Source organism: Janthinobacterium saanense, assembly GCF_014200675.1.
GTDB lineage: Bacteria > Pseudomonadota > Gammaproteobacteria > Burkholderiales > Burkholderiaceae_D > Janthinobacterium.
On sequence record NZ_JACHCI010000031.1, the window covers coordinates 1 to 52,115 of the forward strand.

At 59.3% G+C, this 52,115-nt stretch carries 49 protein-coding genes, 1 other RNA gene and 1 pseudogene; 28 read left to right on the forward strand and 23 right to left on the reverse strand.

Annotation, left to right across the window (positions count from 1 at the left end):
• A pseudogene (locus HDE72_RS27910) lies at positions 1–114 on the forward strand (IS481 family transposase); the annotation flags it as partial.
• Between the two features lie 115 nt (positions 115–229).
• Here the strand turns inward: HDE72_RS27910 and HDE72_RS26285 are convergent.
• Together HDE72_RS26285 and HDE72_RS26290 are read right to left on the reverse strand one after the other, a co-directional pair.
• The gene (locus HDE72_RS26285) at positions 230–1,480 is read right to left on the reverse strand and encodes a DUF4427 domain-containing protein (RefSeq protein WP_183748273.1); all 1,251 of its coding nucleotides are present in this window, start codon (positions 1,478–1,480) and stop codon (positions 230–232) included.
• A gap of 143 nt (positions 1,481–1,623) precedes the next feature.
• Positions 1,624–1,836 (reverse strand): phage virion morphogenesis family protein, encoded by a 213-nt coding sequence (locus HDE72_RS26290; RefSeq protein WP_311735291.1) that lies wholly within the window; start codon positions 1,834–1,836, stop codon positions 1,624–1,626.
• 58 nt (positions 1,837–1,894) lie between these two features.
• Here HDE72_RS26290 and HDE72_RS26295 point away from each other — a divergent pair, with 58 nt between their 5' ends.
• On the forward strand, positions 1,895–2,911 hold the full coding sequence (locus tag HDE72_RS26295; protein WP_183748275.1) for an IS30 family transposase: 1,017 nt from the start codon (positions 1,895–1,897) through the stop codon (positions 2,909–2,911).
• 31 nt (positions 2,912–2,942) lie between these two features.
• Here the strand turns inward: HDE72_RS26295 and HDE72_RS26300 are convergent, their stop codons facing one another.
• From HDE72_RS26300 to HDE72_RS26315, 4 genes are all read right to left on the reverse strand, one after another.
• Positions 2,943–3,179 (reverse strand): phage virion morphogenesis protein, encoded by a 237-nt coding sequence (locus tag HDE72_RS26300; protein WP_183748278.1) that lies wholly within the window; start codon positions 3,177–3,179, stop codon positions 2,943–2,945.
• Complete coding sequence (locus HDE72_RS26305) at positions 3,176–3,664, reverse strand: phage tail protein (protein ID WP_183748280.1); 489 nt, start codon at positions 3,662–3,664, stop codon at positions 3,176–3,178. Before HDE72_RS26305 ends, HDE72_RS26300 begins: the two co-directional genes overlap by 4 nt.
• Positions 3,648–3,989, reverse strand: a complete 342-nt coding sequence (locus HDE72_RS27620) for a hypothetical protein (RefSeq protein ID WP_183759342.1) — start codon at positions 3,987–3,989, stop codon at positions 3,648–3,650. Before HDE72_RS27620 ends, HDE72_RS26305 begins: the two co-directional genes overlap by 17 nt.
• A gap of 447 nt (positions 3,990–4,436) precedes the next feature.
• Positions 4,437–5,390 (reverse strand): DNA cytosine methyltransferase, encoded by a 954-nt coding sequence (locus HDE72_RS26315; RefSeq protein ID WP_139090345.1) that lies wholly within the window; start codon positions 5,388–5,390, stop codon positions 4,437–4,439.
• Positions 5,391–5,669: 279 nt separating this feature from the next.
• Here HDE72_RS26315 and HDE72_RS26320 point away from each other — a divergent pair, with 279 nt between their 5' ends.
• Positions 5,670–6,821, forward strand: coding sequence for a hypothetical protein (locus HDE72_RS26320; protein ID WP_183748284.1), 1,152 nt, complete (start codon positions 5,670–5,672; stop codon positions 6,819–6,821).
• Positions 6,814–7,797 carry a hypothetical protein gene (locus HDE72_RS26325; protein ID WP_139090347.1) on the forward strand — a complete coding sequence of 328 codons (984 nt, stop codon included), beginning with the start codon at positions 6,814–6,816 and terminating at the stop codon, positions 7,795–7,797. Before HDE72_RS26320 ends, HDE72_RS26325 begins: the two co-directional genes overlap by 8 nt.
• A 367-nt stretch (positions 7,798–8,164) precedes the next feature.
• On the opposite strand, the gene ssrA is transcribed toward HDE72_RS26325, so the two are convergent.
• From ssrA to ompA, 4 genes are all read right to left on the reverse strand, one after another.
• Positions 8,165–8,525, reverse strand: a transfer-messenger RNA (tmRNA) gene (ssrA, locus tag HDE72_RS26330).
• Positions 8,526–8,817: 292 nt separating this feature from the next.
• Positions 8,818–9,522: an HAD family hydrolase gene (locus HDE72_RS26335; RefSeq protein WP_183748286.1), complete on the reverse strand. Its 705-nt coding sequence runs from the start codon at positions 9,520–9,522 to the stop codon at positions 8,818–8,820.
• Between the two features lie 66 nt (positions 9,523–9,588).
• Entirely contained in the window at positions 9,589–10,284 is a 696-nt protein-coding gene (gene ubiG / locus HDE72_RS26340) for a bifunctional 2-polyprenyl-6-hydroxyphenol methylase/3-demethylubiquinol 3-O-methyltransferase UbiG (RefSeq protein WP_183748288.1), read from the reverse strand.
• A gap of 124 nt (positions 10,285–10,408) precedes the next feature.
• Positions 10,409–11,125: an outer membrane protein OmpA gene (gene ompA / locus HDE72_RS26345; RefSeq protein WP_183748290.1), complete on the reverse strand. Its 717-nt coding sequence runs from the start codon at positions 11,123–11,125 to the stop codon at positions 10,409–10,411.
• A 559-nt stretch (positions 11,126–11,684) separates the two neighbouring features.
• Here ompA and gyrA point away from each other — a divergent pair.
• The 15 genes from gyrA to HDE72_RS26420 all read left to right on the forward strand — a co-directional run bounded on the left by gyrA (position 11,685) and on the right by HDE72_RS26420 (position 28,609).
• The gene (gene gyrA / locus HDE72_RS26350) at positions 11,685–14,369 is read left to right on the forward strand and encodes a DNA gyrase subunit A (protein WP_183748292.1); all 2,685 of its coding nucleotides are present in this window, start codon (positions 11,685–11,687) and stop codon (positions 14,367–14,369) included.
• A 128-nt stretch (positions 14,370–14,497) separates the two neighbouring features.
• Complete coding sequence (locus HDE72_RS26355; RefSeq protein ID WP_183748294.1) at positions 14,498–15,085, forward strand: DUF2059 domain-containing protein; 588 nt, start codon at positions 14,498–14,500, stop codon at positions 15,083–15,085.
• 21 nt (positions 15,086–15,106) lie between these two features.
• A complete protein-coding gene (gene serC / locus HDE72_RS26360) occupies positions 15,107–16,198 on the forward strand; it encodes a 3-phosphoserine/phosphohydroxythreonine transaminase (protein ID WP_183748296.1) in 1,092 nt (363 codons plus the stop codon).
• An 84-nt stretch (positions 16,199–16,282) separates the two neighbouring features.
• The gene (pheA, locus tag HDE72_RS26365) at positions 16,283–17,353 is read left to right on the forward strand and encodes a prephenate dehydratase (protein WP_183748298.1); all 1,071 of its coding nucleotides are present in this window, start codon (positions 16,283–16,285) and stop codon (positions 17,351–17,353) included.
• Positions 17,354–17,443: 90 nt separating this feature from the next.
• Positions 17,444–18,550 (forward strand): histidinol-phosphate transaminase, encoded by a 1,107-nt coding sequence (gene hisC, locus HDE72_RS26370; RefSeq protein WP_183748300.1) that lies wholly within the window; start codon positions 17,444–17,446, stop codon positions 18,548–18,550.
• Positions 18,551–18,554: 4 nt separating this feature from the next.
• Complete coding sequence (locus HDE72_RS26375) at positions 18,555–19,469, forward strand: prephenate dehydrogenase (RefSeq protein ID WP_183748302.1); 915 nt, start codon at positions 18,555–18,557, stop codon at positions 19,467–19,469.
• A 17-nt stretch (positions 19,470–19,486) separates the two neighbouring features.
• A complete protein-coding gene (gene aroA / locus HDE72_RS26380) occupies positions 19,487–20,842 on the forward strand; it encodes a 3-phosphoshikimate 1-carboxyvinyltransferase (RefSeq protein ID WP_183748304.1) in 1,356 nt (451 codons plus the stop codon).
• A 66-nt stretch (positions 20,843–20,908) separates the two neighbouring features.
• Positions 20,909–21,577 (forward strand): (d)CMP kinase, encoded by a 669-nt coding sequence (gene cmk / locus HDE72_RS26385; RefSeq protein WP_183748306.1) that lies wholly within the window; start codon positions 20,909–20,911, stop codon positions 21,575–21,577.
• Between the two features lie 110 nt (positions 21,578–21,687).
• Positions 21,688–23,400: a 30S ribosomal protein S1 gene (rpsA, locus tag HDE72_RS26390; RefSeq protein WP_183678411.1), complete on the forward strand. Its 1,713-nt coding sequence runs from the start codon at positions 21,688–21,690 to the stop codon at positions 23,398–23,400.
• Positions 23,401–23,420: 20 nt separating this feature from the next.
• Positions 23,421–23,726, forward strand: coding sequence for an integration host factor subunit beta (locus HDE72_RS26395; RefSeq protein ID WP_183678410.1), 306 nt, complete (start codon positions 23,421–23,423; stop codon positions 23,724–23,726).
• A 243-nt stretch (positions 23,727–23,969) separates the two neighbouring features.
• Entirely contained in the window at positions 23,970–24,275 is a 306-nt protein-coding gene (locus HDE72_RS26400; protein ID WP_183748308.1) for a LapA family protein, read from the forward strand.
• 41 nt (positions 24,276–24,316) lie between these two features.
• Positions 24,317–25,492, forward strand: coding sequence for a lipopolysaccharide assembly protein LapB (lapB, locus tag HDE72_RS26405; RefSeq protein ID WP_183748310.1), 1,176 nt, complete (start codon positions 24,317–24,319; stop codon positions 25,490–25,492).
• A 76-nt stretch (positions 25,493–25,568) separates the two neighbouring features.
• On the forward strand, positions 25,569–26,936 hold the full coding sequence (locus tag HDE72_RS26410; protein WP_183748313.1) for a UDP-glucose dehydrogenase family protein: 1,368 nt from the start codon (positions 25,569–25,571) through the stop codon (positions 26,934–26,936).
• Positions 26,933–27,877 (forward strand): D-glycero-beta-D-manno-heptose-7-phosphate kinase, encoded by a 945-nt coding sequence (gene rfaE1 / locus HDE72_RS26415; RefSeq protein ID WP_183748315.1) that lies wholly within the window; start codon positions 26,933–26,935, stop codon positions 27,875–27,877. Before HDE72_RS26410 ends, rfaE1 begins: the two co-directional genes overlap by 4 nt.
• Positions 27,878–28,063: 186 nt before the next feature.
• On the forward strand, positions 28,064–28,609 hold the full coding sequence (locus HDE72_RS26420) for a ComEA family DNA-binding protein (protein WP_183748317.1): 546 nt from the start codon (positions 28,064–28,066) through the stop codon (positions 28,607–28,609).
• Between the two features lie 90 nt (positions 28,610–28,699).
• Here HDE72_RS26420 and HDE72_RS26425 read toward each other — a convergent pair whose 3' ends face one another.
• A complete protein-coding gene (locus tag HDE72_RS26425; protein WP_183748319.1) occupies positions 28,700–29,620 on the reverse strand; it encodes a LysR family transcriptional regulator in 921 nt (306 codons plus the stop codon).
• 123 nt (positions 29,621–29,743) lie between these two features.
• Here HDE72_RS26425 and HDE72_RS26430 point away from each other — a divergent pair, with 123 nt between their 5' ends.
• A complete protein-coding gene (locus HDE72_RS26430; RefSeq protein ID WP_183748321.1) occupies positions 29,744–31,147 on the forward strand; it encodes a DHA2 family efflux MFS transporter permease subunit in 1,404 nt (467 codons plus the stop codon).
• On the opposite strand, the gene HDE72_RS26435 is transcribed toward HDE72_RS26430, so the two are convergent.
• A complete protein-coding gene (locus HDE72_RS26435; protein ID WP_183748323.1) occupies positions 31,062–31,922 on the reverse strand; it encodes a sterol desaturase family protein in 861 nt (286 codons plus the stop codon). The genes HDE72_RS26430 and HDE72_RS26435 overlap by 86 nt on opposite strands.
• Positions 31,923–31,998: 76 nt before the next feature.
• Positions 31,999–32,751 (reverse strand): FxDxF family PEP-CTERM protein, encoded by a 753-nt coding sequence (locus HDE72_RS26440; protein ID WP_183748325.1) that lies wholly within the window; start codon positions 32,749–32,751, stop codon positions 31,999–32,001.
• A 356-nt stretch (positions 32,752–33,107) separates the two neighbouring features.
• On the opposite strand from HDE72_RS26440, the gene HDE72_RS26445 reads away from it, so the two are divergent.
• Entirely contained in the window at positions 33,108–34,472 is a 1,365-nt protein-coding gene (locus tag HDE72_RS26445; RefSeq protein WP_183748327.1) for a M20/M25/M40 family metallo-hydrolase, read from the forward strand.
• 4 nt (positions 34,473–34,476) lie between these two features.
• Here the strand turns inward: HDE72_RS26445 and HDE72_RS26450 are convergent, their stop codons facing one another.
• Entirely contained in the window at positions 34,477–36,240 is a 1,764-nt protein-coding gene (locus HDE72_RS26450; RefSeq protein WP_183748329.1) for an FAD-dependent oxidoreductase, read from the reverse strand.
• Positions 36,241–36,514: 274 nt separating this feature from the next.
• Between HDE72_RS26450 and cysM the strand changes: the two genes are divergently transcribed.
• Positions 36,515–37,417, forward strand: a complete 903-nt coding sequence (gene cysM / locus HDE72_RS26455; RefSeq protein ID WP_183748331.1) for a cysteine synthase CysM — start codon at positions 36,515–36,517, stop codon at positions 37,415–37,417.
• A gap of 91 nt (positions 37,418–37,508) precedes the next feature.
• Here the strand turns inward: cysM and HDE72_RS26460 are convergent, their stop codons facing one another.
• The 6 genes from HDE72_RS26460 to HDE72_RS26485 all read right to left on the reverse strand — a co-directional run bounded on the left by HDE72_RS26460 (position 37,509) and on the right by HDE72_RS26485 (position 43,295).
• Positions 37,509–37,841: a hypothetical protein gene (locus tag HDE72_RS26460; RefSeq protein WP_034751784.1), complete on the reverse strand. Its 333-nt coding sequence runs from the start codon at positions 37,839–37,841 to the stop codon at positions 37,509–37,511.
• Between the two features lie 438 nt (positions 37,842–38,279).
• Entirely contained in the window at positions 38,280–39,452 is a 1,173-nt protein-coding gene (gene mltB / locus HDE72_RS26465) for a lytic murein transglycosylase B (RefSeq protein WP_260176979.1), read from the reverse strand.
• Positions 39,453–39,460: 8 nt separating this feature from the next.
• Complete coding sequence (locus HDE72_RS26470) at positions 39,461–41,449, reverse strand: transglutaminase TgpA family protein (protein ID WP_183748335.1); 1,989 nt, start codon at positions 41,447–41,449, stop codon at positions 39,461–39,463.
• Positions 41,446–41,856: a DUF58 domain-containing protein gene (locus HDE72_RS26475; RefSeq protein ID WP_183748337.1), complete on the reverse strand. Its 411-nt coding sequence runs from the start codon at positions 41,854–41,856 to the stop codon at positions 41,446–41,448. The genes HDE72_RS26470 and HDE72_RS26475 overlap by 4 nt, the downstream gene beginning before the upstream one ends.
• Before the next feature lie 18 nt (positions 41,857–41,874).
• Positions 41,875–42,372 (reverse strand): hypothetical protein, encoded by a 498-nt coding sequence (locus HDE72_RS26480; RefSeq protein WP_183748339.1) that lies wholly within the window; start codon positions 42,370–42,372, stop codon positions 41,875–41,877.
• 5 nt (positions 42,373–42,377) lie between these two features.
• A complete protein-coding gene (locus HDE72_RS26485) occupies positions 42,378–43,295 on the reverse strand; it encodes an AAA family ATPase (protein ID WP_183748341.1) in 918 nt (305 codons plus the stop codon).
• Between the two features lie 206 nt (positions 43,296–43,501).
• Here HDE72_RS26485 and HDE72_RS26490 point away from each other — a divergent pair, with 206 nt between their 5' ends.
• Positions 43,502–44,428: a histone deacetylase family protein gene (locus HDE72_RS26490; protein WP_183748343.1), complete on the forward strand. Its 927-nt coding sequence runs from the start codon at positions 43,502–43,504 to the stop codon at positions 44,426–44,428.
• Between the two features lie 12 nt (positions 44,429–44,440).
• Here HDE72_RS26490 and HDE72_RS26495 read toward each other — a convergent pair whose 3' ends face one another.
• Positions 44,441–44,854 (reverse strand): hypothetical protein, encoded by a 414-nt coding sequence (locus HDE72_RS26495; protein WP_183748345.1) that lies wholly within the window; start codon positions 44,852–44,854, stop codon positions 44,441–44,443.
• Positions 44,855–45,005: 151 nt separating this feature from the next.
• A complete protein-coding gene (locus tag HDE72_RS26500) occupies positions 45,006–45,788 on the reverse strand; it encodes a hypothetical protein (protein ID WP_183748347.1) in 783 nt (260 codons plus the stop codon).
• Positions 45,789–46,015: 227 nt separating this feature from the next.
• On the opposite strand from HDE72_RS26500, the gene ylqF reads away from it, so the two are divergent.
• Positions 46,016–46,963, forward strand: coding sequence for a ribosome biogenesis GTPase YlqF (ylqF, locus tag HDE72_RS26505; protein ID WP_183748349.1), 948 nt, complete (start codon positions 46,016–46,018; stop codon positions 46,961–46,963).
• Between the two features lie 51 nt (positions 46,964–47,014).
• On the opposite strand, the gene HDE72_RS26510 is transcribed toward ylqF, so the two are convergent.
• Complete coding sequence (locus tag HDE72_RS26510) at positions 47,015–47,833, reverse strand: DODA-type extradiol aromatic ring-opening family dioxygenase (RefSeq protein ID WP_183748351.1); 819 nt, start codon at positions 47,831–47,833, stop codon at positions 47,015–47,017.
• Between the two features lie 114 nt (positions 47,834–47,947).
• On the opposite strand from HDE72_RS26510, the gene HDE72_RS26515 reads away from it, so the two are divergent.
• From HDE72_RS26515 to HDE72_RS26530, 4 genes are all read left to right on the forward strand, one after another.
• Positions 47,948–48,850 carry a LysR family transcriptional regulator gene (locus HDE72_RS26515; protein ID WP_183748353.1) on the forward strand — a complete coding sequence of 301 codons (903 nt, stop codon included), beginning with the start codon at positions 47,948–47,950 and terminating at the stop codon, positions 48,848–48,850.
• A gap of 136 nt (positions 48,851–48,986) precedes the next feature.
• Positions 48,987–50,906 carry a TonB-dependent receptor gene (locus HDE72_RS26520; protein ID WP_183748355.1) on the forward strand — a complete coding sequence of 640 codons (1,920 nt, stop codon included), beginning with the start codon at positions 48,987–48,989 and terminating at the stop codon, positions 50,904–50,906.
• A 162-nt stretch (positions 50,907–51,068) separates the two neighbouring features.
• Positions 51,069–51,740, forward strand: a complete 672-nt coding sequence (locus HDE72_RS26525; protein WP_183748357.1) for a thiol:disulfide interchange protein DsbA/DsbL — start codon at positions 51,069–51,071, stop codon at positions 51,738–51,740.
• A 33-nt stretch (positions 51,741–51,773) separates the two neighbouring features.
• A complete protein-coding gene (locus HDE72_RS26530; RefSeq protein ID WP_183748359.1) occupies positions 51,774–51,998 on the forward strand; it encodes a hypothetical protein in 225 nt (74 codons plus the stop codon).
• The last annotated feature ends 117 nt before the right edge of the window (positions 51,999–52,115 follow it).

The following is a 52,115-nucleotide window of genomic DNA, read 5'->3' on the forward strand; positions in this document are numbered from 1 at the left end:
CCACAACGCGCTTTGAATAACGAAACGCCGGTGCAGGCGATGAAGAAATGGCAGGCGGAAAAGCCGGAATTATTCGTTAAACGCGTTTATAACCAGGCGGGTCTTGACATTTAGTGACTATTAATACTTAGTAAGAACAATTTGAACGTCAGTAATCATCCGTTCTTTATCGATTGTACTAACTAATTTATTAGAAAAAAAATCTATCCTGATGACAAAAAATTAGAGATCAACGGTAATTCCAAGTATTGTTGAAAAATGGGATATCGTCGTCATCTATTCCTGCGTAAAACGGGCCGCTGTCTGCATCGTCGGAATTGACAACTGAAAAGTAACAGCAGTCAAGGTCAAATTGCTCCTTAACACGTTGCGCCAAATTTCCTGTCATTTTTTGTCGCTGGCGGAGGCTTTTACCATCAGAAAAACCGTATAGGTTCGCTAAATATCGACCGTCTTTTGTAACGAAAATACGTTCTTCCTTAAGAAGACACCGAACAAAGAGATTTGTTCCGTCGTGTAGCCACAGCCAACATCCACCAAACTCTCCGTACTCATCCCGGCCAGCCCATTTCTCTATTTTTGAAACTTCATTGTCGAACCATGCGGTTACTCTGTAAATCACATCGCTCTTGATGGTGAAGTATTGATCCAGATCAATCGTTGCGCATTGGATCACTGAACTCAGATTTCCTCTATCACGAATATTTTTTACTGAGGCGAGATTTTCAGTAACTAGAATAAAATCAAATGTTTGTTTATCCGCAATTCCCGCATCCACGAGCGCCAACATATCTCCAGCAACTAGCAGCCCCTGTTCGTGAGTCTTTACAATAGCACTAATTCCTGAAATTCTTTCGAGGTAAAAATCCAATCCAGGAATATCGGACCAATCGCTAACGTGCCTCACTATTTCAGATGCCGTTACTTTTCCTTTAAATGGCCATCGCCATTCACATTCGTGAGTCCAATCTATTTTGATTTTTTCTGAAGATACATCGGGAACATATCTGTACTGTTCAGCTAGTGACAATTCTTGGTCTGAAAATGTACGCGAACCATCGAATGCAGTTCTAGGCCATATCGTTGGTTCTTCACTAAGACCGTAAATAACTTTACGTGCGCCCAAACGCCGCATATTTTCTTTTGGAAAAACCAGAGCTACCTCGCCCATTGCTTCGCCGCGAGCATGGCGTAATTGGCTCGACTCAACAAATGCTGCGATTGGCATATCTGTAAAACAAACAGCTGGATTAGGACCGTATATAGTTCGAACGTTGTTGCGATAGGACCAAGTAGCCCAAAGTCGGCCATTCCTCAATGCTGCCCGTAACATGAAGATTGCTGGCAGGTACGTATCTTCGTAAAGACTATGCCATCCCATATGCTCCGGCATTTCTATGGAGTTTGGACCCTCAAGGTCTATATCTCTGAAAAAATGGATTAAATAATCCGAAAGATCAAATCTATAATTGTTTTTCAAGATAAAATCCTTGTATAGGAGTATTCTGTTTTAGGAATTTTGTATTAATTCGGAATTTCAAAATATATATACAAAGCTTGTTGCTTTTGAGTGATATCGTATGGCTTTAACTTAATTGGGTGCTATTGTCATTCGATGATTTTTTACCAATGATGGAGGTATTCTAGCTGACGCAGCAATGATTCGTGTATCAATGTTCGATCCAATTCGCTTAGTCCGAGCAAAGGGCGCTCCGGGTACTTACACTCAGGCCCTTTCTTGGTCACGCGGCCCTGCTGACCAAACTGATGCACCCGCGCTACGCGCGCCACCCAGCCAAAGAAGCCGATATCGATCTGGTCATCGGTCGCCTTCACTTTTAAATACGGCAGCCTCTAAAACCAAGTGCAACACCTACTCTTGTAAGGTGTTGCCATGTCCAGAATCTATTGTCACTTAACAATCCAAGAGCGCGCTGTCGTGATGACGATGCGTGATGACCAGTGCAGTATCCGAACGATTGCTAAACGCCTTGGCCGTTCGCCTAGTTCGATCAGCCGCGAAATTCGGCGCAATGCCGGTACTGGCGTCTATGATGCAAACGTGTCGCATATACAAAGCGCCACGCGTCGAGTGCAGCCAAGACGCACACGCAAGCTGGAATCGAACAGCGTTCTTTTTCAAGTCGTGCGGCACTATCTCAAGTTGCTCTGGTCGCCTCAGCAAATTTCCAACATACTGAAGGCCATGTGGCCTAATGAAACCAATAAAACCGTCTCGCACGAAACCATTTATAACGCGATCTATCTGCATCCGCGTGGTGAACTCAAGCGCGAGTTGATCGCTTGCTTGCGACACCACAATCAGGTGCGCAAGCCTCGCAGTCGCGGTACCGACAGGCGCGGCCAGATCAAGGATATGCAAAGCATCCACATCCGCCCGCCAGAAATCGAGGATCGCGTCATCCCCGGTCATTGGGAAGGCGACTTGATCAAGGGCGAAGGTAACCGCTCCTCGGTCGGCACACTGGTCGAACGTACCACCCGTTTCGTGGTGCTGGCCAAGATGGATAATGCCGGCACCAAGTCCGTCGTCGACAGTTTCTCGGCCGTGCTCAATCGCGAACCGACGGCGCTACGCAAATCGATGACCTATGACCAAGGGCGCGAAATGCATGGCCATAAAATCCTCACCGAACGCACCGGCGTACAGATTTATTTTGCTGATCCGCATAGCCCATGGCAACGAGGATCGAACGAAAACACCAACGGACTGCTGCGGCAGTACATGCCGAAAGGCTCAGACCTGTCGATTTACTCACAGGAAGAACTGGATGCTATTGCACTGTCGATGAATACCAGGCCGAGACAAACGTTGGGCTGGAAGACGCCATTGGCGGTTTATACTGAACACATGATCAGGCTTCAATTACAAGCAGACTCCGTCCATTAACCTAGGTGTTGCATTTGGTAATTGAGACCGCCTACTTTGCGGTGCGGATTTTGTTGAACATCGCCGCCTTCTGTCGCTTGATCCGTCCATTCTTCCCCTTGAATTCCTTGCGCCGCTTGCGCGCTGGGTAGGCGGCGCCGTCCGGCCCCTGCTGCGCCTTGATGCGCTGCGCCTGGCTGCGGCCCAGGTCGATGGCTACCTTGTGATTGATGGCGCGGCGCTGGGCTGGCTGCAGTTTAGCCAGCAGGGCGCGCAGGTCGTCGCTCATGCCGTTGCCTGCGGCGTTTGCCATTCGGCCAGCAAGGTGCCGCCGGCGTAGAGTGTCCAGAAGTCGTCTGCGTAGGCTGGCGTGTCCTGTATTTCGGCCAGGTGCTTGATATCGAGGCGGCCGGCCTTGCCGCGTTTGACGGCCACGCGCTCGGTCAGTTCCAGCTTGATCGAGATATCGACCGTCTCATGGTTATTGAAATCGACTTCGAAGCTGACGCCATGTTTGCGCCGCTCTTCGTTGGCCATCAGGTCGAGCTGGTGGACTTTCAGCCAGGCGATCAGGGCCACCATGATGGCATCGGCGTCGCCCGCGTAGTCGGTCACGATCAGGTTGAGCTTAAAGCGGTATTCGAAGGAGAGCGAGGCGGTAGCACTGGCCACCACGTTGCCTTCGTCAACGAAGACCAGCAGGCGGTCGGGGTCGCGTTGCAGGTCGGGGATGGCGGCGGCCAGGTGCTGACGCAGGCTATTCGGTTTGTACATGGTAGGTGGCTCGCACGGTGTTGTAGGCGTCGATACAGGCGTTTAGCTGGCCGGTGGCGTCGTCGCCGTCGCCGGCAATGGCGCCAAGAGCTGCCGTAGTCGCTGGGTCAAGTTCGGCTCGCGCTTGGTGGCGATTTCCATCGGTAGTTGGGGTATCTGCGGCTGCACTGCAACTACCGGCAATGGGGATTGACACGAGCACAGCGCCGCTACGCACGCCAGCATTAAAACGGTCACGTTCAGTTTTTGCATGGGTTTGATCCTGGGTGAGTTGTTCGGCGCGCTGCGTCAGGGCGGCGCCGGCGGCGCGTTCCAGTGACAGCACGCGGGCGGTGGCCTGGGCCAGTGCGGTGGCAGGAGCCGGCCGGAGCCGAGGTCAGTTTGCCATTCGGACACGGACTGAGCACTGGATGGTGTTTTTTAGGAAAAGCAGCCCGCGCCTTAAAACCTGCTCAGAAGAATCGGAGAGGGTTGCGCTTGCAAGCGCAACCCGGTTTTGCGGCGGCGAGCGGTGCTCGCCGAAGTCCCGCAAAACCCCCGCGTCCTTACCGGACGCGGTTTGGATGCCCGGCTATCGGCGCCCTGGATAAAAAATAAAGGCCCCGTCGCTTGCGCTCGGGGGCCTTTATTTTTTATTCAGTGGTGGAGACGGCGGGAATCGAACCTACCGCCTATCCATATGCCATGGTGCTTGTAGCCGAATCATCGACTAAAGCTCGTCTTAGCGCTATATGTACTTATCGCGACTGGATAGGCGTGGTGCGACTAGGTATTAATCCCAAATATTTGGAAGGTTGCTTGCGATAGCATGAAACAGGGGGGGGGGGACAGCATTGCCAACTACCTTATATCTGTTCGCCAATGAGCTGTTCTCCGTATCTGGAAAGATAAAATTATCAGAAAAACCCTGTAGCCTTGCCGCTTCTCGATATGAAAAACGTCTCGCTCGACCGGCCGTCTCAAATTCCCAGCAGTCTGTATGAATTCTTTTAAGTACAGGGCTGATAGGATGCAAGGGCATATGACGCATATGGCTAACGATCGTTTTTGAGGTTTCCACCCAGTCCCGGCGCCTGTTTCGAGACATGTAATACCAGTGAAACGGATCCTCACAGAACTCACCCTCCGGCCAATCTGGTAAGCCGTGAAGGGCTTCACCAATAGAGCGAAACGGCTCTTGTCCTCGTGGGCCATGGGTTGGTAGGGGGAATTCATATTTCATGTTGAGATCTGACCGAATTCCAACGATCAAGATACGTTTGCGCTCCTGAGGTACTCCAAACTCATCTGCGCTGAGCAGCTTCCACTCGACGTTGTAGCCATGAGGGCCAGACGCTTTGAATTGCTCAATTTGATCCTGTAGCAAGTGCTTGTACGTTGAGCTACGCATCCCCGAGACGTTCTCCACAATGAATGCCTTCGGCTGGACTTGTCGTAGAGCGCGAACAAAGTCAAGATATAGGTAATTGATGCGGCGATCAGCCTGACGAGCTCCGCCTTGCGAAAATCCTTGGCAGGGATAGCAGCCCACTAGGAGCTCGGCCCTAGGGAATGTATCAATTTTTTGCACATTGCAGAGTTGGTAATCGGTTTCTGGATGGTTTGCCAGGTAAGTGTCCTTCGCGTACGGGATGATATCGTTTGCCATAACGATTTCAAAACCTGCTGTTACAAGGCCAGCATCTGACCCCCCACAGCCCGTAAACAAAGATACTGCTTTAGGCATAATTTTCCTTTTCAAACTGCTGCTGCAACAGCCATATCCGTAAGTTGGCTTAGCACGAAGGCAGAGCGACCTGCTATTGTACAATGCGACGCGTCGTAAGAACACATCATCATAGAGTTTTTTGGTGCTAAAAATGCAACAATTTAGAGGTGTGGGGGCATTTTTTGGATGTTAGGATGGCAATTTTGCACCATTGTTTTTTCTATTTAATATCATGTGAACGACCACTTTTTGTGGTAAGTTATATAACTTAATTTTAGCAGTGTTAGGAGATTGATAATGGTAACAAAAGTTTCGCAGCTGGCTACGCAAAAACCGGTCGACCGCGTTGCCATTTCTAATCTTGAACTTGATATTAAGAATCCCAGATTTGGCGAAAGTGCCGATGATTTTACGTCGCAGAGTGATGTCGTAGATTGGATCGTTGAGCAGTTCGGTGTTGATGACGTGATAAGTTCGCTTGCAATTAATGATTATTTCGATGCGGAACCGCTGATCGTCGAAAGCTCGGGTGCTCAGGGAAAATATATCGTCAAAGAGGGTAATCGCCGGCTCGCTGCGTGCTTTATTTTGGCGAAAGATCCGCGTGCAAAAAAACATTGGAAGAAAGCGGAGTCTTTTCATAAACGTGGCCATGCATTGGGCTGGACATCTGCGAAAAAATTGCCGGTTATCACTTTTAAGGATGATGAGGCAAAAGCACTTTTGTCTTATTTAGGCGTTCGACATATCGTATCCTCGCAGCCCTGGGACTCATTTGCTAAAGCAACTTGGATTTCTCATGTAGTTGCAAGTGAGACTTTAACGCTTGAAGAAATAGCAGAAGTGACAGGTGATAAGAATAAAACCATTTCCCGATTGCTTGAAGGTTATAACTTTGTCCGGCAACTGATTAGCGCTGGACTATTCGATCCCAAGACAAGTACTCGTAAAGGACGTGGCAGTAATGTCGACTATCCATTTTCATGGGTTTATACGTTGCTGGGGTATGGTCCAGTTAGAGAGTGGCTTTCTCTAAACGAAGGAAATCTACTTGAACCTGTACCTTCAGACAAGCTTGATGAAGCCTCGCTCACTTTAAGAGCAATGTTCGGAGATAAAGTGCGGCAAGTGCCGCCTGCAATATCTGATTCGCGTCAAATTGGCGAGTTGGCTGTGGCGCTTGGTAACTCGACAAAGAGAACGCTGCTGCGTAATGGTTACACAGTTGATGATATAGAAGAAGAGTCTAAACCAATTGCTGATCGTATTTCTGCACAGTTACTGTTTGCGCGGGATAGTTTGCGGACAGCAAATGCACTGCTTGGTGAGCATGATGTCCAGAGGAAAGAAGCATCTGAATTGATCGAGGTTATACGATCTGTAAGGAAGCAGGCAACTGAAATATTTAGGTCGCTAGAAGCTGTCGTAAGTGAGGACGACGATGAGTGAGGTAGTTGATAATTATGGCTGGGCCAAACGGGCTGCCTTAACTGCAGATGCTCATAATGCTGATCAAGCTGAAGTCGAAGCTATCAAGCAGACGATTGTTGCAACTGCAATATCAATGTATGACGAACGATTGGCTGAGGAGTTGGAGCCAGAAGGAAATAACCTCACCCGCATTGATGAACAGATGCTTGCTGACGTAGAGTTAGATTCTTTATCCGGTCGAATTATAGAAGAGATTCAACGGCGCGTGGAGTTATTAGGAGAGAATTATCCATTTACTTTGATAGACGGAAGTTTAGAGTATACCCCTAGCAAAACGGGTGTTTATGAATTCTGTTTGGCCGTGAGTACCGCTCCGAATTTAACTACTGGAAATTTTGTTGAGCTCGCCCGATATTTCGAAATACTTGCTGGAGATGTTGTTTGTCATTACATGGGCGTAGGTTCAAAATTTATTCGATCCGGTGCACCTGCATACCCGCAAGAGGCTTTAATTCGGACATTTAAGGGAGCAATTGATCACCTTCACAGTGAAACTGGCGAGTGGTGTTGGTCGCCGAGTGATGAGGCGGAAGCTGATTTGGCAGCGATAAAAGATGAAGGCATGGATTTTGTGGTATGGAAATCATTGGATCGCAGAAAGGGACGCTTGTTTGTTCTTGGTCAATGTGCGTGCGGTCGCACAGACTGGCATCAAAAAACAGATGATTTGAACTTGAGCCGTATTAAACGTTGGGTAAGGGAACTACCTCCGGTGCAGCCAATTAGAGCGTTCGCAACACCGCACAATGTTACTGCGACACTTGTATTTGGTACACTCTCCACTTATGCCGGTTTGTCGTTTGATCGTATTCGCCTTACGGCCGTTGCTAATTCGCCGATGAATAGAGATCATTTTTCAGTAAAACATGCACCTACGCTACTGAGGTTGACTCAGTTAGTAATCGCTGAGGCACGACTAGCGGAGGTCGCTTAATTACGCAAGCGGGATTTCAACTCTATGGGCCCAGCATACTAAGGAATTTGTATGCTGGGCAGATGAAAAGCGCGAATCGATAATTGGAAGCGTGGGCAGGGCCAGTTCTGCCATTCGGACACGGGCTGAGCATTAGATGGCGTTTTTAGGAAAATTAGCCCGCGCCCTAAAACCTAGTCAGAAGAATCGGAGGGGGTTGCGCTTGCAAGCGCAACCCGGTTTTGCGGCGGCGAGCTGTGCTCGCCGAAGTCCCGCAAAACCCCCGCGCCCGTACCGGACGCGGATTGGATGCCCGACTGTTTCGTCGTTGAATAAAAAAGTAAGGGCCCCGTCGCTTGCGCTCGAGGGCCCTTACTTTTTTATTCAGTGGTGGAGACGGCGGGAATCGAACCCGCGTCCGCAAGCACTCTACAGACAGTTCTACATACTTAGCACTATCATTTAATTTAACCGGTATGGCACGGATGTGCACGTTACATACAAGCGAGTCACCTATTATTTAGTCGAATGCTAAGTAACCCAGCATCAGACGAGTCCCTGTAAATGACTCCAGAGCTTTTGACGGCCCACCCCAGGGACGAGGTGTTCTAGAGCTAACAGCGATTAAGCTGCCAGTGCGTACGAGTTATCGTTTGCAGTTAAGTTTTTTCTGGGTGTATTTACGAGGTAACCAGCCCTCGGTATGCCCTGCGCTGCTTTGCAACCCACGTCGAAACCAGGTCGTCCCCACAGAACCTTCATTGTAGCGCAATCTTCACACTCTTGCATGATGCATTCAAGGTAATCATGGATAGAAACCCGAATCGATTGAGCTAGACGAATCGGAGAGGCCTGTGCCGATAGGCACAAGCCAGTTTTGCGGCAACCTGAAGAGCAGCGCTTGTTCCCAAGACTGAGACATTGCAAGTAGGGAATTCTTACTTCTAGCCCCGAAAGCAGATTCTGGGGTCAGACCCCAGCTTTCAGTTGCTGGCTAGAATAGAGGTTCTGGCGAGCATCAGTCGATAAAAAGCCCGTCTATCAAGCCGCCAGCTGCCTTTCCTGCTCTGCCTTCACCACGCCTTGTACCAGTTCCAGCAACGCCAATGGCGTATCGAGCAGGTGGTCGGCCTGCCAGTGTTGCGGCTCGATCGGGCCGCAGTAGCCCCAGGCGCAGGCGATGGTGCGCATGCCGGCGGCGCGGCCGGCCTGGATGTCGCGCAGGTCGTCGCCGACGTACCAGCAGGTTTCCGGCGCCAGGTCCAGGCGGCGGGCCGCTTCCAGCAGGGGGGCGGGGTGGGGTTTCGGGTGCGGCATGGTGTCGCCGGAGATCACGCAGCCGGCCGCGCCCAGGCCGATCGGGCCGACCAGTTTATCCGTGAAGCGGGCGGCCTTGTTGGTGACCACGCCCCAGGCCAGGCCCAGGGCGCTCAAACCTTCCAAGAGGGCAGGGATACCGTCAAATAAACGGCTTTCCACTGCCAGCGCGGCTTCGTAGTTGCTCAGGAAACCGTCTTTCAGGGCTTCGTAGCCGCTTTCGCCGGGTTGGACGCCATACGACGCGCCTATCATGCCGCGCGCGCCGGCCGAGGCGGTGGGGCGCAGGATGTCGTAGGGGGTGGGCGCCAGGCCGTCGCGGGCGCGCAGGCGGTTGATGGCCGCTGCCAGGTCGGGCGCGGTGTCGGCCAGGGTGCCGTCGAGGTCGAACAGGATGGCGCGCGGCGCTGGCAAGTGGTTTGTGGTCATGGCGGTCGTGTGGCTGGATCAGGATGAAAAAATGGCGGCCGTAGCCGCCTTGGGTGGTCTTGCCGCCTAGGCTGGCCGGGTGCAGGCCACCAGATAATTGACGCTGGTGTCGTTATTAAGTGAGTAAATCTTGGTTAATGGATTGTAGCCCATGCCACGCATGCTGTTGACGTCCAGGCCGGCGCTGCGGGCAAATTGCGACAGCTCGGCCGGGGTGATGAATTTGTCGTAGTCATGCGTGCCTTTTGGCAGCAAGCGCAACACATATTCGGCGCCCAGGATGGCGAACAGATAGGCTTTGGCGTTGCGGTTCAGGGTCGACATGAAAATGTGGCCACCCGGCTTGACCAGCGTGGCGCAGGCCTTGACGATGGCGGCCGGGTCGGGCACGTGTTCCAGCATTTCCATGCAGGTGACGACGTCGTACTGGCCCGCTTCGGCTTCGGCCATGGCTTCGGCGGCGATCAGCTTGTAGCGTACCTTGGCGCCCGATTCCAGGCTGTGCAGGTCGGCTACCTTCAGAGCCTTTTCGGACAGGTCGATGCCCGTCACGTCGGCGCCTTTGCGGGCCATCGATTCGGCCAGGATGCCGCCGCCGCAGCCGATGTCGATCACGCGCTTGCCGGCCAGCGGCACTTTTGCGTTGATCCATTCCAGGCGCAGGGGGTTAATTTCGTGCAGGGGACGAAACTCGGAAGTGGGGTCCCACCAGCGGTGGGCCAGCTCACTGAATTTTTGGATTTCAAGAGGGTCGGCGTTCATAGCTGGAATGATAGCGGCAATTTCACTATCGGGCAGCCACGGACGAAAAAAAACCCCGCCGTAGCGAGGTTTTTATCAGCTGCGCCTGACTTGCTGCTGCCGTCAGGCGCGGGCTGGGTAGTGATTACTTGTTGCGGGTACCAACAACTTCGATTTCCACGCGACGGTTTTTCGCACGACCTTCGGCAGTTTTGTTATCAGCAACAGGTTGTTTTTTGCCTTTGCCTTCGGTGTACACGCGGTTGCTTTCAACGCCTTTGGTGATCAGGTAGGCTTTGACAGCATCAGCACGACGTACCGACAGTTTTTGGTTGTAAGCATCGGTGCCGACGGAGTCGGTGTGACCTACAGCGATGATGACTTCCAGGTTGATGCCGCCCAGTTGAGCTGTCAGCTCGTCCAGTTTGGCTTTGCCTTCTGGCTTCAGCGTGGCTTTGTCGAAATCGAAGAATGCATCAGCAGCGAAGCTGACTTTTTCCGAGGTAGGAGCAACTGGTACTGGCACAACGACTGGCGCTGGTGCTGGAGCAGGAGCTGGTGCTGCTGGCGGTGGTGGCGGAGCCACGCACTTGCCGTTTTGCAGTGTTTCTGGTTCTACGCACAGTGGAACGTCGCAGCCTGGCACCGCATCAGCTGGTGTCCAGTAGCCGGTACGCCAGCACAGACCGAATGGATCACGCACGATTACGCCGCGAGCATCTTGCACATAGGCGCTTTTTGGGCTAGGTGCTTTCAGATCGGTGGTCACTGGCGCGAACGGTGGCGAGGTTGGGGTTTGAGCCGAAGCCGAGCCGGAGATCACTGCGGTTGCAGCGAAAAACAGCGTTACAAATTTATTCATTCTTCTTTCCTTTCGGGGGGTAATATCCGCAGCACAACACTGCGCTACTGGTGCTACGTGCCGAGATTTTATCATGTAGACCACATGCGCTCGTTTCGGATTGCGAAACTAGCAATTAACTTCCCAGTTATTTTGCCACACGCACAGGGGGTGCACGACCGTGGTTAAATCAAAGCTTCCCGGATTTTAGACCGCCCGTTGTTTCTGCGCAACGAAAATGCCCGATTATGAAGCGCTTGTAACATTTGATTACTTTTTGTGCCTGTTTTATGGGCAGAGGGCTTGAACTCGTGTTGCTATTGTGCATTAGTGTGTCCTCTTGACAAGCCCGGCCGCACAGCCTTGATGCAAATTGTTAATTTTTGCTGACCTGGCAATTTGTACTGATCGCAGGGCGCGCATGCTAAAATCGTGCGCTTGACTGTCACGGATGGGCACCAGGCCACGCCAGCAGCGCGCGGCACGGGGTCCACGACCACAGCCGCCTAGGATATGCAGTATTGCTCATACATTGCGTAACAGATAAGTTAACCACAGCCTGAGATCAGTCGAACCGCCAATGGATCAATTCGCAAAAGAAACAATTCCTATTTCCCTCGAAGAAGAGATGCGCAAGAGCTACCTCGATTACGCCATGAGCGTGATCGTCGGCCGGGCCTTGCCGGATGCACGTGATGGCTTGAAGCCGGTGCACCGCCGCGTCCTGTTCTCGATGCACGAGTCGAACTACGTGTGGAACCGTCCTTACGTCAAGTGCGCCCGCGTGGTCGGCGATACCATGGGTAAATACCACCCGCACGGCGACGCGTCGATCTACGACACCCTCGTGCGCATGGCGCAGGACTTCTCGCTGCGCTACACGCTCGTCGATGGCCAGGGCAACTTCGGCTCCGTCGATGGCGATGCCGCCGCGGCGATGCGTTACACCGAGTGCCGCCTGGACAAGATTGCCAGCGAACTGCTGGCCGACATCGATAAAGACACCGTCGATTTCGTGCCCAACTACGATGGCAAGGAAAAAGAACCGACGGTACTGCCGACGCGTATTCCCAACCTGCTGATCAACGGTTCCTCCGGTATCGCGGTCGGCATGGCGACCAATATCCCGCCGCACAACATCACCGAAGTGATCAACGGCGCGCTGCACGTGCTGCGCAACCCGGAATGCACGATCGATGAATTGATCGAGCTGATTCCTGCGCCGGACTTCCCGACCGCCGGCATTATCTACGGCGTATCGGGCGTGCGCGATGGTTACCGCACTGGCCGTGGCCGTGTGGTGATGCGCGCCAAGACGCACTTTGAAGAGTACGGCAAGGACGGCGGCCGCATCGCCATCATCGTCGACGAGCTGCCCTTCCAGGTCAACAAGAAGTCCCTGCTGGAACGCATCGCCGAAAACGTGCGCGACAAAAAGCTGGAAGGCATTTCCGACATCCGCGACGAGTCCGACAAATCGGGCATGCGCGTGGTGATCGAGCTCAAACGCGGCGAAGTGCCGGAAGTGGTGCTGAACAATCTGTACAAGCAGACCCAGTTGCAAGACACCTTCGGCATGAATATGGTGGCCCTGGTCGATGGCCAGCCGCGTTTGCTGAACCTGAAGCAGATGCTGCAATGCTTCCTGTCGCATCGCCGCGAAGTGGTCACGCGCCGCACCGTGTTCGAACTGCGCAAGGCGCGCGAACGCGGCCACGTGCTCGAAGGCCTGGCCGTTGCCCTGGCCAATATCGATGACTTCATCGCCATCATCAAGGCGGCGCCGACGCCGCCGATCGCCAAGGGCGAACTGATGGCGCGCGCCTGGGATTCGTCCGTGGTGCGCGAAATGCTGGCACGTACCGGCGACGGCAATACGCCAGGCGGCATCGACGCCTACCGTCCGGAAAGCCTGCCCAAGCACTACGGCATGCAGTCCGATGGCCTATATAAACTGTCCGACGACCAGGCGCAAGAGATCTTGCAAATGCGTTTGCAACGCCTGACCGGTCTGGAACAGGACAAGATCGTCAACGAGTACAAGGAAGTGATGGAACATATCGCCGACTTGCTCGACATCCTGGCCAAGCCGGAACGCGTGACCGTCATCATTACCGATGAAATGACGCTGGCGATGAACGAATACGGCGCCGGCAAGAAGGACGTACGCCGCTCGCAGATCGAACTGAACGCCACCGACCTCGAAACGGAAGACCTGATCACGCCGCAAGACATGGTGGTGACCCTGTCGCACACCGGCTACATGAAGGCGCAGCCGATCAGCGAATACCGCGCGCAAAAACGCGGCGGCCGCGGCAAGCAGGCGATGGCGACCAAAGAGGAAGACTGGATCGACCAGCTGTTCATCGCCAATACGCACGACTACATCCTGTGCTTCTCGGATCGTGGCCGCATGTACTGGCTGAAAGTGTGGGAAGTGCCGCAAGGCTCGCGCAATTCGCGCGGCAAGCCTATCGTCAATATGTTCCCGCTGCAGGACAACGAAAAGATCACCGTGATCCTGCCGCTGTCGGGCGAGAACCGCACCTTCCCGGAAGACCATTACGTGTTCATGTCGACCAGCCTCGGCACCGTGAAGAAAACGCCGCTGAAGGACTTCAGCAACCCACGCAAGGCCGGCATCATCGCGGTCGACCTGGACGATGGCGACTTCCTGATCGGCGCTGCGCTGACCGATGGCAAGCACGACGTGATGCTGTTCTCCGATTCGGGCAAGGCAGTGCGCTTCGACGAAAACGATGTGCGTCCGATGGGCCGTACGGCGCGCGGCGTGCGCGGCATGAATCTGGAAGAAGGCCAGCACGTGATCGCGCTGCTGGTGGCCGAGAACGAGCAGCAGTCGGTGCTGACGGCCACTGAAAACGGTTACGGCAAGCGTACGCCTATCCTTGAGTACACGCGCCATGGCCGTGGCACGAAAGGCATGATCGCCATCCAGACCAGCGAGCGCAACGGTAAAGTGGTTGCCGCGACCCTGGTCAATACCAGCGATGAAATCATGCTGATCACCACCGGCGGCGTGCTGATCCGTACCCGCGTGTCGGAAATCCGCGAAATGGGCCGTGCCACGCAAGGCGTGACCCTGATCGCCGTGGAAGACGGCACCAAGCTGTCGGGTCTGCAGCGTGTGGTGGAAACCGATATCGACGAAGTCGAACTGACGACGGAGGCGGCCAGTGCAGCGGTGGCTGAACCGGTGCCGGCCGATCCCGTCGACCCTGTCGACCCGGCCCAGCCGGAGTAAGATCATTGGGGCTCTTTCGGGAGCCCCAATTGCTGTTGGCGCGCCGTTTATGGCGCGCGCCATATGGCAGGCACGCCCAGCAGCCCTCATTCGGCTTCCCGTGCCTGTCCATGTCTTGAAAGCCCTGCATGATGAAAAAAATCGTCGCCATCCTCTTTGCCGCGTTGTCGCTGGCGTTGTTTGCCGCTGTGCCGGCGTTGGCGCAAAATGCCCAGGCCCCGGCGGCCAAGCAGGCTGAGCCCAGCCCTGCCATGAAAGTGGCGGTGCGCGACATGCTCGAAGCGATACAGTTTCCTGCCCTGACGCGGCAGATATTCGACCAGATGCTGCAATCGGTGCCGGCCATGATGCGCCAGGCCGCAGTGCAAAACGTCACCGGCAACGCGGACGTGAAAGAAAAGCGCCAGCAGCAGGCGCTGGCCAACGTCGAGGAAGAGATACCGCTGGCTGTCACCACGCTGACCGAGGTACTGAATGACCCGACCCTGACCGAAGAATTGCGTGCCGAGATGGTGCAACTGTATGCACGCTATTACACGGTGCAGGAAATTGAACAGCTGACGGCGTTCTACAAGACGCCGCTGGGCCGCAAGCTGCTGGCGACCATGCCGAAGCTGTCGGTCGAGTCGGTAGAGATCAGCCAGCGCGTGCTTATCCCGCGTGTTAATGCCGTGCTTGAAAAAATCATGCGGACTTCTACCGAGAAGCCCGATTAACCTTAAGCCCAGGACCGTATCGTGACGCATATTTATAACTTTTCCGCCGGCCCCGCCGTGCTGCCCAAGGAAGTGCTGGCGCAAGCCGCGGCCGAAATGCAGGACTGGCGCGGTAGCGGCATGTCGGTGATGGAGATGAGCCACCGTGGTCCTGAGTTCGTGTCCATCTACCGCCAGGCAGTGGCCGATCTGCGCGAGCTGCTGGCCGTGCCCGACAATTACAAGATATTGTTCCTGCAAGGCGGTGGCCTGGGCGAGAACGCCATCATCCCGATGAATCTGGTGGGCCACGGCGCCACCCAGCCGGCCACGGTTGATTTCGTGCACACGGGCAGCTGGTCGGGCAAGTCGATCAAGGAAGCGGCCAAGTACGCCCATGTGAACGTGGCCGCTTCGTCGCAGGCCAGCGGTTTTGCCGATGTGCCTGCGGCAGCGGATTGGAAGCTGACGCCAGGCGCCGCCTATCTGCATATCTGCACCAATGAAACCATCGATGGCGTGGAATACCAGCAGGCGCCGCAAGTGCCTGCCGGGACCACCATCGTGGCCGACATGTCCTCGCACATCCTGTCGCGCGTGATTGATGTGTCGCAATATGGTGTCATCTTCGGTGGCGCGCAAAAAAATATCGGCCCGGCCGGCCTGACGGTGGTCATCGTGCGCGAAGACTTGCTGGGCAAGGCCTTGCCGATCTGCCCGTCGGCGTTTGACTGGACCATCGTCGCCGAACATGAATCGATGTACAACACGCCGCCCACGTATTCCATCTATATCGCCGGCCTGGTTTTCCAGTGGCTGAAACGCCAGGGTGGCGTGGCGGCCATGGAACAGCGTAATATTGAGAAAGCGGCGCTGCTGTATGCGGCGCTCGATACGGACGACTTTTACCAGACCCGTGTCGCCCCCGCATACCGCTCGCGCATGACGATCCCGTTCTATCTGCGCGACGAGAGTTTGAACGATGCATTCCTGGCCGGCGCGAAGCAGCGCGGCTTGCTGCAACTGAAGGGCCACAAGTCCGTCGGCGGCATGCGTGCAGCGATTTATAACGCGATGCCGATCGAGGGTGTGCAAGCCCTGGTTGACTATTTGAACGAGTTTGCCGGACGCTGAGTCGCCATAGACGACCGCGCCGGCCCGCCGCCGGCGCAGGCCGTGCGCTTATGATTAAAATACAGCTGACGAAACAAACCCACCATGACTGACAAATTAAAACCGCTGCGTGAACAGATCGATGCGATCGACGCGCAAATCCTGGAACTGCTCAACCGCCGCGCGCTGGTCGCGCAAGCAGTGGGGCACGTGAAAGCCGAAACCCAGGCGCCCGTGTTCCGCCCCGAACGCGAAGCGCAAGTGCTGCGCGGCGTGGCCGAGCGCAATCCCGGCCCGATGGGCGACCGCGAAGTGCAAACCATCTTCCGTGAAATCATGTCGTCCTGCCGCGCGCTGGAAAAGCGCGTCACCGTCGCCTACCTGGGCCCGGCCGGCACCTTCAGCGAACAAGCCGTGTACCAGCAATTCGGTACTGCCGTCGATGGCTTGCCTTGCGCCTCCATCGATGAAGTTTTCCGCTCCACCGAGGCGGGCACGGCGGACTTCGGCGTGGTGCCGATCGAGAATTCCTCGGAAGGCGCCGTCAACCGCACCCTGGACATGATGCTGCAAACAAGCCTCATCATCAGCGGCGAAGTGGCGATTGCCGTCCACCACAGCCTGATGACGAAGAGCGGCAATATGGATGGCGTAACCGTCATCTGCGCCCATTCGCAGGCGCTGGCCCAGTGCCAGGCCTGGCTGAACCAGCACTATCCGCATATCGAACGGCGCGCCGTGGCATCGAACGCCGAAGCGGCCCGCATGGCCGGCGGCGATGCGGCGATAGCTGCGATTGCCAGCGAACTGGCCGGTACGCAGTACCAGCTGGGCGTGGTGCAAGGCCATATCCAGGACGATCCGCATAACCGTACGCGTTTTGCCGTGGTGGGCACCTTGCAGACGGCGCCGTCGGGCAAGGATCAGACCTCGCTGGTATTGGCCGTGCCGAACAAGGCGGGCGCCGTGTACCAGTTGCTGGCGCCGCTGGCGAAACATGGCGTGTCGATGACGCGCTTCGAGTCGCGCCCCGCACGCATGGGCAGCTGGGAGTATTATTTCTATGTCGATGTGGAAGGCCATGGCCAGGATGGCGCGGTGGCGCAAGCCCTGGCCGAGCTGCAGGACAACGCGGCCTTCTTCAAGGTGCTGGGGTCGTATCCGGTGAGCCTTTGACCCCGTCGAAAGCCGGGGTCGGACCCTAAGGGTCCGACCCCAGTCCTTGCTTTTGGGTTTTACCAATATCCATTAACTTAAAACTTCATCATGTCTAAAAATATCGGTCCAGAACACGTCCGCGCCATCGCTCCTTACCAGAGCGGCAAACCCATCGCGGAAGTGGCGCGTGAATTCGGCCTCGACGAGGCAAGCATCGTCAAGCTGGCCTCGAATGAAAACCCGTACGGCATGCCGGAATCGGCCAAGCAGGCGATGATCGCCGCCATCGATGACCTGGGCCGCTACCCGGACGCCAACGGCTTTGATTTGAAAGCCGTGCTGTCGAAGCGCTATGACGTGCCGGCCGACTGGATCACCTTGGGCAATGGCAGCAACGACATCCTGGAAATCGCCGCCCATGCGTTTGTCGAGCACGGCCAGTCCGTGGTGTATTCGCAGTACTCGTTTGCCGTGTACGCGCTGGCGACGCAAGGCCTGGGTGCGCGTCACCTGGTGGTGCCGGCGCAAGCGTACGGCCATGACCTGGACGCCATGGTCGCTGCGATTACGGACGACACGCGGCTGGTCTTCATCGCCAATCCGAACAACCCGACCGGTACCTTTTTGACGGCGGCGCAGCTGGAAGCGTTCCTGCAGAAAGTGCCGCAGCACGTGGTAGTGGTGCTCGATGAAGCGTACAACGAATTCCTGTCGGCCGAAGACCAATACGAGTCGACGGCCTGGGTGCGCCAGTATCCCAATCTGGTGGTGTCGCGCACCCTGTCGAAGGCCTATGGCCTGGCTGGCCTGCGCATCGGTTTTGCGATTGCCCAGCCGGTGCTGACGGATTTGATGAACCGCATCCGCCAGCCATTCAACGTCAACACGCTGGCGCAGGCGGCTGCCATCGCCGCCTTGAACGACAAGCAATTCCTGGAGAAAAGCGCGCGCAACAACGCGGCCGGCTACCAGCAATTTACCGAAGCGTTCACGGCTCTGGGTCTGGAATTCGTGCCGTCGCACGGCAATTTCGTGCTGGTGAAAGTCGGTGATGATGACGGCGCCGGTGCGCGCGTGAACCTGTCGCTGCTGCAGCAGGGCGTGATCGTGCGCCCTGTGGGTAGTTATGGCTTGCCGCAATGGCTGCGCATTTCCATCGGCCTGCCGCAGGAAAACGCCATCCTCATCGCCGCGCTGACGAAAGCGCTGGCTTGATTGTATGGCTACCCCTGTTTTCAATAAGCTTGTTATTTTTGGCGTCGGCCTGATCGGCGGCTCGTTTGCGCGCGCGCTCAAGCATATGGGCGCCGTTGGCACGGTGGTCGGCATGGGCCGTTCGCCAGCGTCGATGGCGCGCGCGCTGGAACTGGGCATCATCGATGAAATCGGCGGCGACATGGCCCAGGCCATCCACGGCGCCGACCTGGTGCTGGTGGCCGCGCCTGTGGCGCAGACGGGCGCCATCCTGGCGTCGATTGCGCCACATCTGCAGCCGGGCACCGTGGTGACGGATGCGGGCAGCACCAAGTCCGATGTGGTGGAAGCTGCGCGCGCGTCGCTAGGCGACAAGATCGCCCAGTTCGTGCCGGGCCACCCGATTGCCGGGCGCGAGACGAATGGCCCCGATGCGGCCATCATCGATCTGTATCGCGGCAAAAAAGTGGTGCTGACGCCGCTGGCGGAAAATGCCGCGTCCGACGTGGAACGCGTGGCCGCCGCCTGGCGCACCTGTGGCGCCATCATCCACGTCCTGACGCCGGCAGAACATGACAAGGTGTTTGCCGCTGTCAGCCATTTGCCGCATTTGCTGGCTTTTGCGCTGGTCGACGACATCGCCAGGAAACCGCACGCGGATTTGCTGTTTCAATACGCGGCCAGCGGTTTCCGCGACTTTACGCGCATTGCCGGCTCCTCGCCGGAAATGTGGCGCGACATCAGCCTGGCCAACCAGCCGGCCCTGCTGCAAGAACTGGACGCCTATCTGGCGCAGCTGACGGCCTTGCGGGCCAGCCTGGCCGCCGGTGACGGCGCCGCCATCGAGAACGTGTACGCGAACGCCCAGCAGGCCCGGCAGCAATGGATAGAAGCGATCGAGGCGGCCGAAATACCTGCGCCAGCCGCCTCCGCACAATAAATCATCAAGGAATCAGCATGACCCAAACCAAACAATACCCGCATCATATCGATTTGACGCCGGTGATGCATGTCGAAGGCACGGTGCGTCTGCCCGGCTCGAAAAGCATTTCCAACCGCGTGCTGCTGCTGGCCGCGCTGGCCAAGGGCACGACCAGAATCGTCGACCTGCTGGCCTCCGACGACACCTTCGTCATGCTGACGGCGTTGACCTCGCTGGGCGTGCACTGGAAGCAGGATGAAGTGATCGGCGACCCGGCTACCGCGCACCAGGTGCATCACGTGGAAGGCTGCGGCGGCGTGTTCCCGCACCACGAAGCGGACCTGTTCATGGGGAACGCCGGCACGGCGATCCGCCCATTGACGGCGGCGCTGGCCGTGATCGGCGGCGACTACACCCTGCACGGCGTGTCGCGCATGCACGAGCGCCCGATTGGCGACCTGGTCGATGCGCTGAACGCGGTCGGCGCGCAGATCGACTACACCGGCGAGCAGGGTTTCCCGCCGCTGCGCATCCGCCGTGGCCACATCCACGCGCAGCGCATCGCCGTGCGCGGCAATGTGTCCAGCCAGTTCCTCACCGCCTTGCTGATGGTGGCGCCGCTGATGGCGCGCGATCATGCCGTCACGATAGACGTGACGGGCGAACTGATCTCGAAGCCATATATCGAAATCACCCTGAACCTGATGCGCCGCTTCGGCGTGACGGTCGAGCATGACGGCTGGCAGTCGTTCACCGTGCAGCCGGGCCAGCAATATCAAAGTCCGGGCACCATCCACGTCGAAGGCGACGCCTCGTCGGCGTCCTATTTCCTGGCAGCCGGCGCGATTGGCGGCGGCCCGGTGCGCGTGGAAGGCGTGGGGCGCGACAGCATCCAGGGCGATGTGCGTTTCGTCGAAGCCTTGCAGCAAATGGGCGCGACCATCACCATGGGTGAAAACTGGATCGAAGCCCGCTCGAATGGCGTCTTGACAGCCATCGACATGGACTTCAACCATATTCCCGACGCCGCCATGACGATCGCCGTGGCCGCCCTGTATGCGGACGGCACCAGCACCTTGCGCAATATCGCCAGCTGGCGTGTCAAGGAAACCGACCGCCTGGCCGCCATGGCCACCGAGCTGCGCAAGCTGGGCGCCGAAGTGGAAGAGGGCGCGGACTACCTGCGCGTGACGCCGCCGGCCGTGATCCAGCCTGCCGCCATCGACACCTATGACGATCACCGCATGGCGATGTGTTTCTCGCTGGCATCGTTGGATGGCGTGGCCCGCCGTGGCAACGCCATGCGCATCAACGATCCGAAATGCGTGGCCAAGACCTTCCCCGAGTATTTCGCCGCGTTCGCGGGGATCGCCAAGGATAGCCTTATTTAACCGAAGGCAAATTCCGGGGTCAGTCCCGCCGGGTCTGACCCCAGCTCTACTTTGACTAATAAAACAATGTCCACATCTCACATCCCCGTCATCGCCATCGATGGCCCCACCGCTTCCGGCAAGGGCACGGTGGCGCACCGCGTTGCTGACAAGCTCGGCTTTCATTACCTCGATTCGGGCGCCCTGTACCGCTTGACCGCCCTGATGGCGATACGCCGTGGCACGGACTTGCACGACGAGCACGCGCTGGCCAAGCTGGCCGAGCACTTGCCTTGCCACTTTGCCGGTGGCGAAATCTTCCTGGCGAATGAAAACGTTACCGAGCAGATCCGTGCCGAAGTAGTCGGTAATACGGCTTCGCAGATTGCCGTATTACCAACGGTGCGCCAGGCCTTATTTGCCTTGCAATTATCTTTCCGCAAGGCGCCAGGCCTGGTGGCCGACGGGCGCGACATGGGTACGGTGATCTTTCCGCACGCGCCGCTGAAGGTGTTTCTGACGGCCAGCGTGGAGGCGCGCGCGGGCCGGCGCTACAAGCAATTGATAGACAAGGGAATTTCTGCTACTATGGAAGACCTTCTGATGGATTTGCAGGCGCGGGACGAACGTGATACTCACCGTGCGATTGCGCCGCTGGTCCCCGCAGAAGGGGCGCATGTCCTTGATACCTCGGCCATGACAGCAGATGTTGCTGTTGAAACCGTGTTGAAATGGTATGCCGCAGTAATAAAATAGCTCTGCTATGTGGTGCCCGTGACGGCTCCTGGCCAGTCCGGGTGTGTCAAAAACCTAACCCAGTTTAAGTCGCATTGTGCGATCTCTGCTGGATAACCTGTGTGAACCCTATGTCTACTGTTACAACTAACGAATCTACCGGTATGGAAAGTTTTGCTGCGCTCTTCGAGGAATCGTTGTCGCGTCAAGATATGCGCTCCGGCGAAGTTATTTCCGCTGAAGTCGTGCGCCTCGACCACAATTTCGTGATCGTGAACGCTGGCCTCAAATCCGAAGCATTCATCCCTGTCGAAGAATTCAAAAACGACCACGGCGAACTGGAAGTCAAAGTTGGTGACTTCGTTTCCGTGGCGATCGAATCGCTGGAAAATGGTTTCGGCGATACCATCCTGTCGCGCGATAAAGCCAAGCGTCTGGCTTCGTGGCTGGCTCTGGAAAAAGCGATGGAATCGGGCGAAATCGTCGTCGGTACCGTCAATGGTAAAGTCAAAGGCGGTCTGACCGTATTGACCAACGGCATCCGCGCATTCCTGCCGGGTTCGCTGGTTGACACCCGTCCTGTCAAAGACACCACCCCATTCGAAGGCAAAACCCTCGAATTCAAAGTCATCAAACTGGACCGCAAGCGTAACAACGTGGTTCTGTCCCGCCGCGCCGTCATCGAAGCTTCGATGGGCGAAGAGCGTCAGAAACTGATGGAAACGCTGAAAGAAGGCACGGTCGTGACCGGCGTCGTCAAAAATATCACCGACTACGGCGCGTTCGTGGATCTGGGCGGTATCGATGGCCTGCTGCACATCACCGACCTGGCATGGCGCCGTGTACGTCACCCGTCGGAAGTACTGACGGTTGGCCAGGAAATCACCGCCAAAGTCCTGAAATACGATCAAGAGAAAAACCGTGTTTCGCTGGGCGTGAAACAACTGGGCGACGATCCTTGGACCGGTCTGTCCCGTCGTTACCCACAAAGCACCCGTCTGTTCGGTAAAGTAACGAACCTGACCGACTACGGCGCGTTCGTTGAAGTGGAACAGGGTATCGAAGGTCTGGTACACGTTTCCGAGATGGACTGGACGAACAAAAACGTTGCTCCTAACAAAGTTGTCCAACTGGGCGACGAAGTAGAAGTAATGGTTCTGGAAATCGACGAAGAGCGTCGTCGTATCTCGCTGGGTATGAAACAGTGCAAAGCCAACCCATGGGATGACTTTGGCGTTACCCACAAGAAGGGCGATAAAGTCCGCGGCGCGATCAAATCGATCACCGACTTCGGCGTGTTCATCGGCCTGGCCGGCAACATCGACGGTCTGGTTCACTTGTCCGACCTGTCCTGGACCGAAACCGGCGAAGAAGCCGTACGTCGCTTCAAGAAAGGTGACGAACTGGAAGCCATCGTTCTGGCCATCGACGTTGAGCGCGAGCGCGTTTCCCTGGGCGTTAAGCAACTGGAAGGTGACCCATTCAACAACTTCGCAGCCATGAACGACAAAGGCTCGCTGGTAACCGGTACCGTTAAATCGGTAGAGCCTAAAGGCGCCGTGATCCAACTGTCCGAAGAAGTTGAAGGCTACCTGCGCGCTTCCGAAATCTCGCGCGACCGCGTTGAAGATGCTGGTACGCACCTGAAAGTCGGCGACACCGTTGAAGCTCTGGTACTGAACATCGACCGCAAAGCCCGTGGTATCCAACTGTCGATCAAAGCGAAAGACAACGTTGAAACCCAGGAAGCGATGCAAAAAATGGCAGCTACCGACAACAACGCAGCTTCGGGCACCACCAGCCTGGGCGCCTTGTTGAAAGCTAAGTTCGATAACAAGAACTAAGACTACGCGGATACCGGCAGATGACAAAGTCCGAGCTGATCAACCGCCTCGCTGAGCGTTATTCTCAGCTGGTGGCGAAAGATGCGGAGTATGCCGTCAAGACCATTCTCGATGCGATGACCACGGCCCTGTCGACCGGTCAGCGTATCGAGATCCGCGGTTTTGGCAGTTTTGCCCTGAACAGCAGGCCACCGCGTATCGGCCGCAACCCGAAGTCTGGCGACAAAGTGATGGTGCCCGAAAAACGGGTGCCCCATTTCAAGCCGGGCAAACAGTTGCGCGAGCGCGTGGACGCGATGGTTGGGCAACCAATCATCGAGGATTAATCGTCTGCTGGAAGGCGACATAAAGAGCGGCGTCCTTGGATGCCGCTTTTTTTTGTTAATATGCTGGGAACACCTAACCAAACCTACTGCGCGTCGCGACTTGCGGCCTGCGATGCTCACCGTACTCAAGTACGGTTGCGCTTCTCGGCCACAACTCACTGCCGCTCGCTACGGTTTTGTTAGGTGTTCCAAGTTTGTGTCGTATTGGCACTGGCAATTTTTTTGTACTTTCTGGGCGTATCGATGAAAATTATTACCACCATCGTTGGCTGTGTTCTTTTCGTCCTGTTCTTCAGTTTTGCGCTGAAGAATGCGCAGGTTGTCGACCTGCATGTTTTCCTCAATTATGAAATTCGCGGCCCCCTGGTCTTGATGCTGCTGGGCTTTTTTGTCGCCGGCGCCAGCCTGGGCGTACTGGCCTTGACGCCGACCGTGTTCCGTCATCGCCGCGAAGCGAACAAACAAAAAACCACCATTGCCGCGCTGCAAACCGTTAGCACTCCCAGCACTATCCAGCCACAGCCGGATGGCGTGAGCGCACAGGCCTGAGCGCAGGCACATTCTTACTCTTACTCGAACAAAAATAACGCATGGAATATGAACTCTGGTGGCTCTTGGGCATCCCCGTGTTTTTTGCACTGGGCTGGATCGCCGCGCGCGTAGACATCCATCAACTGGTGTCGGAATCGCGCAGCCTGCCCCGCAATTACTTCAAGGGCTTGAGTTTCCTGCTCAATGAACAGCACGACAAGGCGATCGACGCCTTTATCGAAGTGGTCAAGCTCGATCCTGAATCGGTCGATATGCACTTTGCCCTGGGTAATCTGTTCCGCCGCCGTGGCGAAACGGAGCGGGCCATCCGCGTCCATCAGAACTTGCTGGCGCGGCCAGACTTGCCGCTGGAACAGCAAGGGCACGCAGCTTACGAGCTGGGCATGGATTACCTGAAAGCAGGCTTGCTGGACCGTGCCGAAGAAACCTTTAATGGCCTGGTCGAGACGCAATATGCCGTACAGGCGCGCCGCGCGTTGCTGGAAATTTACCAGCGCGAAAAAGAATGGCCGCGCGCCATCAAGGCGGCGCAAGGCTTGCAAGAGTCGGGCGCCGGTGCTCGCCAAAAAGAAATCGCCCAGTTCTATTGTGAGCTGGCGCATGATGCGCTGGTGCATCTGAAGCCGGACGACGCCATGCCGCTGCTGGAAAAAGCGCTGGAAACGGACCGCAAGAGCGTGCGCGCCACCATCCTTACCGGTGATGTGCTGCTGGCGCGCGGCGACGTGGAAGGCGCTTTGATGACCTGGCGCCGGGTGGAGCAGCAAAGCGTGCCGCATGTGGCCCTGGTGGCGCAGCGCCTGATGGATGGCTACACGAAACTGGGCCGCCCGCAGGAAGGCGTGAACCTGCTGCGCTCCTACCTGGAAGAAGCGTCGTCTATCGATTTGATCGAAGTGGTGTTCAAGGCGGTGATCGAGCTTGATGGTGTGGATGCTGCCAAGCAACTAGTCAGCGCCGAATTGCGCCGTACGCCGACCCTGCTGGGCCTGGATAAATTGCTGGAAGCGCGCATGATGGACGCCCCGGCGGCCATCTGGTCGGAGCTGTCGATGGTGAAAAACCTGGTGCACGGCTACACGCAAAAACTGGCCCGCTACCAGTGCAGCCATTGCGGCTTCAAGGCGCGCCAGTTCTACTGGCACTGCCCGGGCTGCAACAAGTGGGAAACCTACCCACCGCGCCGTACCGAAGAACTCAATGTCATGAACTAAGCCTACCCGTCCCATGCCCCAGGCATCGGGGCGGGTACTTGTATGTAACACAGAATATTATTAACACGGCAATCCAATGAAAATCACCATTATCGGCACCGGCTATGTGGGCCTCGTTACGGGCGCTTGCCTGGCAGAACTGGGCAATGACGTCTTTTGCCTCGACCTCGACGAAAAGAAGGTCGCTCTGCTCAACAGCGGCGGCATCCCCATCCATGAGCCTGGCCTGGAAGAAGTCGTGGCGCGCAACCGCGCTGCCGGCCGCCTGCACTTTTCCACCAACGTGGAAGCCGCTGCCGCCCACGGCGTGCTGCAATTTATCGCCGTCGGCACGCCGCCCGACGAAGACGGTTCGGCCGACTTGCAATACGTGGTCGCCGCCGCCCGTGGCATCGGCAAATACATGAACGAGTACAAGGTGATCGTCGACAAGTCGACGGTGCCTGTGGGCACGGCAGAAAAAGTACGCGCCGCCATCCAGGGCGAACTGGACGCGCGTGGCGTGGGCGCTACCTTCTCGGTGGCGTCGAACCCGGAATTTCTCAAGGAAGGCGCAGCCGTCGAAGACTTCATGCGCCCGGACCGTATCGTCATCGGCGTCGACTCCACGCCCGAAGGCGAGCGCGCCCGCGATTTGCTCAAAACCCTGTACGCGCCGTTCAACCGCAACCACGAACGCACTTACTGGATGGATGTGCGCTCGGCCGAATTCACGAAATACGCGGCCAACGCCATGCTGGCCACGCGCATCTCCTTCATGAATGAACTGGCCAACCTGGCTGACAAGGTGGGTGTGGATATCGAAGCGGTGCGCCACGGCATCGGTTCGGACCCGCGCATCGGCCACAGCTTCCTGTACGCCGGCTGCGGCTACGGCGGTTCCTGCTTCCCGAAAGACGTGCAGGCGCTCGAGCGCACGGCGCGCGGCTATGGCCAGGAATTGCTGATACTGCGCGCGGTGGAAGCGGTCAACGACAAGCAAAAGCAGGTGCTGGGAGAAAAAGTGGTCAAGCGTTTCGGCGCGGATCTGTCCGGCCGGCATTTTGCCGTGTGGGGCCTGGCGTTCAAGCCCAACACGGACGATATGCGCGAAGCGTCGGCCCGCGTCTTGCTGGCCGACTTGCTGGCGCGTGGCGCCACGGTGGCGGTCTACGACCCGGTCGCCATGGCCGAAGCCAAACGCGTGCTGCAACTGGACCTGACGCCCGAGCAGCTGGCCAAGGTACGCTTTGCTGACAGCCCGCTCGATGCCTTGACCGACGCTGATGCGCTGGCCATCGTGACCGAATGGAAAGCCTTCCGCAGCCCTGATTTCGAACAGATCAAGACGCGTTTGAAGCAGGCGGTGATCTTTGACGGCCGTAACCTGTTCGAGCCGGCCGTCATGGTCGAGGCTGGTATCGAATATCACGGGATCGGTCGCTCGATCCTGACGCGCGCATGAGCGCCCGCGACATGATCGCGCCAGCGACTCTGGCAGAAGTGCGTCTGCTGGTGGTGGGCGACGTGATGCTGGACCGTTACTGGTTTGGCGACGTCAGCCGTATTTCGCCGGAAGCGCCGGTGCCCATCGTGCGCATCGAAAAGCGTGAAGAGCGCCTGGGCGGCGCCGCCAACGTGGCGCGCAATGCGGCCGCGCTGGGTGCACAGACCAGCTTGCTGGGCGTGGTGGGTGACGACGAGGCTGGCAGCCAGGTCGAGCGGCTGCTGGTCAGCGATGGCATTCACAGCTATCTGCAGCGCGACGCGGCCATTTCCACCATCATCAAGCTGCGCGTGATCGGGCGCCAGCAGCAAATGCTGCGCATCGATTTCGAGGAAGCGCCCAGCGATACGGTGTTGCGTGACAAATTAGTGCAATTCAATGCCTTGCTGCCCAACTATGATGTGGTGATCCTGTCGGACTACGCCAAGGGCAGCCTGGTGAACGTGGCCGAGATGATCAAGGCGGCCCGTGCGGCTGGCAAGATCGTCATGGTCGACCCAAAAGGCGACGATTTCTCGCGTTATGCGGGCGCGTCAGTGCTCACTCCGAACAAATCCGAATTGCGCCGCATTATCGGCAACTGGAGCACGGAAGAGCAGCTCACGCAACGCGCACAGCAGGTGCGCGCCGACCTGGGCCTGGACGCCTTGCTGCTGACCCGTTCTGAAGAAGGCATGAGCTTGTACACGGCCGATGAAGTGGTGCACATGCCCACCGATGCGCGCGAAGTGTTCGACGTTTCCGGTGCCGGCGACACGGTGATCGCCACCATGGCCGCCATGCTGGGCGCTGGCATGGGCCTGGGCGACGCCGTGCGCACGGCCAACCGCGCCGGCGGTATCGTCGTCGGCAAGCTGGGCACGGCCACCGTGACCCGCGACGAGCTGTTCCCGCAATAAACTTCCCCTCACTCTGCGCCGGATCGCTTGATCTGGCGCAGGGCCTGCTTTTCCGCACGACCTCAATCTTGTCAACCAACTCACGCTGTGGCCGTTAAAGCCATAAGGCGCTGTCCTTCCTTGCGTTCGAGTGAGCTTGAAATAATGTTGTTAACGATGTTTGACACCACTTCATGGAGAGATCATATGTTCAAGAAATTATTGCTGGCGGTCATTACCTTGATCGCGACGATGGGCTTTGCGTTTGCCCAGGTCGACGTCAACAAGGCTGACCAGGCGGCGCTCGACGGCGTCAAGGGCATCGGCCCTGTGACATCGAAGGCTATCGTGGATGAACGCGCCAAGGGCGGTCCTTTCAAGGATTGGGCCGATTTTGAAAGCAGGGTCAAAGGTGTGGGGCCGAAAAGTTCGGTAAAACTGTCGGAAGCGGGCTTGCAAGTGAATGGCCAGGCCAAGTCCGGCGCGCCAGCTGCCCCGGCTGCTGCCAAGTCCACTGCGGCCAAGGCTGCACCGAAGGCGGCGGCTGCCGCCACTGCGGCGGCGCCTGCGGTCGCTGACACCGCTGCCGCACCAGCCAAGACAGCGGCTGAAACGAAGAAAGAAGCGGCTGCTGCCAAAAAAGAAGCCAAGAAAGAGGCAAAAGCTGCCAAGGCCGCCGCTGCCGCTGCCGCCAAGAAAGATGGCACGGTGGCTGCTGCCGATGCAAAGACCCCAGCCACCGATAAAAAGTAAGTTGCTCCTGGCATGCTGCGTGGTGGTGCCGCGCAGCAGCTGTAGTTCAGGACTCACTACACCCGCACAGTACCGGCCGTGCGGGTTTTTTTATGGCCTATCGGCTTGCAAGCCTGGCGGCACATGCTCGCGCAAGGTATCGATCACCAGGCGCAGGCGCGCCGTCATGGCGCGCGACGCGGGCCAGGCCGCGTACAAGGGCATGCCCGCAGTTGCATACGGTTCCAATACCATCTGCAGACGGCCACTGGCTAGCGCGGTTTCCACCAGCCACCGGGGCAATTGCGCCAGTCCATGACCGGCCAGCGCCGCTTGGGCGACGGCTTCCAGATGGCCCAGCCGCAGCCGCGAGGTGATCGCCACGTCGCGCAGCTTTCCCTGCTGATCCTGGAATTTCCACGCTTCCGGGCGGCCATCGCGCAGCATGGCGATGCAGGCGTGCCGGTCCAGCTCATCGGGCGTGGCCGGCGCGCCGTGCTGCGCCAGGTACGCTGGCGCGGCACACACGGCCAAGTGCTGCACCCCCAACTGGCGCGCCGCCAGGTTGGCGCTGTCCTGCAATAAACCGATGCGCACGGCCAGGTCGCAGCCTTCTTCGGCAAAGTCGACGGGGCGGTTGGAAAACTGCGCCTCGATGGACAGCGCCGGATACTGCGCCGCCAGTTGCAGCAGCAGCGGCATGACCCAGTCGCGGCCCAGCAGCACGGGCACGGTGATGCGCAGCCGGCCCGCAGGCTGGCTGCGCCGCTCGGCCAGGCCCGCTTCCGCCTGCTCCAGTTCGCGCAGGGCGCGCAGGCAACTGTCGTGAAAGGCCAGTCCCTCGTCCGTCAGCGACAGGCTGCGCGTGGTGCGGTGAAACAGGCGCACGTCCAGCCTTTGCTCCAGGCGGGCCACGGCCTTGCCTACGCTGGACGGCGACATGCCCAGCTGCTGCGCGGCGCGGCTGAAGCTGCCCGCTTCGACCGCCTGCACGAAGGCGCGTATGCCGGCAAAGCGTTCATTGGAGATCATGGCGAGTCCTTGTGGTCGTTGATTCGATCATTCTAGTATCAAATGATAGGAAGGAGTGGCTTGACTGGCGCTTATCAGTCGCAGATAGAATCATCCGTCTGATCATTGAAGAGCGGAGTAGCCATGAACAACCATATCGAGAGTCGCCGCCGCTGGCTGGCCCTGGCCGGTATCGCCATCGCCAGCTTTCTCGGTTGCATCGACTTTACTATCGTCAACACCGCCATCCCGGCCATCCAGGGGCAATTGAGCGCCAGTGTGGACCAGGTGCAATGGGTGGTCACGGTGTTCGTGATGGCCTTGTCGGCCTGCATGGTGGCCGCCGGCCGCCTGGCCGACTTGCTGGGCCGGCGCCGTTTGCTGTATCTGGGCATGCTGGTGTTCGGCCTGGCCTCGCTGGGTGCGGGCCTGGCGTCTTCGATTGCCATCCTGATCGCCTGGCGTTTGGTGCAGGGCGTGGCATGCGCCGCCTTGTACACCACCTCGGCGGCCATCGTCGCCCATGCATTTCCGGAAAGCGAACGGGGCAGGGCGCTGGGCCTGCTATTTGCCGCCAATGGCCTGGGCCTGGCCGTTGGCCCCGTGGCGGGTGGTTTGCTGGTAGCCAGCCTGGGCTGGCGTTCCGTGTTCCTGCTTAACGTGCCCTTGATCGTCATCGCCTTCATGCTGTGCCTGGGCCGGGTGGCGGAATCGCGCGGCGAAGAAGGACGGCAGCGCTTTGACGCGGCGGGTTTTGTCTTGCTGGCATTGGCCTTGCCGTGTCTGCTGCTGGCCATCGGCCAGGGCGGGTCATGGGGCTGGACCTCGCTTGCCACGGTGGGTACGGCTGGCCTGGCGCTGGTCTTGCTGCTGGCCTTTGTGTGGGTAGAACGCATGGTGGCCGTGCCCTTGCTGCAAATGACCTTATTCGCGAATGGCCGCTTCTTGCTGGCCAGCCTGGCAAACTTTTCGCTGGCCTTTTTTTATTGCGCCGCCTTCTTCTTGCTGCCCCTGTATCTGGGCGAAGTGCGTGGACAGGGCAGCAGCCAGATCGGCTGGCTGCTGTTGCCGATCACGGCCGTGATGGCGCTGGTATCGCCGCAGGCAGGCCGCGCCGCAGACCGTTTTGGCACGGCGCCGCTGCTGGCGGCAGGTTTCGTGTTCCTGACGCTGTCGGCCGCCATGCAGGCCGCTTTTGTGCAAGATAGCAGCTGGACCTGGGTGGTGGTGGCGCTGGCCTGCATGGGCATAGGCTGGGGTTGTATTTTGGGGCCGGCCACGGTGGCGGCGCTGGCGTCTGTTCCACCGCAGCTGGCTGGCGTGGCCATGGGCGCCGCCTGGACCTTGCACAATGTGGGCGCGGCGCTGGGGCTGACGATCGCCACCGTCGTGTTCCAGGCAGCAGGCGGCAAGACAGCCTTTTTATTGGGTTTTCAAGCCGCCTTCTGGCTGCTGCTTATGCTCAGTCTGCTGACTCTGGCTTGTTTGCTGCCGGGGCTGTGGCAGGCGCGGGGCGCCAGGGCGCCAGCAACTGGCCAGCCAGGCTGACCGGCATTTCTGCCTCGATGCCGCAGGCGCTGGGCCATGCACGCGGCAAGTGGTGCGTGCCGAAGAGGCGGTCCAGCACCGGCAGGGTGGACGCGTAGTTGCGGTTGATATGGTCGTATTTGCTATGATGCCAGTGATGGAAGGCGGGCGTGGCCACCAGCCATTCCAGCGGGCCGAAGCGCCAGCGCAGGTTGGCGTGGATAAAGAAGCCCCACACTGTGCCGACCAGTAACAGCAGCACGGGCGCCGCGCTGCCGGCCGCGCCGGGACCGGCCAGGCCCAGCAGATATAAAGGCGTCAGACCAAACAAACGCGTGACGATCATGTCCACTGGATGGGTGCGCGTATTGGCCAGGAAATACAGGTGTTCGGTGCTGTGGTGGACGGCGTGAAAGCGCCACAGCCATGGGATTTCATGGCTGAGCCTATGTCCCCAGTAAGTACCGACTTCGCCGATCAGCAAGCCCAGCAGAAGCTTGGCCCACAGCGGCAGGCCGGCCAGGGTGGCGGGGACGGCTTCCGGCAGCAAGCGTTGTCCGGCTACCGCGATCAGCGCCAGGGGCACGGCCAGCAAGATGGCCGGCAGCAGGCTGCTGAGGAAATAAAAGCCCAGGTCGCTGAACAGTTCGCTTTTCGAGCGTCCCGCGTGGCGCTGGCCGAAAAAGCGCTCCAGCGGCACGAACAGCAAAGTCAGCACCACCAGCCACAGGCTCAGGCGCACCACATCCACGGCCAGGCCGGGCAGGTGTTGTTGTATCGATTGCAGCAAGCTCATGGGATGGTGGTGGAAGATCAATGTAAAAAATCCGGACGGGCTAAGCCGGTCCGGATCTCATCAATACAGCAAACGATCAGGCTGCGTTGTTACGGCGGCGGCGCGCCATAAAGCCCAGCAAGCCCAGGCCACCGAGCAGCATGCCCCAGGTCGATGGTTCCGGCACGGCAGATACCAGCGATACGCCGTCGAGCAGCATGAATGGTGGCGCGCCCGTCGGGCCGCCCTTGGCCATGAAGGACAGCACTTCGCTGCTGCTGTTGGCCGTGAAGGTCATGCTGGCTTGATTCCAGCCCGTAAAGCCCTTGCTGGCGTTGCTCAGTACGGTAGTTTGCTGCGATTGATTGCCCAGCGACACATCCCAGTAATTGATCGGGTTGGCGCCTGTGAAACCCACTTGCTGGGCTGCTGCGTACGAGAAGCTCAGGGTATAGGATTGACCGGCGACCAGGCCGCTCACTTGTTGCGTGATAGGCGCAGGGAAATAATCCCAGTCGGCGGCGACGAAATTGCCGCCCGTCGGGCTGTTGGTCAAGCCGTTTTGCGGACCATTGCCGTTGTAGGAATTCGGGCCCCACAAGGTCAGGCCGTTCGAGCCCGTGGTGTCGGCCGTGTTGGCGCCAAACACAAAGTTGTAGCCCTGGGTCGACCAGTCGGTCAGTTGCGTGCGGTTGGCGCTCGTGTTGCCATCAGCACCCAGCTGTTTCGAGGTGCCGTTGGTGGTTTGTTCGAAATCGCCGTTCTTGACGAGGTTGACGCTATCGGCTTGAGCAGCCGATGCGCTGAAGAATGCCGTTGCGGCCAATGCCAGCAGAATAGATTTACGCATGAAAAGCTCCAATATGGACAGGTTGGGTAACAGACTGTCGGCGAGCTTTTTGGCCAACGGGATGATACGGCACCGCGTGGGTGGGTGTATCGAATTCTGTTTGTTAGTATTAGTGTGACAACTATTATGTCTTCTTGGTCAGATTATAGCAGCGTTTGATAAATGAATATGTGAAATATCTTGGAAACAACAAAAATTTAATATTGATAATATTTTCAAGTTTACGGTTTTGCCATGTACATGCTGTGATTCGTTGCTTCATGGCATCAAAATGGCGTATTTTGGTGTCATCTATCACGCGGCTGTGGCTGGAAATGCGAGAATGTCCAGCTAATAACAATCAGGAGAGCAGTCTAATGTTGCATATATTGACGGGAATGACGGCGGCCATGTTGGCCGCTGGCGTGGTGGCAGCCCCAGCCCCGGCGGCTGACAAGTTGCAGCCGGAAATCGCGCAGATCGTGGCCGGTATTTCGCCGCAGCGCATCGAAGCGCATGTGCGCAAGCTGGTCAGTTTCCAGACGCGCCACACCATGTCCGATACGGTGTCCGACACGCAAGGCATCGGTGCAGCGCGGCGCTGGATCAAGGCGGAACTCGAGCACTGCGGCGCGCAGGCGGGCGGACGCCTGCAAGTGGCTTTCGACAGCCATATCGCACCGGTGTCGAAGCGTATTTCCCGTCCCACGGAAATCGTCAACGTGGTGGCGACCTTGCCGGGCAGTCAGCCGCAATCGGCTGAACGCATCTATGTCGTGAGTGGCCACTATGACTCGCGCGCCACGGATGTGATGGACGCCACCAGCGACGCGCCGGGCGCCAATGACGACGCCTCGGGCACGGCCGCCGTGATCGAAATGGCCTGCGTGATGGCGCAGCACAAATTTGACGCTACCCTGGTGTTCATGACGGTGGCGGCGGAAGAACAGGGCTTGCTGGGTTCTGGCCACTGGGCGGAACAGGCGAAACTGAAAAAGCTCAATATCGCAGGCATGCTCAACAATGACATCATCGGCAGCTCGCGCGCCGACGACGGCACCGTCGATGGCGGCCAGGTGCGCCTGTTTGCCGAAGGCATCCCGGCAGTCAAGGAAATGAGCGATGGCGTGCGCGGCCTGGTGGCGACCGGTGGCGAAAACGATTCCATCTCGCGCCAGCTGGCGCGCCACGTGAAGCAGGTGGGCGAGCGCTATGTGCCCGGTTTCCAGGTCAATGTGATACAGCGCGCCGACCGCTATCTGCGCGGTGGCGACCATATGCCTTTCCTGGCGCAGGGCTATGCCGCCCTGCGCTTCACGGAACCGCACGAGGATTTTGCGCACCAGCATCAAAACGTGCGGGTGCAAGATGGCAAGCAGTATGGCGATTTGCCGCAATTCGTCGATTATGACTACGTGGCCAAGGTGGCGCGTGTGAATGCGGCGGCGCTGGCCTCGCTGGCCCTGGCGCCGGTGGCGCCGAGTGGCGTGCAGGTGCGTACGGCCCAGCTGGAAAACGATACCTCGCTGGTCTGGCAGCCCAACACGGAACCTGACCTGGCCGGCTACCGCGTGGTCTGGCGCGCCACCACCGCCGACCAGTGGCAGGGTGCGCAAGACGTGGGCAATGTCACGCAGGCGAAGATCAAGCTATCGAAAGATAATTATTTCTTTGGCGTCCAGGCGATCGACAAGGATGGCAACGTCAGCGTGGCAAGCTATCCCACGCCTTTGCGCAATTAATTAGTCAGGCGGTACCGGCAGGGAGCTTGGCCAGAAATCCATGAATTTGGGATACGACAGCCGCTCCCTCGCCGACGGCCGCCGCCACGCGCTTGGTCGAGCCGGCGCGCACGTCGCCGATGGCGAAGACGCCCGGCACGCTGGTTTCCAGGGCGGCCCGTTCCGGCAAATTGTCGTCGCGGGTGTCGCCGGCGCGGATGCGGGCGCGGCATTCCTCGCGCGTCACGTCAAAGCCCGTGCGGATAAAACCCTGTTCATCGACGGCCACGGCGCAGCCGTGCAGCCAGTCCGTGTTCGGATCGGCGCCGACGAACAGGAAGACGCGGCGCACCGCGTAATCGTCTTCCTTGTCCGTCTGGTTGTTGCGCCAGCGCACGCTCGTCAAGCCATCGTCATCGCCTTCAAGCGCGATGATTTCCGTGTGCGCGTGTACGCTGATATTGGCCGTGGCGGTGATGCGCTCGATCAGATAGCTCGACATGCTGGCCGCCAGGCTGGGACCGCGTATCACCACATGTACACGGCTGGCGTGGCCGGAAAGAAAGACTGCCGCCTGGCCGGCCGAGTTGCCGCCGCCCACCAGCACGATTTCTTCCTGCTTGCACAGCTTGGCCTCGATCGGCGAAGCCCAGTAATACACGCCCCGTCCCTCATAGGTTTTCAGGTTGGCCAGCGAAGGGCGGCGGTAGCGTGCGCCACAAGACAGCACCACCGTGCGGGCGCGCACCGTGGTGCCATCGGTCAAGGTCAGGCGCAGCGGCCAGCTGTCGCATTGCAGCTTGGCGGCGCTGGCCGGGGTGGCGATCTCGACGCCGAATTTCTGCGCCTGCACAAAGGCGCGGCCAGCCAGGGCGCGGCCGGAAATACCTGTTGGAAAGCCCAGATAGTTTTCGATGCGCGCGCTGGCGCCCGCCTGGCCGCCATACGCCCGTTGTTCCAGCGCCAGCACGGACAAGCCTTCGGACGCCGCATACACGGCCGTGGCCAGGCCCGATGGTCCGGCGCCCACCACCAGCACGTCAAAGATGCGGTCGCCCGACAAGTCGGGCAGCATGCCCAGGCAGCGCCCCAGTTCCGCGTGCGTGGGGTTTTTCATGACATTGCCATCGGGACACACCACCAGCGGCCATTCCGGCGGCGTGCCCTGGTAGCGTTCGACCAGCGCAGCGGCGGCCGCATCCTGGGCCGGATCGAGCACCGTGTGCGGATGGCCATTGCTCGACAAGAAACTTTGCATGTGGAACAGATTGCCATTGCCACGCGGGCCGACCAGCACCGGGCCGCCCGAATTGACTTCGATCAAGCCCACGCGGCGCAGTATCAGGGCGCGCACGATGCGCTCGCCCAGTTCCGCCTCGGCCACCACCAGCGCGCGCAGCGATTCCGAGCTGATGATCAGCACTTCCACATTGCCCACGGCATGGCCGTTGACGAGGGCGGGCCGTCCCGACAGTTGCGCCACTTCGGCAACAAACTGGCCGGGCGTCAATTCGCTCATGGGCGAGGTCTTGCCCAGGCCTTCGTGGCGGCTGATGGCCACCCTGCCTGACAGGATGACGAGCATGCCAAAGTCGCTGCTGCCGGCCTTGAACATGCTGGCGCCATCGGCGTAGCAGGCGCGGTGGCCGAAACGTTCCAGGCGGCGCAGTTCGGCGGCGCTGAAAATCGGCAAGATCTGGTGGCGGCGGCTGGCCAGTTCGGCGGCGCGGGTGGGGACGGCGTCGTCCGGCGTGATCTCGGGAATGAATTCAGGTGTGTTGCTGGCCATGGCAAGTCCGTTAAGCGAATAAGCAAATAACTAAAATAACTAAAGTGGCGAGTCTGGCGCATGCGTGCGCGCCATGTGTCGATTGTACTCGCCGCTGCCCGTAAAACGGCAACAATGGGAGCTCAGGCGGCTTGCAGCGTGGCCGTTTTGCCCGTTGGCGCACCGGGCCTGCCCCCTGATTAGCCGTACACGGGCTGGCATCTCATATTAGAATGGGCCTTTGTTGCACTTACTTGTACTTATTTGCACTTACTCAGACAGACTCTCAGACACGATGGCTTACAAGACACTTGAAGATACGATAGGCAATACCCCGCTGGTGCAACTGACGCGCCTGCCAGGGGCCGATGCAATTGCGCGCAATAACGTCATACTCGGCAAGCTGGAAGGCAATAATCCAGCCGGTTCCGTGAAGGACCGCGCCGCCATGTCCATGCTCAAGCGCGCTGAAGAGCGCGGTCTCATCAAGCCAGGCGATACCCTGATCGAAGCGACCAGCGGCAATACCGGCATTGCGCTGGCCATGGCCGCCGCCCTGCGCGGCTACAAAATGTTGCTGTTGATGCCAGATAACCTCAGTGTGGAACGGCGTCAGAGCATGGCTGCCTATGGCGCCGATATCTTGCTCACGCCCAAGACGGGCGGCATGGAATATGCGCGCGACCTGGCGGAACAGATGCAGAAAGATGGCCGTGGCGTGATCCTCGACCAGTTCGCCAATGAAGACAATTCGCGCGCCCACTATGAAAGCACGGGGCCGGAAATCTGGCGCGATACGCAAGGGCGCGTGACGCACTTCGTCAGCGCCATGGGCACCACGGGCACCATCATGGGCGTGTCGCGTTACCTGAAGGAACAGAACCCTGCCATCCAGATCATCGGCGCCCAGCCCGAGGAAGGCTCGCAAATCCCCGGCATCCGCAAATGGCCGGAAGCATACTTGCCGAAAATTTACGACAAGGCGAGAGTGGACCAGATCGAATACGTGAGCCAGGGCGTGGCCGAGCGCATGGCGCGCAGCCTGGCGGCGGAAGAAGGCTTGTTCTGCGGCATTTCGGCGGCAGGTGCGTGCGAAATCGCGCTGCGCATTTCGCAGACCGTGGAAAACGCAACCATCGTGTTTGTCGTGTGCGACCGCGGCGATCGTTATTTATCGACCGGCGTGTTTCCAGCGTAATAATTAAAACAGGGAAGTTTGTGGTGGCCTGAACGGCCGAGAAATACCCCCTCCCCAGAACTGGGGAGGGAAAACCTGCTGACTGGCAGGATCAGCCTTGTGGCGTTTCGCCTTCTTTTGGCTTGAATTGCTTGTCGCTGATGCGGAATTTGTTGCGACGGTCACCCATCAGGTAACGCAGGTCACGAATGCTCAGATCGCTGACTTCGTGCATGCGGATCAACAGCGATGCGCCGACCGGCAGGCGGTGGTGGCGAATTTTGCTGATGACTGGTGGCGCTACTTCCAGCGCGCGGGACAGGGCTGCGTCATTTTTCAGGCGCAGGTTTTCGATCAGGGTATCGAGCAATCTGTTTGGGTTGTATTGCAGCAGATCATCGGAATCCGAATCGCTGTTCATATCAATGCCGACTTGATTTGTCATGATGTTGTTTGTTCCTTCTGTAGTTGCACTGCAAAGTAAAAACACTCGGAGCTCGCTCTTGCTGCGTTCATGTTCATTCTTTACTAAAAGGAACGATTTCACACATGGTAGATCCGGGGTACAGTTTTCGTAATATATACACAATTGTACAGCACGACTCAGTTTCTTGCAGGAAAGTATCTGTATCGTGCCCTGTACTTCATAGATGTTGTCTATTTGCAACGCCTATTTATTCTTTGCTATCTTCTATGATAGATCAAAAATTGTACTTTGACAAAAGTTAATTATAAAACCACGCCGTATTTTCCGGTCGCACACATGGCTGGCGAGCAGAGCAAGAACGATGTTAATGTCACTACCTTAGACCTGAACGGTGGGGGCTTCAACATCGCTTACGCTTTCTTACAAGTAATATTATAACTTTACACCGACTTTTAGTTAGCGCGAGCGCGCTTGACGAACCGCCTTGCCCAAGTCGATAACGGACATGGCATAAAAGTAACTTCTGTTGTATTGAGTTATAGCAAAGAAGTTATTGGTTGCCAAGCTATACTCTGTTGCTTCGGAGCCATTCTGCAGGTCGATCAGGCCGAAAAGCATGTTTTGTGGCGGGTTCGCCACGCTGCTGACGCCGGCTGCCTGCAGCTCTTGCAGGCGGTATTTCGCTTCCAGTCCCTGGCCGATGAATTTCTCCCAGGCGCGGCTGGGCGACACGGTGGCCGGGTAGGTGATGATGGCCGGATCGTCGCGCTTCCAGCCATGCTCGATGAGGAAATTGGCCACGCTGCCGATGGCGTCGGCAGTCGAATTACGCAGGTCGATATGACTATCGCCATCGAAGTCCACCGCATATTTCATGATGCTGCTGGGCATGAACTGGGGCAGGCCGATGGCGCCTGCGTAGGAACCGAGCAAAGTCAGCGGATCGATGCCATCCTTGCGCGCGAATAGCAGCGCGTTTTCCAGTTCCCCCTTGAAAAACGCCATGCGGGCGGCGCGGTTCGGGCTTTCCGGATACGAAAACGCCAGGGTGGCCAGCGCGTCGAGCACGCGGAAGCGGCCCGTATTACGGCCATACACGGTTTCCACGCCGATGATGCCGACGATGATCTCGGCCGGCACGCCGTACTCGCGTTCGGCGCGCGCCAGCGCTTCGGCGTTCTCATCCCAGAATTTCACGCCTGCATTGATGCGCACCGGTTCGATGAAGCGGGCGCTGTAGGCTTGCCAGTTTTTCGGCTTGCCTGGCGGCGCCGGTTTCATCAACTGCACCGCCGTATCCACATAACGCACCCTGGCGATCAGCTCGTCGAGTGCGGCCCGGTCGAAACCGTCCCTGGCCGCTATATCGTCGAGGAAGGCCCGCACTTCTTTCCAGTTGGCGTAATTGACGTCATCGCCTTCGAAGTCAAACTTGGCCGGGGCTTTTTGCGCCACCGTTTTTACCGGGGATTTTTTGGTTGCTTGTGACTTGGCTGCGCGCAGTGCCTGGGCGCGGTCGGCAGCCGAGATATTGCTGTTTTCGCCGGCGTAGGCAGTGTTGCACACGCTGGACAGGAACAAGGGAAGCGAGAACAACAGGGACAGGGGAGCGTATTTGATCGGTAACAAGGAGCGTCTCATCGGCATTGGGTTAGCAGGCGGCGCAAGGTGGCTTGCGCGCGGGTTTGTTCATCCACACTGGCGTTACCATACTTCATCGCGGCGTAGATTGCCAGGAAGCGCGCCATGGCGGCGTGCGCCTCGGGCCTGGCCGTGATACTGGCCAGCCGCGCAGCATAACTGTGCGGGCCTTCATGCGGCGCACGGCTGCAGCCGCGGCGCGCCTGCTGGCGGCAAAATTGCGCATACAGGGTATCGAGCCCATCGCCAGATTGAGCGTGCTTGCGGTGGATCAGCCATCCTGCCACAGCGGCCAGCGCCGCCAATACAGCACAGGCCAGCGCAATGGTCGTTGGCGAGAGCGACCTGGCGGCAGCGAGGGCGTCGCGCTGGCGCTGCGGCGTGTAATCGAGCACCCAGCTTTTCCAGCCCTGTTCGACGCGCTGCCACTGGCTGCGCCAGGCGTCGACCGTGCCGCCGCTATCGCCATCGAGGCCGATCAGGGTGCGCCAGCTTGCCACGGCAGGCGGCAACGCTGCAGCCAGATTGCGCTCGGTGCGCAGCGGCGCCACCGCGCTGGTAGGGTCGATACGCACCCAGCCGCGCCCGGCCAGCCAGACTTCGCTCCAGGCGTGCGCGTCGGACTGGCGCAGGCTCAAGCTGCCATCGGCATGGCGTTCACCACCCTGGTAGCCGGTGACCACGCGGGCCGGTATGCCCATGGCGCGCATCAGCACCGTAAAGCTGCCCGCATAGTGTTCGCAAAATCCCGCCTGGGTATGGAACAGAAAATCATCGACGCCATCGCCGTCCAGCAAGGGCGGTTGCAAGGTGTAGCGGAATGGTGCTTGCCGAAAATACGTGAGCACGGCTGCTATCGCCGCCTCGGGTGCTAATTGCTGCGCGCCGCTGCCGCGCAATTGCCGCGCCCAGGCCCGGCTGCGCGGATTGACGCCGGCCGGCAGTTGCAGCCATCGCCGCTGCTGCGCCGCCGTCAGCTTCGTTTGCAAGCGGTAGCCCATGGCGGAACTGGCGCGGTAGCGCACGGGCGCATCGATGGGGCGCACGGTCGACACCTCCAGCGCCGGCGACACCAGGTAGGGATTGCCGGCCAGGCGCTCGATGGAGCGGGGCAGGTCGAGTACCAGGATGCGGCGCTGGCCGCTGGGCTGCAAGTTGACGGTGTAATCGCTGCGTGCGCCATCGAGCACGATGTCCGTCTTGCCGCCCTCGGCAGGTTCTGGGCCGCGCGTCCAGCTCGTGCCATCGTAATCGTTCAGCACCAGGCCACGCCAGTACAACTGATCCTGTGGCGGGATAGGCGTGCTGAAACGCGCCGTCAGCACGGTCTCGCCAGACAGGGCCAGGCTGGCGATGGCGCCTGGCGCCATGCTGTCGCTCAGTCCCGTGCGCGCCTGTGCGCCGGCGTGGGAAGCGCCCCACAGGGGACCGCTGATGCGCGGCACCGCAAAAAACAGCAGCACCGAGAGGGGGATGACGATGGCCAGCATCTGGCCCAGCAAACGCAAACGCTGCCATAGCGGCGCTTGCACGGCGCCGTACCGGGACGACAATAAGCCGGCCAGCAGCATCACGATGGTGGCCAGCATCCAGACGGCGGCAGCGATGCCCTGGGCATGGAAAAAGCTGGCCAGCAGCAGGAAAAAACTCAGGAAGACAAATACGAAGATATCGCGCCGGCCATGCATTTCCAGCGATTTCAAGGACAGCAGCAAGGCCAGCATGGCCACGCCGGGATCGCGGCCCAGCAAGCTGCCATAGCTGAGGTAGACGCCGCCGATGCCCAGCAGGGCCAGCGGCAGCAAGACTGGCAGCGGTGGCTGGCGCAGGCCGCGCACGGTGATCACGGCGCGCCACAGCAGGGGCGCGGCAACGGCGGCCGACAGCCAGGCCGGCAAGTGCAGCGCATGCGGCGCCAGCACCATCGCGGCCGCCAGCAACAGCAGCACAATATCGGCTTTTTCGCGGCCCAGATGGCGCATCATGGCGCTTCCGCCAGCGCGCGCAAACAGCTTTCCTGGTGGCGTGGGCCCAGGCCGGGCGCCATGCTCAAACCATCGAGGCGCAAGCCGTACGGCAAGCCTGCCGCTTCCGCTTGCAGCACCCAGGCGGCCAGGCGTGACAGCCGCGCTTCCATGGTGAGCGTGTCGGGCAGGCTGGCCAGATCGAACCAGAGAGCGCCTTGCCGGCTATCCGTAGCCTGGAAATGCTTGCTGTATAAGTGTTCGCCATCGTGGCGGGCGATCTGGCGCCAGGCCAGCCTTTGTAGCGGATCGCCGGGCTGGTAGGCGCGCACGCCGGCCAGTTCGTGGTGCTGGTCTTGCGCTTGCATGCTGGCCGGTGGCGTGGGAAGTGGCGGGCTGGGGTTTTCCGGACGCGGCAGCACCAGCACGCGCGCTTCGGGCTGCCATCAGCACCAGGCGTAAAACAGGCCTAGCGGAAAACTGCTGGACAGGTGCAGGGATGGCGCTTGCAGCCAGCCGCGCCGGGTGGCTGCCACGGTGATGACGAGGATGCTCTCGCCATGTGCGGTCACATCGGCTTGCTGGACCTCAGCATGGGGCGTGGCCAGGGAGATGGCGTGGCGCGAACGTGCGCTGCGGTTGATCAGGCGCAGCGTGAATACTGCGCTGTCACCGGCAAATACGGGTATTCCCGGCGTGGCGGCCAGCGACAGGCCAGCCAGGTTGCGGCTGGCGAACAGCATGTCGACGATGGCGCAGGCGGCGACAAAACAGGTCAGCGCATAACCTAAGCCCAGCTGGAAATTGACGGCGGCGATCCACAGCGCCAGCAGCAGCGCGCCGAACGCCAGGCCGGCGCGCGAGGGGCGGATATGCACGCGGTGCGCGCCCAGCCAGGGCCGTACCGGCAAATAAGACCGCCATGGTCCGCCGCTGCCTTGCATGGCGCTCAGACGGGCACGGCCAGCAGCAATTGCTGCAGCAGCGCGCGGCTGTACGCCGTGCCTGGCGTTCCTTGCGCCGGATGCAGCCGGTGCGCGCAGACGGGCAGCAGCATCGCCTGCACATCTTCGGGCGTGACGTGGTCGCGCCCCGCCAGCGCGGCCCAGGCGCGTGCCGCCTGCAGCAGGGCCAGCGCGGCGCGCGGACTCAAACCATCGACAAACGCGCCGTCATTGCGCGTGGCGTGCACCAGCGCCAGCACATAGTCGGCCAGCGCGGGCGCAGCATGGATGTGCTTCAGCGCCGCTTGCGCCTGCAGCAGTTCTTCGGCGTTCATCACGGCCGGCAATTGCTGCAGCATGCGGCGGCGGTCGGCGCCCAGCAGCAGGGCGCGTTCGGTGGCGGCGTCCGGGTAGCCGAGGGTGACGCACATCAGGAAGCGGTCCAGCTGCGATTCGGGCAGCGGAAAAGTGCCCAGCTGGTGTGCGCAGTTTTGCGTGGCGATCACGAAGAAGGGCTGCGGCAAGCTGCGCGTCACGCCATCCTGGCTCACTTGCCGCTCTTCCATCGCTTCGAGCAAGCCCGATTGGGTCTTCGGCGTGGCGCGGTTGATTTCATCGGCCAGCAGCACTTGTGTGAACAGCGGGCCAGGGTGAAACACGAAACTGCCGCTGCCCCGGTCGTACACGGACATGCCGGCCACGTCGGCCGGCAGCAGGTCGCTGGTAAATTGCTGACGCTTCCATTGCAGTCCCAGCGTGATGGCCAGCGCATGCGCCAGCGTGGTCTTGCCTACGCCAGGCACGTCTTCGATCAACAGATGGCCGCCGGCCAGCACGCAGGCCAGGGTCTGGCGGATTTGCAGTTCTTTGCCGACCAGTACGTCGCCGATCTGGCGCGCGGCCGCGTGTATTTTCAAAAACATGGGGTTTCCATCGTGGGGCAAGGGCTGATTAATTTACAATGACTGCGCCTGGATCAGGTGAATGACGATGCGCCTGCCTGGCACGCTGCCCGCCAGCGGCACGCACGTGGTAGATTAGAACAGAAGCAGAGTAAAAGCACGCCAGGATTTTAAGCGAGAAGGCGTCCGAGGATACAGAGACCAAGAGTACAGCAATGAGTACAGCTATGAGTACAGCTATTTATACCCACCCCGATTGCCGCCGCCACGAGATGGGCGAGTGGCATCCCGAATCGCCGGCGCGCCTGCAGGCTATCAGCGATCAACTGATCCTTGCGCATATCAGCGACCTGGTCGAGCACCGTGATGGGGTGCGCGCGCAATTGTCCGATATCGAACGCAATCACAGCGCCACGGCGATCGGGCTGGTGCGCGACAATGTGCCGGCAGAGGGAGATTATTATCCGCTCGACGGCGACACCCTGCTCAATGCGCACAGCTACAACGCGGCGCTGGCGGCGGCCGGTTCCGCCGTGGCGGCCACCGACGCCGTCATCGATGGCGAGATTATCAATGCCTTTTGCGCCATCCGCCCGCCTGGCCACCACGCGCGGCCCAGCGAACCGATGGGTTTTTGCCTGTTCAATAATGTCGCCATCGCCGCCAAGCATGCGCTCGACGTGCGCGGGCTGGAACGGGTGGCCATCGTCGACTTCGACGTACATCACGGCAATGGCACGGCAGAATCGGTGGCGCACGACCCGCGCATTTTGATGGTGAGCTTTTTCCAGCATCCGTATTATCCCTACAGCGATGTGGAGTCGTACACGGACACGCGGGTCAACGTGCCCGTGCCGGCCCGCTCGAAAGGCGATGTGGTGCGCCAGCTGGTGCTGGACCACTGGCTGCCGGCGCTGCACCGGCACCAGCCGCAGATGCTGTTCATTTCCGCCGGTTTCGACGCCCACCGCGAAGACGATGTGGGCGGCATGGGCCTGGTCGAAGCCGATTACAGCTGGATGACGGAACAGATGATGGCGGTGGCCAAACAATATGGCAATGGCCGCATCGTCAGCTGCCTCGAAGGCGGCTACAACCTGTCGTCGCTGGGCCGCAGCGTGGCGGCGCATGTGAAGGCGCTGGCGGAATTGTAAGGTGGTCTGATTCTAAAACAGCGGCAGGCGGCTGCGCGAGTTGGTATGCCGATGCGTCTGGAAACCGAGCGCGTCGCCGGCCATGAAGCGCCGCCAGGCTTGCGTATAGACCGCCGAGGACTTGTCGGTGTCGAAGCTGTCCAGGTGCAGCATGTCGCGGTGATGCTTGATTTCATTGACCAGCTGGTCGTACAGCGCTTGCAAGCCGTAGGTATCGGCGCTCTGGCGTTTCAAGGTATCTTCCAGCGCCGCGATTTTCAGTTGCAGCTGGCGATAGTCTTTTTGCAGCCGCGCCAGACTGTGCGGCGGACGCTTGACGGGGCCTGCCTGACGATAGCGCGCGCCTGAACCCAAGCGCGTCTTTTCTTTCCGCCCGACGATATCGTCTTCCGGCGTTGGCATGTCGCCAGCCTTTTCCATCACCATGTGTACCGCTTCCCTTCGTTTGAATCCGGCAGATGCAAAGAGCAGCTCCGGAAATCATTGCTTTTCATTTAAGAGGCGGTATTAGAGCATATTTTTTTATTGCTGAAAATAAATATAATAGCCTTTGTAGAAATATTTACAATTTTGTATCTTAATGTATATTGATGGCAGGATGCTTGCCGCTGGCCATGGTCTCGCTGGCATAGGTCAGTATCAGCAAGGTATTGTCGTCCCAGCTGCGGTCATGCAGCGGCGGCACATAGCGGCGCAGGTCTTCCTTCAGACGCACGCTCATCGAGCGAGTGCTCGAACGCGCTTCGACGGAGGCGAGTGTGTGGCGCGACGGAAATGGCACGTGGATCAGTGCAGAATGGCAGGGGCCGCCCGCCATGCGGAAAAAATTACGCATGATGAAGGAGAGCTGCTCCTGCTCCACCGCCCAGCGCACTTCGCATTCGAGCCGCAAGTCGCCCAGCCGGCGCACATTGGGCGGCAGGCCCGGCGTATGGATGTCGGGCTGCCAGCGCAGCGAGGCGCGTTTCTTGTTGCTGACCAGGTCGGCGTTTGCATCGTAGGCCGTCTTGTCGCGCGACAGGACGAAGGTGCCTTCTGCTGACAGCGGAATCGGAATCGACAGATTGTCTGCCGACAAGTGCAGGGTCACGTCATCGAGCGTGTCCTCTGGCGTGGAGGGCAATAGCATGAAGCGCAGCGGCGCAGCCGGCGCCAGCTGCAGATGATCGGCATAGGCGTCCAGTCCCCTGAGCATGGTGCGATAGGGGCGCAGGTCGGGATCGCGCGCGCTTTGTACATCGACGATTTGCTGCATTTCCTGCCTGGCCGTGCCATCGCCAGCGATCACCGGTTCTTGGGCCATCGCTGGCAGCAGGCACGCTGCCATGGCGGCGAGGAAGGAAAGGCGGGAAATGGGCATGGAAAGCGTGCTCGGTTAATGTGCTATGGAGGAAACGGCTTGCAATGAATCAATAGCTGCTGTCCTGCAGCATGGGCCAACGAATCTTAGCATTGAGTCAAATGCCAAAATATCACCAATTGTCTCGCTGGCGTCGCACGGCAGGGCTGCGTCGTCCATAAAATGGGACGCCCGGGCGGCAACCACGTAAAATAGCGGATTGACTGAACGATTTTGAAAGCAAGAGCATGGCGATACAATGGTACCCAGGACACATGAACGCGGCCCGCAAGAAGGCGGCCGAAACCATGGAAAACACCGATCTGGTGATTGAAGTGGTCGACGCGCGTCTGCCGGCCGCCAGTTGCAATCCCATGGTGGAAGAGCTGCGCCTGTTCCGCCAGCGCCCCTGCCTGAAAATCCTCAACAAGATCGACCTGGCCGATCCGGAAGCGACCGCCGCCTGGGTAGCCTATTTCAATGCCCAGGAAGGCGTGACTGCGTACGCCATGACGACCAAGAAGCCGGGCGACGTGGCGCGCATACCGGAGCTGGCGAAGTCGCTGGCGCCGCATCGCGGCGTGCCGACCAAGCCGCTGCGCATCATGATCATGGGCATCCCCAACGTGGGCAAATCGACCCTGATGAACGCCTTGCTGAAAAAGCGCGTGGCCAAGGTGGGCGACGAGCCGGCCGTGACCAAGATGCAGCAAAAGCTTTATCTGGACAAGAACACCATCCTGGTCGATACGCCCGGCATGCTGTGGCCGAAGATTGCCGTGCCCAGCGATGGCCTGATGCTGGCGGCCAGCCACGCGATCGGTTCGAATGCGCTGATTGAAGAAGAAGTGGCAGTGTTCCTGGCCGAGGAGCTGCTCAAGCGCTACCCGCACTTGCTGCACGCGCGCTACGGCACCAAGGTTGATGAAGTCGATGCGATCGGCGTGGTCGAAGGCATCGCCGCCAAGCGCGGTTTCCGCATCAAGGGCGGCGACTACGATTTCGAAAAAGCCTCGCACACCCTGCTGCTCGATTACCGCAGTGGTACTTTGGGACGCATTTCGCTGGAAACGCCGGACACGCGCGGCGCCCTGCTGGCGCAGCACGCGGCCGAGATGGCAGAAAAAGCGGCAAAAGCCGCCGCCCTGGCAGCCGAGAAGGCGGCCAATGCGTCGCGCGGCAAGCGCGGCACCTGACAGGCCTGACTCAAAAAAAAGCGCCGCGACAGCAATCTCGCGGCGCTTTTTTTATGCGGCGTGGCTCTCGCCAAACCTGAAACTGGTCACCGCCAGCGCACCGGCGAAATCATCTTCGTGATACACGACCTGCGCCGCTTCCTGTTCGGCCGCGCCCAGCGCCACCATCAGCGGCAGCAGATGGTCTTCGTATGGATGCGACTGGCGCGCGCCGGGCGCCTGGTCCCAATGCAGCAAGTGTTCCAGGCGCTGGGCCGGCGGCTGCGCCATGACCAGCCTTAGCCAGGCGTCGAACTGGTGCGAGGCGATGGCGCCCGGCTGGCCGAACTGGCGCAGGTTGTGGTAGCTGAGGCCACTGCCGGCAATCAGCACGCCTTGCCGGCGCAGGACGGCCAGTGCGCGGCCCACTTCGATATGCGTGAGCGGATCGTAGCCGTGTTTCAGCGACAGCTGCACCAGCGGCACGTCCGCTTGCGGATAGATCGGGTACAGGGCGCTGAAAGTGCCGTGGTCAAAGCCCCGTTCATGGTCCAGGCGCGCAGGGTGGCCAGCCGCGTCGAGCAAGTCTTTGACTTGCGCTGCCAGCGCCGGGTCGCCTGGCGCCGGATACTGGATTTGATAGGTATGCGGCGGAAAACCCGAATAGTCATACAGCATGCCGGGACGCGGGCTGGCCGAGACCAAAAATTGCGGTCCTTCCCAGTGCGCCGTGACGACCAGCACGGCCTTGGGCCGCAGGCCGATCTGGCGCGGGATATCTTTCAGCGATGCTTCGAGCACGTCGTAGCGGTTGCCGACATGCTCTTTCATGAAGGGCCAGGGGCCGCCGCCGTGCGACAGGAAATAGGTGGGGAAAATGTGCTCTTGCATGGCGATTCCTCGATGGGATGGCTGGTGATGGCACTACTATAGTCATGACTGCACAGTTGATCAATACAGGGATTATTGATATATCATTTCCTTTTTGTTGATGATGGTGAGCTCATGGATACCTTGCGCAGCATGCGCGTGTTTCGCGCCGTGGTGGAACTCGATAGTTTCGTGCGGGCCAGCGAGCGCCTGAACCTGTCGCCGGCCATGGTCAGCAAGCACGTGATGCACCTGGAGCGCCATCTGGGCGCGCGTTTGCTGAACCGCAGCAGCCGTCACCTGAGCCTGACGGAAATCGGCAAGGTGTATTTTGAACAATGCCGCGACATGCTCGATAACCTCGATGAAGTGGAAGCGACCGTGGGCCGCACGACGGTGGTGCCGCGCGGCATGGTGCGCCTGAGCGCGCCCGTCTGGTTTGCCAATCCCATTTTTACGCGGACCCTGGCCGCCTACCGCGCGCGTTTTCCTGAAGTCACCTTCGATGTCGACCTGAGCGGCCGCGTGGTCAACCTGGTCGAAGAGGGCTTTGACCTGGCGCTGCGCGTATGGCAGCCGACGGCGCAGACGCCCACGCCCAATCTGATTGCGCGGCCCATCGGCAGCATCGAATTCCACCTGGTGGCGGCGCCGTCCTACCTGGCGCGCGCGGGGCGGCCGCAAACGCCGCAAGAGCTGGCACGGCACGCGATGATCAGCTATTCGCTGCTGGCCAGCGGCAATGAGCTGCGCCTGGACGGTGCGCAGGGGCGCGAAACGGTCAAGTTCCAGCCTGTATTGCAAAGTAATAATGAAAGCCTGCTGCATGCGGCCGCGCTGGACGCCATGGGCATTGCCCTGCTGCCATCGTGGCAGACGGATGCCGACCTGGCCGCCGGACGGCTGGAGCGCTTGTTTGACAACTATGGCCTGGCTGGCGGCACGGTGTACGCCGTCTACACGAGCCGGCGCTACCTGTCGTCGAAGGTGCGCACCTTCATCGACTTCCTGGCCGAGGAAGGCAGTCTGGGCCAATAGCACAGGAGCGGGGTTTTTATGCCCTTTCTCCGCGCTTGCCTGGCCCGCCGCCGTGCGTATAATGGGCCGCCTCAGCCTTTTCAACGACCGCGATAGCGGTCACCCTGCTTCCACCCGCATGTTCAAGCCATCCGCCATGAGGTCTGCCGCCCCCCGCAAGCGCTTCGCCGTGCCAGCATCACGCGCGGTGCTGCTGGCCGCCCTGATGGCGCCTGGCCTGGTGCTGGCGCAGCAGGTGGTCGTCACGGGTACGCGCAATGGCTTGGCGCAGGCCACTACGTCCATCGGCGCGCGCGTTTTCAGTGGTGACGAGATCCGCCGCTCGGGCGCCAGCGACCTGATCGAAGCCTTGCGCAAGCTGGCAGGCATCGATCTGCGGCGCGCACCGCAGTCATCGCAGCGCCCCGATCTGCGCGTTGCTGGCGCAGCCTATGGCGCGGGCGCCAAGGCGAGCGCCGCATCGGCGGCGTCTGGCGCCAACTTGCCGGCAAACGCAGAGCAGGGCGATGCGCTGCTGTCCCTGATCCCGCTGGAGAATGTGGAAAGGGTCGAAGTCTCGGGCAGCGGCGCCGTCAAGGTAGTCACGCGCCAGCCAGCGGCCGGCGCCACGCATGGTGAACTGTTTAGCGAGGCGGGCGAGTTCGACCAGCGCGACAACCGGCTTTCCCTGGCGCGCAACCGCGACGGCCTGTCGCTCGATGGCGCGCTGGAAGAGCAGCGCAACGGCAATTACCGCGACGGCAGCGACTTCCGCCAGCATAGCTTCAGCGGCGGCGCCGAATGGAAGGTGGAGCATGGCCGTTTTGGTTTCAGCGCCGACAGCGTCGACCAGGATACCCGCTACCCGGCGCCGCCCGGCCTTTTTTCCAGCATCACGGCACTGGGCCAGCGCCCTGACGACCTGTATGCGTACAACGTCAGGCGCGCCAGCGCCTTCGTGCAGCGCTATATCGGCAATATCGACCTGGGCCTGGAAGTGTCGCAGCGTGAAAAAAACGCGTCGACCAGCTACGTGGGCGACAACGGCGGCTATGTCTCGGCCTATGACAGCCGCCAGTGGCAGATCTCGCCGCGCGTGCGCCATTATGGCAAGTGGGGCGGCGCCACCACCGATACCGAACTGGGAATCGACCTGATGCAGTGGCAGCGCCGCACGGCCAGTGTCACGCCTGACGAAACCGATCAGGTGGTGCGGCGCCAGCATTCGCGCGCCGTGCTGCTGCGCGAAGAGCTGGCGTTTGGCGGACCGCATGCGCCGCGTTTGCTGTTCGGCCTGCGCCATGAGCAGTATCACCTGGACGCGGCCGACCTGCCGCCGGGGGGCAGCGCCTGGGAAAACCAGAATGCCTGGGATCTCCAGGCCAGTTATGACTTTACGCCGCTGCTGAGCATCTATGCCAAGGCGGCGCGCAGCTACCGTATCGATGATGATGGCTATACCAGCGCCGGCTACCGCCCGCTGGCCGGCCAGCTGCGCCAGGAGCGTGAAATGGGCGCGACCTGGGGCAACGCGGCGCGCAGCCTCTCGCTGCGCGTGTTCAGCGAACACCTGCGCAACGAGATCATCTTCGATCAAAGCCTGGGCCAGCAGGGATATGCGGGCAATCTGGAACCGAGCAGGCGCGATGGGCTGGTGCTCGAGGCGGGCATGAACCTGAACCGCGACTGGCGCATCGGCGGCCAGGCGCAGCAGGTCAATGCCAGTTTCGACGACTATCCGTATCATGGCCAGGATATAGCGCTGGTGCCCAAGACGCTGCTGTCGGCCCGTTTATACTGGGTGCCGCCCGGTGGCGCCAGCAACGCGGACATGGGCGTGCAATGGCTGCGCGCCCTGCGTTATGGCAGTGATTTCGAGCAAAGCTGCCTGGCGCAAGTGCCGGCCTTCGCCACGCTCGATGGCCACTACACGCGCAAGATGGGCGCCTGGGAGCTGGGCCTGTCCGGCAGCAACCTGACGAATCGCCGCCATTATGGCGACGCGCCCGCATGCCGCTCCAGCATTTACCAGAATGACGCACGGCAGTTGCGCGTGTCGCTGCGCTACCGCTTTTAAATAGCATTTCCAAATTCACCACGTCCCTGCAGCGCTTAAGGCGGCCTTAATCGCGTGCGTAGCAGCTAAAAATGCTGTCTTTTTTACTGCTGGTCCTGAAAGTCTGCTGCAAAAAGTGGTAATCTCGCGCTGTTCACGACCACTTGATGATGAAGGATTATTATGCGTTTCATGCGTTTCCTGGCCCCTATGCTGGCCGCCGTCGCTTTCATGGCAAGCACCACCGGCGCCATGGCTGCCGATACCGGCTTTACCACGCTCACCACGCCGGTGCCGACCGAGACCAGCAAGAAGGTCGAAGTGGTCGAATATTTCATGTATTCCTGCCCGCATTGCAATGCACTCGACCCGCTGATGCATGACTGGGTCAAGAAGCAGGGCGACAAGATCGCCTTCCGCCGCGTGCATCTGGCCTTCTCGGGCCCGAAAGATCCGCAAGCCCATGCCTATGTCACGCTTGAAGCGATGGGCCAGCTCGATCAATTCCACGACAAGATTTTCCGCGCCATCCACGTTGAGCGCAACCGCCTGAACAGCGACAGCGCCATCCTCGACCTGCTGGTGAAAAACGGCATCGACAAGGCCAAGTACCTGGAGATGTTCAATTCCTTCGGCGTGCAGACCAAGCTCAAACGCAACGAACAATTGATCGCCGCCGCCAAGATCGACAGCGCGCCGACCATCATCGTCGACGGCCGTTTCGTCACCTCGCCGGCGCAGCTGTCGCGTCCGGGCCAATCTGAACGCCAGGCACAGGAAGCTACCCTGGCCGTGATGGATGGACTGGTCGCACGCGTCGTCAAGGAGCGTGGCGCGGCACCGGCCAAGAAGTAATCAGTCAGACTTATTCACCCACCGGAGATCGTCATGAAACAGCTGCCCTGGACTTTATGCGTACTGGCCCTGGCCCTCGTGGTCTGGTTGTCGCTCGCTGTCGTCAGCACGGAAAACCAGCGTAACGCCCTGGTCAGCAAGACCTGCGCCGATCCGATGTTCAAGGGCGAGGTGGACGCCAAATGCCTGGCGACCGTGCAGTCGCGCGCGCACTGGTGGCAGCATCTGACGTACGCGATGACGCATATCCGTTCCTGACACCCGCAAGTGTCAAGGACTGAAAGCCCGCCTTGTGCGTAATGCCGTTCAGTTAAGACTGAACGGCATTTTTATTTGGGTCTTGTAAACGGCAAGTTCAGCTGTTAACCTGCCGAG

Coding starts and splice junctions, on each gene's coding strand:
- HDE72_RS26295 (WP_183748275.1), top strand. CDS start 1,895: ATGTCCAGAATCTATTGTCACTTAACAATCCAAGAGCGCGCTGTCGTG.
- HDE72_RS26300 (WP_183748278.1), bottom strand. CDS start 3,179: ATGAGCGACGACCTGCGCGCCCTGCTGGCTAAACTGCAGCCAGCCCAG.
- HDE72_RS26305 (WP_183748280.1), bottom strand. CDS start 3,664: ATGTACAAACCGAATAGCCTGCGTCAGCACCTGGCCGCCGCCATCCCC.
- HDE72_RS26315 (WP_139090345.1), bottom strand. CDS start 5,390: ATGCCTAAAGCAGTATCTTTGTTTACGGGCTGTGGGGGGTCAGATGCT.
- HDE72_RS26320 (WP_183748284.1), top strand. CDS start 5,670: ATGGTAACAAAAGTTTCGCAGCTGGCTACGCAAAAACCGGTCGACCGC.
- HDE72_RS26325 (WP_139090347.1), top strand. CDS start 6,814: ATGAGTGAGGTAGTTGATAATTATGGCTGGGCCAAACGGGCTGCCTTA.
- HDE72_RS26335 (WP_183748286.1), bottom strand. CDS start 9,522: ATGACCACAAACCACTTGCCAGCGCCGCGCGCCATCCTGTTCGACCTC.
- ubiG (WP_183748288.1), bottom strand. CDS start 10,284: ATGAACGCCGACCCTCTTGAAATCCAAAAATTCAGTGAGCTGGCCCAC.
- ompA (WP_183748290.1), bottom strand. CDS start 11,125: ATGAATAAATTTGTAACGCTGTTTTTCGCTGCAACCGCAGTGATCTCC.
- gyrA (WP_183748292.1), top strand. CDS start 11,685: ATGGATCAATTCGCAAAAGAAACAATTCCTATTTCCCTCGAAGAAGAG.
- HDE72_RS26355 (WP_183748294.1), top strand. CDS start 14,498: ATGATGAAAAAAATCGTCGCCATCCTCTTTGCCGCGTTGTCGCTGGCG.
- pheA (WP_183748298.1), top strand. CDS start 16,283: ATGACTGACAAATTAAAACCGCTGCGTGAACAGATCGATGCGATCGAC.
- hisC (WP_183748300.1), top strand. CDS start 17,444: ATGTCTAAAAATATCGGTCCAGAACACGTCCGCGCCATCGCTCCTTAC.
- HDE72_RS26375 (WP_183748302.1), top strand. CDS start 18,555: ATGGCTACCCCTGTTTTCAATAAGCTTGTTATTTTTGGCGTCGGCCTG.
- aroA (WP_183748304.1), top strand. CDS start 19,487: ATGACCCAAACCAAACAATACCCGCATCATATCGATTTGACGCCGGTG.
- cmk (WP_183748306.1), top strand. CDS start 20,909: ATGTCCACATCTCACATCCCCGTCATCGCCATCGATGGCCCCACCGCT.
- rpsA (WP_183678411.1), top strand. CDS start 21,688: ATGTCTACTGTTACAACTAACGAATCTACCGGTATGGAAAGTTTTGCT.
- HDE72_RS26395 (WP_183678410.1), top strand. CDS start 23,421: ATGACAAAGTCCGAGCTGATCAACCGCCTCGCTGAGCGTTATTCTCAG.
- HDE72_RS26400 (WP_183748308.1), top strand. CDS start 23,970: ATGAAAATTATTACCACCATCGTTGGCTGTGTTCTTTTCGTCCTGTTC.
- lapB (WP_183748310.1), top strand. CDS start 24,317: ATGGAATATGAACTCTGGTGGCTCTTGGGCATCCCCGTGTTTTTTGCA.
- HDE72_RS26410 (WP_183748313.1), top strand. CDS start 25,569: ATGAAAATCACCATTATCGGCACCGGCTATGTGGGCCTCGTTACGGGC.
- rfaE1 (WP_183748315.1), top strand. CDS start 26,933: ATGAGCGCCCGCGACATGATCGCGCCAGCGACTCTGGCAGAAGTGCGT.
- HDE72_RS26420 (WP_183748317.1), top strand. CDS start 28,064: ATGTTCAAGAAATTATTGCTGGCGGTCATTACCTTGATCGCGACGATG.
- HDE72_RS26425 (WP_183748319.1), bottom strand. CDS start 29,620: ATGATCTCCAATGAACGCTTTGCCGGCATACGCGCCTTCGTGCAGGCG.
- HDE72_RS26430 (WP_183748321.1), top strand. CDS start 29,744: ATGAACAACCATATCGAGAGTCGCCGCCGCTGGCTGGCCCTGGCCGGT.
- HDE72_RS26435 (WP_183748323.1), bottom strand. CDS start 31,922: ATGAGCTTGCTGCAATCGATACAACAACACCTGCCCGGCCTGGCCGTG.
- HDE72_RS26440 (WP_183748325.1), bottom strand. CDS start 32,751: ATGCGTAAATCTATTCTGCTGGCATTGGCCGCAACGGCATTCTTCAGC.
- HDE72_RS26445 (WP_183748327.1), top strand. CDS start 33,108: ATGTTGCATATATTGACGGGAATGACGGCGGCCATGTTGGCCGCTGGC.
- HDE72_RS26450 (WP_183748329.1), bottom strand. CDS start 36,240: ATGGCCAGCAACACACCTGAATTCATTCCCGAGATCACGCCGGACGAC.
- cysM (WP_183748331.1), top strand. CDS start 36,515: ATGGCTTACAAGACACTTGAAGATACGATAGGCAATACCCCGCTGGTG.
- HDE72_RS26460 (WP_034751784.1), bottom strand. CDS start 37,841: ATGACAAATCAAGTCGGCATTGATATGAACAGCGATTCGGATTCCGAT.
- HDE72_RS26470 (WP_183748335.1), bottom strand. CDS start 41,449: ATGATGCGCCATCTGGGCCGCGAAAAAGCCGATATTGTGCTGCTGTTG.
- HDE72_RS26480 (WP_183748339.1), bottom strand. CDS start 42,372: ATGCAAGGCAGCGGCGGACCATGGCGGTCTTATTTGCCGGTACGGCCC.
- HDE72_RS26485 (WP_183748341.1), bottom strand. CDS start 43,295: ATGTTTTTGAAAATACACGCGGCCGCGCGCCAGATCGGCGACGTACTG.
- HDE72_RS26490 (WP_183748343.1), top strand. CDS start 43,502: ATGAGTACAGCTATTTATACCCACCCCGATTGCCGCCGCCACGAGATG.
- HDE72_RS26495 (WP_183748345.1), bottom strand. CDS start 44,854: ATGGTGATGGAAAAGGCTGGCGACATGCCAACGCCGGAAGACGATATC.
- HDE72_RS26500 (WP_183748347.1), bottom strand. CDS start 45,788: ATGCCCATTTCCCGCCTTTCCTTCCTCGCCGCCATGGCAGCGTGCCTG.
- ylqF (WP_183748349.1), top strand. CDS start 46,016: ATGGCGATACAATGGTACCCAGGACACATGAACGCGGCCCGCAAGAAG.
- HDE72_RS26510 (WP_183748351.1), bottom strand. CDS start 47,833: ATGCAAGAGCACATTTTCCCCACCTATTTCCTGTCGCACGGCGGCGGC.
- HDE72_RS26515 (WP_183748353.1), top strand. CDS start 47,948: ATGGATACCTTGCGCAGCATGCGCGTGTTTCGCGCCGTGGTGGAACTC.
- HDE72_RS26520 (WP_183748355.1), top strand. CDS start 48,987: ATGAGGTCTGCCGCCCCCCGCAAGCGCTTCGCCGTGCCAGCATCACGC.
- HDE72_RS26525 (WP_183748357.1), top strand. CDS start 51,069: ATGCGTTTCATGCGTTTCCTGGCCCCTATGCTGGCCGCCGTCGCTTTC.
- HDE72_RS26530 (WP_183748359.1), top strand. CDS start 51,774: ATGAAACAGCTGCCCTGGACTTTATGCGTACTGGCCCTGGCCCTCGTG.